The organism is Kitasatospora sp. NPDC001539 (assembly GCF_040298565.1).
Lineage (GTDB): Bacteria > Actinomycetota > Actinomycetes > Streptomycetales > Streptomycetaceae > Kitasatospora.
In genome coordinates this window covers 1-57671 of record NZ_JBEPAK010000008.1, presented here as the reverse complement: position 1 = coordinate 57671, position 57671 = coordinate 1, and the positions used below count along the sequence as shown (strand labels likewise).

Here is a 57671-nt window from a genome sequence, read left to right as displayed (position 1 = left end):
TGTCCTGCCGCCCCCGCCGCCGGGACTGCCGGACTGCTGCCCCCGCCGCCGGGACTGCCGGGCCGTCGGGAAGGGCGGACCCCGGCCGGCCGGGCCGCGACCGCCGGCGCCGGGGTCGGCGTCAGCCGGTGAAGCCCAGCTCGGCGAGGCCGCGCTCGATCCTGGCGCGGTGGGCGGCCTCCCAGTCGTCCAGGGTCTCGGCGGCCTCCTTGGCCAGCTTCGCCCGGGCTGCCGCCAGGACCTTCGCCCGGTCGGCGGCGGGCACCGCCACGACCCCCTCCTCGTCGGCCACCACGATGTCGCCGGGGGCCACCAGCACTCCGCCGCAGCGCACCGGGGCACCGTGGGTGCCCAGCTGCTCCTTCGAGCCGGGGATCGGGATGACGCCCCGGGCGAAGACCGGGAAGCCGAGCTCCCGCACCTCGCCGAGGTCGCGGATCAGGCCGTCGGCCACGAACGCGGCGACGCCCCGGCGCTGCGCCACGGCACAGACGTTGCCGCCGGCCAGCGCGTAGTCGAGGTCACCGGACTCGACGACGATCACCGAGCCGGGCTCGGCCCGGTAGATCGCCGCGTGCAGCATCAGGTTGTCGCCGGGCGGGCACTGCACCGTGAAGGCCGGTCCGGCCACCCGGGGCATGCCCGCCCACAGCGGGCGCAGACCGATGTCCATCACCCGGGCACGGCCCAGGACGTCGGCCAGCGTGGTAGTGGGGATGTCCCGGAAGTCCGTGACGTCCTGTTCCGTCGTGAAGTCCACGGCCATGGCGGCTCGTTGCTCCCTCGGTCGTCGAAGATGATCGGATGACGGGAAGACTAGGGCGGAGCGGGGAGCGCGGGTTCACCGGCTCCAGCCGGTGCCGTTCCCGGGCCGCCCGCCGCCCGCCGCCCGCTGCCCGCCGTCCGCCGTCCGCTGCCCGCTCCCGGGCCTCCCGCCACCCGGCCTCTCCGCGCCTCAGGCGTAGAACTTCAGCAGCTCCGGCACCAGCACCTCGGCCGCCACCTCATGGGTCTGGTCGGCCAGCGTCCGGTACTCGGCGCCCGGCACGGCCGCCGCCACCGCTCGGGCGGGAGCCCGCAGCAGCTCCGGGCTGGCGCCGCCGTCCAGGACCAGGGTCGGCACGGTGATCGTGGCCAGGAGGTCGACCGGGACGGTCGCCCCCGTGCGCGCGCCGAGCGCTGCCGCGTCGTACGCCAGGGTCGGCGCGACCGCCTCGAACACCGGCCACACCGGGGCCGAGCGCATCCCCTCCACCATCTCGCCGGGCATCCCGACGAAGGTCATGAAGGCCGCGACGGCGTCCCCGCGCCGTCCCTCGGCGAGTGCCGCCTCCAACTCGGTGACGTACCCGACGAAGCGCTCGCGCTGCGTCTCCTCCGTGCTGAACGGCGGCTCGTAGACGGCGAGTCGGCTGATGCCGACGCCCGCGGCGGCGGCCCGCAGGGCCAGTGCGGCGCCCGAGGAGATGCCGAACACCCGGGCCGCGCCACCGGCCGCCGCGATCACGGCGGCCAGGTCCTCGATCTCGCGCTCCACCGCGAAGGGTGCCGTGTCCCCGCTGCCGCCGCGGCCGCGCCGGTCGTAGGCCCACACGGTGTGGTGGGCCGAGAGCTGCTCGGACACCGCCACGCCCGGGTCGAAGGCGCGGTGGCCGATCGCCCCGTCCACGAGGACGACGGCCGGGCCGGAGCCGGTGACGGTGCAGGCGATGGTGGTGCCGTCGGCGGAGATCACGGTGGTGGTCATGGCGGTGTTCCTTCGGTCGTCCGAGTCGGTCGCAGGGGTAGACCGGGGTTCGCCGCAGAACTCATCGCTGTTCCGCGGAAGACATATGATTCACGGGTAAATTACCTGTTAATCTTTTTCCATGGCCTCCCCCGCCCAGCTCCGCCAGGTGCTCCGGGTCGGTCCGCCCGGAGACGGCTGGCACCGGCCCGCGCTCAGCGCCGTCCTCACCCTCGGCACCCTCAACCTCGCCCTGTTCGCCCTCGGCCGGCTGGACCTCGCGCTCTACACCTCGGTCGGCGGCCTCGGCGCCCTCTACGGGCACGGCCTGCCCTACCGGGCCCGGGCCCGGACGCTGGCCGGCGTGCTGCTCGGTGCCGTCCTCAGCGCCGGCGCCGCCCTCACCGCCGCAGCGCTCACCCGCGACGCCGCCGTCCTCGTCGCGGTGGCGGCCGTGCTCGCCGCCCTGCACAAACTGCTCTGCGACGCCGCCCGGGTCGGCCCGCCCGGCGCCCTGATCATCACCTTCACCACCGCCGGCTGCGCCTTCGTCCCCCAGCGGCTCGCGGACCTCGCACCGCACCTGGCGCTCGCCGCAGTCGGCGCCGCACTGGCCTGGCTGGTCTGCATGGCTCCCGCGCTGTGGCACCCGTACGGACCGGAGCGCACCGCCACCGCCCGTGCGCTGGAAGTCGCCGCCCGCCTGCTGCGCACCGACCCCGGCGCACCGGACGCCGCTGCCCGTACCGCCCTGGTCGGCGCGGTCGACGCGGCCCGGCGCAGCCTCGCGCTCTCCTCCCCGGCCCGTCAGCGCGCCCTCGGCGAGGAACCGGAACGGCTGCTCGTCCACGCCGAGGCCGCCCTCGCCTCGCCCGTCGATCCGGCGGCCGCCGAGCGCTACGCCGCGTGGGCCCGGGACCTGCGGCGCGGCCGCCGCCCCGTGCCGTCGCCGGAACTCACCGAGGCGGAGGCCGCCGACCTGCGCGCCCTCCCGCCCGTCCGCCGGCTCCCGCTGCGCGCCGTCCTGCGGCCCGGCTCGGCGCTGCTGCCGATCGCCCTGCGGGTCGCGGTCGGCTGCGCCGCCGCCGGCTGGCTCTCGCTGGCACTCGGCGTCGGCCGTCCGTACTGGGCGGTGGTCACCGCGGCCTCGGTCTTCCAGGCCAACAGCACGCTCTCCTGGCAGCGCGCGGTGCAGCGGGTCCTGGGCAACCTCCTCGGCCTGGCGCTCTTCACGGCCGCGGTGCCGGTCGCCCGCTGCGGCCCGGTGGCGCTGATCGCGCTCGGACTGCTGTGCCAGTTCGGCGCGGAGGCCATGATCGCCCGCAGTTACTGGCTGGCCACGGTCTTCGTCACCCCGATGGCCCTGCTGATGACCGAGTTCGCGGGCCCGCAGCCCGCCCGGATGCTGGTGGCCGACCGCTGGCTGGACACCTGCGTCGGCGCGCTCACCGGTCTGGTCGCCTGCCTGCTCGTCACCAACCGCCGGACCGCCGCCCGGCTGTCCAGGGCCGTGGCCGACACCGAGACCGCCACCCGCGCCGCCCGGGCGGCACTGGCCGTACTGGCCGCCGACCGGACGGGGTCGACCGCCGCCGACCGGGCCGCACCGGCCGCCGACCGGACCGGATCCACCGCCGCCCGGGCCGTACTGGCCGCCGCCCTGCTCGAACTGCGCGAGGCCGCCGACACCGCGACCGGCGAGTGGCGCCGCCCGACCCTCCCCCACCAGCACGCCGCCGACACCGAGCGGCACGCCCACCACCTGCTGACCGCCCTTCTGGAGCACCGGGGCGGCGGAGCGCGCGCCGTCTAGGATCGACCGAACGGGTCGGTCGCGGAACGGGAGCAGCGCACGTGGAGGACGTCGTCGCAGGGGTGCTGCGCCAGTGGGAGCGCGCCTACCCGGGCCTGGACACCGGCCCGATCGCTGTCCTCGGCCGGATCAACCGCTGCGCCGCGCTCCTCCAGCAGACCCCCGACCCGCTCACCCGGGCCGGCCTCACCCGCGCCGAGTTCGACATCCTCGGCGCCCTGCGCCGCCTCGACCGCGAGCTGACCCCGACCCAGCTCGCCCGGGAGAGCTTCGCCTCGGGGGCCGCCGTGACCAAGCGGCTGCGACTGCTGGAGGAACGCGGTCTGGTCAGCCGCCGCACCGACGACCGCGACCGCCGGGTCGCCCACCTCTCGCTCACCGACACCGGCCGGGAGCTGGTCGACGGCCTGATCGAGGAACTCGTCGCGTACGACCGCGAGCTCCTCTCCGGCCTCACCCTGGACGAGCGGACCCGCCTCGCCGAGGCGCTGGCCGGGCTGCTCAACACCCTCGAGGGCACCATCGGCCGCACCCTGCGGTAGCGGCGCCGGCCTCCTCGGGACGGCTTCCCCAGCCTCCTCGGCCTCCACGGCCTCCACGGCTGTCCGGTCCTGATTCGCCGCGTGCGCCCGGGCCGGCCGCCTTTCCGGACAACGGCCGTCCCCGCAGGGCCGCTTCCGTTGCTTGATCGGCCCCGGGCGGTGCGCCGCTCGGCGTAGCCTTCGTGCATGGCAGAGAGCAAGGCCCGGAAGACGGCGACCAGGACCGCGACCAAGGCGGCGGCTCAGAAGCCGACCGCGGAGGCGGCTGTACAGGGCACCGCGACGGCGGCCGTGGCACCGGCTGCGAAACCGACGACGAAACCGACTGCGAAGGCGCCCACGAAGGCGCCTGCGAAAGCGCCCACGAAGGCGCCCACGAAGGCGCCCGCGAAGGCCCCGGCGGAACCCGCCGCGAAGCGGGCGGTGAAGCCGCCCGCGAAACCGACCGCGAAGCCCGCCGTGAAACCCGGGAAGCCGGAGTCGCACCTGGCGATGGTGCGGCGGGCCCGGCGGATCAACCGCGAGCTGGCGGAGCTGTACCCGTACGCGCATCCGGAGCTGGACTTCGAGAACCCGTTCCAGCTGCTGGTAGCCACCGTGCTGTCGGCGCAGACCACCGACCTGCGGGTGAACCAGACCACCCCGGCACTGTTCGCCCGGTACCCGACGCCCGAGGACATGGCGGCCGCCAACCCGGAGGAGCTGGAGGAGATCATCCGCCCGACCGGCTTCTTCCGGAACAAGGCGAAGTCGCTGATCGGCCTCTCGGCCGCGCTGCGGGACGAGTTCGGCGGTGAGGTTCCGGGCCGGCTGGCCGACCTGGTGACCCTGCCGGGCGTCGGCCGCAAGACCGCCAACGTCGTCCTGGGCAACGCCTTCGGGGTGCCCGGCATCACCGTGGACACCCACTTCGGGCGGCTGGCCCGGCGGTTCGGCTGGACCACCGAGGAGGACCCGGTGAAGGTCGAGCTGGCCGTCGCCGAGATCTTCCCGAAGTCCGAGTGGGCGATGCTCTCGCACCGGGTCGTCTTCCACGGCCGGCGGATCTGCCACTCGCAGAAGCCCGCCTGCGGAGCCTGCCCGATCGCACCGCTCTGCCCCGCGTACGGGGAGGGCGAGACCGATCCGGAGAAGGCGCGCAAGCTGCTCAAGTACGAGATGGGCGGCCAGCCCGGCCAGCGGCTGAAGCCGCCGTCGGACTTCCCCGGCGAGGCGGCCGCCCGGGCCGACGCCGCCGCCCACCAGGGCCGGGTCGCGGACCTGGCGGTGGAGGCGTGATCCGCGGGGCGATCGAGCGGGACGGCCTGCCGAAGTGGCTGGAGCCGGTCCGGGACGCGGCCGAGCGGGTGCTGCCGGAGCAGCTGAGCCGCTTCCTCCCGCCGACCGACGGCGGGCGGGCGGCGGCGGTGCTGATGCTGTTCGGTGAGGGCCCGGACGGTCCCGACCTGCTGCTGATCGAGCGGGCCCGCTCGCTGCGTTCGCACGCCGGCCAGCCGTCCTTCCCCGGTGGCGCGCTGGACCCGGAAGACGGCGACCCGGACGGCCCCGGCCCGATCGCGGCGGCGCTGCGCGAGGCCTGGGAGGAGACCGGGCTGGACCCGGCCGGGGTGCAGGTCTTCGCCGAGCTGCCCCGGCTGTACATCCCGGTGAGCCGTTTCGTGGTCACCCCGGTGCTCGGCTGGTGGCGCGAGGAGTCGCCGGTGCACCCGGTGGACCAGGCGGAGACCGGCGCGGTGTTCCGGGTGCCGATCGCCGACCTCGCCGACCCCGCGAACCGGGTCCGGCTGCGGCACCCGTCCGGGCACGTCGGGCCGGCCTTCGCTGTCGCCGGGCGACTGGTCTGGGGGTTCACCGCCGGGGTGATCGACCGGGTGCTGCACCACAGCGGCCTGGAGCTGCCGTGGGAGCCGTCCCGGGTCGTCGACCTCTCCGACGACGCCCTCGCGCTGGTCCAGGGCGACCTCGAGCACTCCCGCGCCCTGCCGGGCAGCGACGCCGGGGCCCCGTGACGGTCCGTCGGCGCGGTCGGTCCGCCAACCGTGGGAGGGTGTCCGAGTGAACGTCCTGGATGTGCTGCTGGTCCTCGCCGCCGTCGGATTCGCCGTTTCGGGCTACCGGCAGGGCTTCGTGGTGGGCGTCCTGTCGCTCGTCGGCTTCCTCGGCGGCGGCCTGCTGGCCGTCCAACTGCTGCCCCTGCTGCTCGACCAGCTCAGCCCGGGCACCGCGTCCTCGGTGGTGGCCGTCGTGGTGGTGATCGTCTTCGCCGCGATCGGCCAGGCGGTCACCGCGCACTTCGGCTGGAAGCTGCGCGGGCACATCGACCGCCGCCCGACCCGGGTGCTGGACGCGTCCGGCGGCGCGGTGGTCAACGTGATCTCGATGCTGCTCGTCGCCTGGCTGATCGGCTCCGCGCTGGCCGGGACGTCCCTGCCGACGGTCTCCCGGCAGGTCCGGTCCTCGGCGATCCTCGGCGGCGTCCAGAACGCGCTGCCCGACGACGCGCCGAACTGGTTCTCGGACTTCTCCAAGGTGCTCGCCCGCAACGGCTTCCCGCAGGTCTTCAACCCCTTCGAGCACGAGCCGATCACCCAGGTCGACACCCCCGACCCGGCGCTGGCCGGCGGCGCGGCGGTGGCCAGGGCCCGGCAGAGCCTGGTCAAGGTGGTCGGCACCGCGACCTCGTGCGGCAAGACCCTGGAGGGCAGCGGCTTCGTCTTCGCCCCGCACCGGGTGATGACCAACGCCCACGTGGTCGGCGGCGTCGACGAGCCGACCGTGCAGATCGGCGGGGTCGGCCAGCTGTACGACGCCACGGTGGTCCGCTACGACTGGCAACGCGACATCGCCGTCCTGGACGTGCCCAAGCTGAACGCGCCCCCGCTGACCTTCGCGGGCGAGGCCAGGACCAATGACAGCGCGATCGTCGCGGGCTTCCCCGAGAACGGCGCCTTCAACGTCCAACCGGCCCGCATCCGCGGCCGGATCCAGGCCAACGGCCCGGACATCTACCACCGCGGCCAGGTGGTGCGCGACGTCTACTCGGTGCGCTCGCTGGTCCGCCAGGGCAACAGCGGCGGGCCGCTGCTCACGCCGGACGGCCAGGTGTACGGGGTGGTGTTCGCCAAGTCCCTGGACAGCGCCGACACCGGGTACGTGCTGACCGCCGCGGAGGTGCGCGAGGACGCCCAGGCGGGCAGCACCGCGAACACCCGGGTGGACACCCAGGGCTGCGCGCTGTGACGTCGGCCGAGGCGGTGGGCCGGCAACTTCTGACGTCGGCCGAGGCGGTGGGCCGGGCGGCCTGACGTCGGCCGAAGCGGCGTCGCCGGTCGTGCGGGGGTCTCGGCCCGACGCGCTGCCGGCTGACCCGGCACAAGATCCGTCAGGTCGTCAGCCCGCCCTGGTAGCCTCGGCCGCGCTCACCCGTTCGGCTCAACCGGGCGCCGTCCCGGAGTGAGCTCAAGGGGAGGTCGTGGCAGTCCGATGATGGGTCATTCGCACGCGGTGAGCGGGGCGATGCTGTACGCGGCGTCCGCCCCGTTCCTGCCCCCGCTGCTGCTGCACACCAAGCTGGAGCCGGCGGACATCCTGATGGGCACGGTGCTGTGCGCCGGAGCGGCCCTGCTGCCGGACCTCGACCACCACGACGGCTCGATCGCCAACTTCCTCGGGCCGGTCTCCAAGGTGCTCTGCCGCTTCGTGGCCTGGGCCTCCGGCGGCCACCGGCACGCCACCCACTCGCTGCTGTTCGTCGCGCTGATGGGCGCCGGTACCTGGGCCGGCATCACGTACCTGGGCCGCTACTTCACCCTCGGGCTGACGTTCTTCCTGCTGGCGCTCGCGATCCGGGCCCTGCGGCTCTGCCCGCCGAGCAACGGCCCCGAGGCGTGGATCACCGTGATCGGCCTGTCCGCGCTCGGCACGTTCGGGATGAACACGTGGATGCCCAACTCGCCCGGCTGGCTGCCGTACGCGGTCGCGCTGGGTACGCTGGCGCACCTGCTGGGCGACTGCCTGACCAAGAAGGGCGCGCCGCTGCTGTGGCCGCACAAGGAGCGCTACGAGATCGTGCTGATCAAGCGCAGCGGCAACAGCGTCGAGACCAAGGTGCTGGTGCCGATCATGTCGGTGGCGACCTTCGTCCTGCTCTGGTTCACCGCGCTGTCGCCGACCATCGTGAACTGATCTCCACCGTTCGGCGGGACGAAGCGGCGCGAGGCCTCAGGTCTCGCGCCGCAGTCGTGCGCCCACCCACCGGGCGCGCCGGCCGAGGATGCGCGGGATGCCGAGCTGCCGTTGCACTCCGCGCCGGTGGCCGTCGAGACCGTCGAAGCCGAGGTCCTCGGCCCGGTCCGGGCGGGGCGTGGAGCGCTGGGGGCTGTTGTGGCGTCGGCCGTGCGGGGCGCCACCGCGATCGGGCATCCAGGTCATACCGGAATGGATGCCCGTGGGCCGGTGGGGGTAACCGCCCGGGCTTTGCCGAAGTTGGCCTATGCGCTTGTCATATGAGCGTCACAATAGCGGAGTTGGGCCGCTGAGCCCCCCGCTCCGACCGGCCCGACCCACCCCGGACGATCACTCCTTGTGGCGACCCACCCAGTCCAGCAGCTCGGCGGTGAAGTCCTCCGGCGCCTCCTCGTGCGGGAAGTGCCCGACCCCCGGCATCAGCCGCCAGCGGTACGGAGCCGCCACGTACTCGCCGCCGCCGAGCGCGGTGTGCGACAGCAGGACCGGGTCCGCGGCGCCCTGGACCTGCAGCGTCGGCGCGGTGATCGGCTTCTTCATCCGGCGCGCGAACTGGATGCCGTCGGGACGGGCCATCGAGCGCAGCAGCCAGCGGTACGGCTCGATCGAGCAGTGCGCGGTGCTGGGGATCCGGATCGCCTGCCGGTACGCGTGCACGGCCGCCTCGTCCAGCTTGGTCGGCCCCGTCCACTCCTCCAGGTACCGGCCGACCAGCGCGGCGTCGTCGGCCACCAGTCGGCGTTCCGGTATCCAGGGGCGCTGAAAGCCCAGCACGTGCTCGAAGGCGGCCATCTGCTTGCGGTCGGTCAGCAGCGCCCGGCGCAGGTCCCGGGGGTGGGCGGCGGAGACCACGGTGAGGCTCTGGATCACCGACGGGCGCATCACCGCCGCCACCCACGCCAGGGTGCCGCCGGAGGCGTGCCCGACCAGGTGCGCCCGGCGTTCGCCGAGCGAGCGGATCACGCCGGTGATGTCCAGGGCGAGGTTGCCCGGGTCGTAGCCGCGCGGGGTGCGGTCGCTGCCGCCGATGCCGCGCAGGTCGAGGGCCACCGCGCGGTAACCGGCCTCGGCGAGCGCGGTCAGCTGGTGGCGCCAGGCCCACCAGTACTCGGGCCAGCCGTGCACCAGCAGCACCAGCGGACCGGCGCCCAGCTCGGCGATGTGGAAGCGGGCGCCGTTGGCCGCGAGGTCGCGGTGCGTCCACGGACCGGACTGCCGGATGCTCCACGGCTCCTCGGTGACGCCGCCGCCGTGGCGTCCGAATCCCGGAGCACCGGCGGTGGCGGTGGCGGTGGCGGTGTGCCGGCCGGTCTGGTGCACGGCTTGCTGTCCGGGCTGCTCTTCGGTCCCAGGCCCCGTCGCAGGGCCGTTCCGAGGCCCGTTCCCAGGGCCGTTCCCAGGTCCGGCGGTGTCCCGCTCCGGGGCCTGCTCGGGGCTGGAATCGGCGGACGGCTGCGCGGCAGCGGGCTTCTGGTCAAGCGGCATACCGAGAGCGTGTCACATCCGTGTGCCGGACACGTGCCCGGCACTCGCTGTCGGCGGGTCGGCGTACGTGTCCGGCGGGGTTGTGGGGGATGCTGATCGGTTACGGCGAACGCTGTCGGTTACGGCGAACGCTGTCGGTTGCGGAGAACGCCGTCGGTTACGGGGGACGCCGTCGGTTACGGGGCCGCTCACCGGTTACGGGAGCGATGGCCGGTCACGTGGACGCCGATCGGTTACGGGACGTCGACCGGTTTACGGGATGCGGCCGAGGCCCCGGTCGATCTCCTCCTGGGTGGCCGGGCGCGGCCGGGCGTTCTTCAGCACCTCGGCGGTCTTCTGGACGCCCTCGATGGTGCGCTCGGGCTTCTGGATCTTCTTGATGAAACGCCAGGCCACGAACCCGACCAGCGCCGCGAGGATGAGGTGGACGGTGGCCGAGAGCACGAAGGACCAGCCCAGCGGCACACCCAGCCAGTGGAAGAAGAAGGCGATCGCGATGCTCACCATCGGGATCGCGGCCATGGCGAGCACCCCGGCGACGGCGAAGAAGACGCCGCCGGAGACACCGCGCTTGACGTCCGCCTTGATCTCGGCCTTGGCGAGCGCGATCTCGTCGTGGACCAGTGCGGTGAGGTCGGCGGTGGCCGCCGCGAACAGCTGTCCCACCGAACGCTCGCCCTCGTAGGGCGCCCGGCCGTTGCTGGACGGGTCTGCGGCTCCTGTGGGCATCAGCGGTTCTCCTCTGCGGCTGTTGCGGCGTGACGCCGTCGCGGGTGCGGTTCCGGTGCCGGTGGGGGTCCGGGGGCGTCAGTGGGTTGTCGACAGCTCAGAATCATGCCCTTACCGGTCAGTCGGACACCACTCCGGGGCCCCGCCGGAGGGACGTGTCACGGCTGCGGCAGGTGGTTCGAGGCCTTCGCAGGGCCTCGGAGCGAGCTTCGGAGCGGGCCTCGGAGCCGAGCCTCGGAGCCGAGCCGCCGGGAGGTTCAGTTTCCCGTCCCGGGCCGCTCGCCGGGCCGGGGCCGGGGCCGGGCGGGGCCGGCGGCCCGCTCCCGTCCGGCCGGGCCGTCGCCCTGGCGGACGTCCCCGTGGTGGCCGTCGCCCTGGCGGAGATTCCCGTGGTGGAGGCTCTCCTGGTACACGTCCGGCACGCCGTCGCCGTCCGTGTCCCGGTCCTCCTCCTCGCACAGTTCGCGGTAGTGCCGGTTGCGCAGCTTGAGCAGCACGGTGGCGAGCAGCGCGCAGAGCAGCGAGCCGACCAGCACGGCGGTCTTGCAGCGGTCGGCGAGCGCGAGGTCGTCCTGGAAGGCCAGTTCGCTGATCAGCAGCGAGACGGTGAATCCGATGCCGGCGAGCACCGAGACGGCGAACATGTCGGCCCACTTGAGCTGCGGATTCAGTTCGGCGCGGGTGAACCTGGCGGCCAGCCAGGTGCCGCCGAAGATGCCCACCGTCTTGCCGACCAGCAGTCCGATCACGATGCCGAGCGGGGCGGCCTGGGTGAATACCTCGCGCAGCGTAGAACCGGAGATCGTCACCCCGGCCGCGAACAGCGCGAACACGGGGACGGCCAGCCCGGCGGAAAGCGGACGGACCAGGTGCTCGATGTGCTCGCCGGGGGACTCCTGCTCGTCACCCTCCCGGTGGCAGCGCAGCATCAGGCCCATCGCGACGCCCGCCACCGTGGCGTGGACACCGCTCTCGTGCATCAGCGCCCAGATCACCAGAGCCAGCGGCACGAACAGGTACCAGCCCTTCACCCCGTGCCGGTGCAGGAACCAGAACAGCACCAGGCCGACGAAGGCCAGACCGAGCGCCCAGAACTTGATGCCGGAGCTGTAGAAGATCGCGATGATCAGGATCGCGATCAGGTCGTCGACCACGGCCAGGGTGAGCAGGAAGGCCCGCAGTGCCGAAGGCAGGTGACTGCCCACCACGGCCAGTACGCCCAGCGCGAAGGCGATGTCCGTGGCGGTCGGAATGGCCCAGCCACCCGGGTGACCGCCGCTGCCGGAGTTGACCAGGGAGTACAGGATCGCGGGCAGGGCGACGCCGCAGACGGCGGCGACCACCGGTAGCAGCGCGGCGCTCGGGGTGCGCAGCTCGCCCGCGACGAACTCGCGCTTGAGCTCGATGCCGGCCACGAAGAAGAAGATCGTCAGCAGGCCGTCCTTGGCCCAGTCGCCCAGGGTGAGGTCGAGGTGGAGCGGGGCCGACGGGCCGACGGTGTGGTCGAGCACGCTCTCGTAGCTGTGCGGCCAGGCGTTGGCCCAGATCAGCGCGACCACGGCGGCGGCCAGCAGCAGCACGCCGCCGACCGTCTCGGTGCGCAGGGCATCGGTGATGAAGGTGCGCTCGGGCAGGGGCAGCCGACCGAGGAGCTGCCGGCGGAGGGGCGTCGGCTCGTGGACGGGCGGCTGGTCGGTCACGCGGGACCTCCTGAGGGGCTGGGAGCGGCAACGGATGCACGGGTGGTGCAGTGCCGACCAGACTTCCCGGCGCGCCCTGTGACGCCCGGACTCCTGCTCAAGGATCTAGATGCGTCCTTAACAGCTTAACGGGGCGTCCGGGATGACTTCCGGATCGTCCTGATTAAGGACTTAAGCCCTGCCGGCCGGTTTCCGCACCCTTGGGAGGGGCCGACGGGCGCCCGGACGGCCCCAGCCGCGCGCAGTCGGGTGAACGGCCGGGGGGCGTAACGCCGAGGTGAGGAGAGAGCGACGGGGGGAGAGCGACGGGAGTGCGATGGAGCCGACGGTGGCCGACGGAACGGGCGACGGAAGCGGGCGGCGGGAGGGTGGTGGGGACCGACGAGGCCGGCGCGTGAGACGGCGGGGCCCCGGGCGGTGGTGTCCGCCCGGGGCCCCGGTCGCTGCTACGGCTTGTTCCGCAGGAGCTCAACGCCTCAGCTGTTGCCACCCGACGGCGGCAGCTGGGCCTGGATCTGGCTCATCACCGAACTGTCGGCGAGGGTGGTGGTGTCCCCGACCTCGCGTCCCTCGGCGATGTCGCGCAGCAGGCGGCGCATGATCTTGCCGGAGCGGGTCTTCGGCAGCTCGCCGACCACCTTGATCTGCTTCGGCTTGGCGATCGGGCCGAGCGTGCGGCCGACGTGTGCCCGCAGCTCCTCGACCAGTTCGGGGGTCTCGGTGACGCCGCCGCGCAGGATCACGAAGGCGACGATGGCCTGGCCGGTGGTGGCGTCGGCCGCGCCGACCACGGCGGACTCGGCCACCGAGGGGTGTCCCACCAGGGCGGACTCGACCTCGGTGGTGGAGATGTTGTGGCCCGAGACCAGCATGACGTCGTCCACCCGGCCGAGCAGCCAGATGTCGCCGTCCTCGTCCTTCTTGGCGCCGTCACCGGCGAAGTAGCGGCCCTCGAAGCGCGACCAGTAGGTGTCGATGTAGCGCTGGTCGTCGCCCCAGATGGTGCGGAGCATGGACGGCCACGGCTCGGTGAGCACCAGGTAGCCGCCGGAGCCGTTGGGGACCTCGTTGGCGTTGTCGTCGACGACGGTGGCCGCGATGCCCGGCAGGGCGCGCTGGGCGGATCCCGGCTTGGTCTCGGTGACGCCCGGCAGCGGGCTGATCATGATGGCGCCGGTCTCGGTCTGCCACCAGGTGTCGACGATCGGGCACTTCCCGCCGCCGATGTGCTCGCGGTACCAGATCCAGGCCTCGGGGTTGATCGGCTCGCCGACGCTGCCCAGAACGCGCAGCGAGGACAGGTCGAACTTCGCGGGGATGTCGTCGCCCCACTTCATGAAGGTCCGGATCGCGGTGGGCGCGGTGTAGAGGATCGTCACGCCGTACTTCTGGACGATCTCCCAGAAGCGGCCCTGGTGCGGGGTGTCCGGGGTGCCCTCGTAGATGACCTGGGTGGCGCCGTTGGAGAGCGGACCGTAGACGATGTACGAGTGGCCGGTGACCCAGCCGATGTCGGCGGTGCACCAGTAGACGTCGGTCTCCGGCTTGAGGTCGAAGACCGCGTGGTGGGTGTAGCTGGCCTGGGTGAGGTAGCCACCGGAGGTGTGCAGGATGCCCTTGGGCTTACCGGTGGTGCCCGAGGTGTAGAGGATGAACAGCGGGTGCTCGGCGTCGTGCGCCTCGGGGGTGTGCTCGGTCGACTGGCGCGCCGTGATCTCGTGCCACCAGACGTCACGGCCCTCGGTCCAGGCGATCTCCTGCTCGGTGCGGCGGATCACCAGGACGTGCTCGACGCCGTCGACCTTGGTGAGCGCCTCGTCAATGGCCGGCTTGAGGGCGGAGGCCTTGCCGCGGCGGTAGCCGCCGTCGGCGGTGATGACGAGCTTGGCCTGGGCGTCCTGGATCCGGGAGGCGACGGCGTCGGCGGAGAAGCCGCCGAAGACCACCGAGTGGGTGGCGCCGATCCGGGCGCAGGCGAGGATCGCGACGACCGCCTCGGCGATCATCGGCAGGTAGACCGCCACCCGGTCGCCCTTGCGGACACCGAGCTCCAGCAGCGCGTTGGCAGCCTGCGAAACCTCGTCCTTGAGCTGGGCGTAGGTGATCGAGCGGCTGTCGCCGGGCTCGCCCTCGAAGTGGATGGCGACCCGGTCGCCCAGGCCGTTCTCGACGTGGCGGTCGACGCAGTTGTAGGCCACGTTGAGCTTGCCGTCGGCGAACCACTTGGCGAAGGGCGGGTTGGACCAGTCGAGCGTCTCGGTCGGTTCGACGGCCCAGGTCAGGCGGCGGGCCTGCTCGGCCCAGAAGCCCAGACGGTCCTCGGAGGCCTGCGCGTACGCGGCCGCGGTGACGTTGGCGGCTTCGGCGAGCTCTGCCGGCGGGGCGAAACGCCGCTCCTCCTTGAGCAGGTTGGCCAGGCTCTCGTTGCTCAACGCGCACTCCTCATCGAGTCATGATCTGGGGCGATCCCGTGCGTGGGGATTGTCCCGTGTGTCCCAGCGCACAGCTCACCAGGCGAGAGGGGCAGTTGACAAGAGGCTCTTGGGAATTGGTGTAGACCTTTGACCGATCACCGAACAGCAGACTCTGTGCCCCGCCGCGCCGGGGCGGCAGGACGCACAGTGGCAGGTGGGCCCGTGCCCCGGCCCGCCCGGCGGGGACACGGGCCCGGCTCTCAAGCGGCCAGCTGAGGGCCCTCCTCGCTGCCCTCGGCCGCGACCCGGTCGTCCTTTCTCACCCGTTCGGCCGAAACGCCGTCAGGGTCGGCCCCGGTGCCGGGGGGATCGCCGACCGGGGCGTCGCCCAGGGCGTCGCGCCGGGGCTCGCTCGGGGTGTCGGCGGGGGCCGTCGTACGGGCCTCGGCGCCGTTCTCGGTCCTGGCCTCGGCGCGGGCTCCGACCCCGGCCTCGGCGCGGGCTCCGACCCCGGCCTCGGCACGGGCGCCGACCCCGGCCTCGCTGCGCGCCTCGACCGGGCTGAACGTCCTGGTGGCGCGGTCCAGGACGTAGGCCTGGGCGGTGGCGAAGTCGAAGTACATCCCGACCAGCCGCAGCGTGCCCTCCTCGACCCTGCGCTCCACCGCGGGGTTGGCCATCAGCTGGTCCAGCTGCTGCACGACATTGGTGATGCAGAGCTGCTCCGCGAGGTCCACCACCGGCCGGTCGGCGAACTCGGCCGGGGCCCGGCGGAGCCGGTCCAGCGAGCCGCGGCCGTTGCGCAGCCAGCGGGCCAGCGGGGTGGGCGGACCGGGGCGCTCGTGCACTCCGTCCAGCAGGGCCTTCATCGCGCCGCAGCCGGAGTGGCCGCAGACCGTGATCGAGCGCACCTCCAGCGCCTCGACCGCGTACTGCACCGCGGCAGCCACCGAGTCGTCGGCCGCGCCCGGCTCGAAGGGGGCCGGCACCAGGTTGCCCACGTTGCGGACCGTGAACAGGTCGCCCGGGCCGCTGTTGGTGATCATGCTGGTGACCATCCGGGAGTCCGCGCAGGTCAGGAAGAGCTGGGAGGGTGTCTGCCCCTCCCGGGCCAGCCGGGCGAGTTCGGGCCGGATCAGCGGGGCGGTGTGCTGCTGGAACACCCGGACGCCGTCCAGCAGCCGGCCGTGCGGGTCCTCCTGCTGCTCGATGCAGTGGTGGCCGACCCAGGGCGTCCAGGCGCGGCAGCGGTGCGGACCGGGTGAACTGCCCGCGCGGACCGTGCCGTCGGGGTCGAGCACCTCGTCCTCCCGGCGCCGCGTCACCATCGAGACCTGCCCGCCGGTGGCCTGGTGCCCCGCCCGCCAGCTGTGCAGCGTCTCGTACGCGGCGTGGTCCAGGAAGGAGCCGTCGTGCACCACGGCGACCTCGGCGTCCGCGGGGATCGAGGCCAGCGCCCGGCTCAACCGGGGTACGGCGGTGAAGGTGAGCGGTCCGTGGGTCCGTACGGTGACCGAGCCGTCCGGGTGGGTCTCGACGTCCACGTGGGCGCGGGTCAGCCGGTAGAGCGCGAGCAGCACGGCGGTGCCCGCGCCGAGCCCGACGCCCCACAGGACCCCGAAGGCGACCACGGCGAGCAGCGTGATCAGGTAGACCGGGAACTCCCGGTGCCGGTGCACCTTGCGGATGTGGGCGAAGCTCACCATCTGCAGCCCGACCACGAGCACCAGTGCGGCCAGTGCCGCCAGCGGGATCCGGCGCAGTCCGCCGGTCAGCGCGAGGGCCGCGGCCAGGACCCAGACGCCGTGCAGCACGGAGGACCACTTGGTCCGCCCGCCGGCCCGGACGTTGGCGGTGCTGCGCACGGCGCCGCCCGCGATCGGCAGTCCGCCGACCAGGCCACTGACCATGTTGGCGAGGCCCTGCCCGCGCAGCTCGCGGTCGAGGTCTCCGGTGCGCTGGGACATCCGGTCGACGGCGACGGCGGACAGCAGTGACTCCACGCTCGCGACGGCGGTGACGGTCAGGACGGCGGCGAGCACGGCGGAGGGCGAACCGTGCGGCAGCGCGGGCACGAGCGACTGCGGCTGCCAGGCGGGCAGTTCGATGTGGGCGAGCCGCAGCCCCAGGGCGAGGGCGAGCGCGGTGGCGACGGCGACGGCGGCCAGCGGACCCGGCACCTTGCTCAGCCGACGACCCAGCTCACCCGCACGACCGGGGAGTCGGCCGAGCCTGGGCCAGCCCAGCAGCACGACCATGGTCACCATGCCGACGAGCAGCGCCGGCGGATGCGGTCCGGCCAACTGACCCGGCAGCGCCAGGATGTTGGCGATAGCGGAGCTCTGCGGGGAACCTCCGAGGACGACGTGCAGCTGGGCGATGGCGATGGTGAGTCCGACCCCGGCCAGCATGCCGTGCACGATGGCGGGCGAGACGGCGAGCGCCGTCCTGGCCACCCGGCGTACGCCGAGCAGGAATTGGAGCAGTCCGGCGGCGACGGTGACGGCGCAGGTGGCCTGCCAGCCGTACTGACCGATCAGCCCGGCGGTGATCACGGTCAGCGCGGCCGAGGGGCCGCTGACCTGGAGCGGGGTGCCGCCGAACAGCCCGACCACGATGCCGCCGACGGCCGCCGCGGCGAGCCCGGCGGTGAGCGGCGCGCCGGTGGCCAGCGCGATGCCGAGTGAGAACGGCACGGCGATCAGGAAGACCACCAGCGAGGCGGAGAGGTCCTGGATCCAGTGCGATCTGGGTTCTGGGCCCGGTGGCGCGTGGTCGGTGGTGTCGGAGGCGATGGGGGCGCTGGAGATGTCGAGGGTCATTGTCTTCCCGTCTGTCCGGGGGAACGAACGCAGTCAGGTCCGGCGGTGAGTCCGGGGTGGGGCTCCGGAGCGGATCGGCTGTCGTGGGTCGCGACGGTGTGGCGGGATGGCGTGGGCGCGGCGGGGAATGTGGGTGTCACCGGCCGGCGTCGACCATCAGGTCCGCCAGGCGCCTGGGCGAGCTGCGGGATGTCTCACCGAGGGCCGTGGGGACGGACCGTCAAGGCTCGGTAAACCGAGAGTAATGAAAGCTTTGCACGACGTCCTTCCCGGTGGGAAGCCGAAATCCCCTGATTCACCCCATTGGGTGGTGTCCGAACGGGCGGGAATCTGCTGGTGGCGCCGCGGGGCCGACATGGGGAACGGGCCGCCGTCCTCCCGGGAGGGGAGGGCGGCGGCCCGTTCGGTTCGTGGCGGCGTCAGGCGGTGACCCCCGCCGGTGTGGCCCGCCCGCCGCCCGCCGCGAACCCGTCCGTCAAGCCGTCCGCGAAGCCGTCCGTGCACTCGCCCAGCACGAAGTCCTCGTCCACCTGGGTCGCGAGGTCGACGCCGACCTTGGCGTTGGCCCAACTCTCCGCGTTGCGCCGGTGGAAGAGCGCCGCCTGCTCGGAGTACCGCCGCGGGTCGCGTCGCCCGTACGCCGCCTCGGCCTCGGTCTGCAACTGCGCCAGCACGGCCCGGTTGGCCGGCTCCAGCGACTTCAGCGGGGGCTCGGCCCCCTGCTCCAGGCGGCGCACCCAGTCGGACTGCCCGAAGGTGGTGAGCAGGTCGTCGCCGACCTCGCGGCGCAGGAAGGCCAGGTCGTCGGGGCCCTGCACCTTGTTGCCGATCACCCGCAGCTGCACGCCGAAGTCCCGGGCGTAGTCCCGGTACTGGCGGTAGACGGAGACGCCCTTGCGGGTCGGCTCGGCCACCAGGAAGGTGAGGTCGAAGCGGGTGAAGAGGCCGGAGGCGAAGGAGTCGGAGCCCGCGGTCATGTCGGTGACCAGGTACTCGTCCGGGCCGTCCACCAGGTGGTTGAGCAGCAGCTCCACCGCGCCGACCTTGGAGTGGTAGCAGGCCACCCCGAGGTCCTCCTCGGTGAAGGCGCCGGTCGCCAGCAGCCGGACCGAGCCCTCGTCCAGCGCGATCGGGCGGGCGCAGGAGGCGTAGACCGGGTTCTCCTCGACGATCCGCAGCAGGCGCGAACCGCGGCCGGGCGGCGTGGTCTTGATCATCTCGTCGGCCGAGCGGATCCGCGGGTTGCTGCCGCGCAGGTACTCCTTGATCTCCGGCAGGTGCGCCCCGAGCGAGGGCAGCGCGGCCGCCTGGGCATCTGTCAGGCCGAGTGCGGGGCCGAGGTGCTGGTTGATGTCGGCGTCGACGGCGATGACCGGCCGGCCGACGGCGGCCAGGTGGCGGATGAACAGTGCGGACAGCGTGGTCTTCCCGCTGCCGCCCTTGCCGACGAAGGCGATCTTCATCTGGGGCTCCGGCTTTCGCTCTGGGCCCTGCGGCGGGCCGGGTGCTCGAGGGCGAGGCTGTTGCGACTGCGCCTCTATTGGAAATCGTTATCGTCTCCGATAGTGGCCATGCTAGCCAAGGTTTGGGCTCCGGCGGAGGAGGGAAGTGAGGATTGCCTCTAACGGGTGATGCGGGGTTGCTGTTCCGGGAGGGGCGACCCGTTCATTACTCTCGGGTAGGTGAGCACTGGAACAGATCCCCTCGCCCCGCTGGCCCAGCTTCCCGGGGTCCCCGACGCGGTCGCCGAGGTGCGCAAGGCCGTCGACCGGCTCTACGGCCACCGGGTGATGCGGCGCCGCGCGGCCGAGGTCACCTCCGAGTCCGCGCTGCGCGGCGCCCGCGCGTCCGCGGCCGTCGCGGGGGCCGACTGGCCGCTGGAGGAGGTCCGGCGGCGCACCGACTTCGGCGCGGACGACGAAGCCCGCACGGTCGGTGCGGCCCTGCGGATCACCGCCGAGGCCGGCCAGCTGCTGAGCGTCTGGCGGCACTCGCCGCTCCAGGTGCTGGCCCGGTTGCACCTGCTCGCGGTCGGCGACGCCGACCCGGCGGCCGGTCGGCCGCGGCGGGCGGGGGAGCGGGCCGAGGAGCTGTTCCCGCTGGAGCTCAAGCCGGTGGACAGCGTCGAGGTGGACGCCGCGGACGGACCGCTGCCCGCGCTGCCCCCCGCGCCGGGCGCGGAGGAGGTCGCGGCCCGGCTGGACCAGCTCTCCCGGCTCCTGGTGGCCCGCGCCGAGGGCCAGGGCGTGGGGACGCCCGCCCTGGTGGTCGCCGCCGTGGTGCACGGCGAACTCCTCGCCCTGCGGCCGTTCGGCGCGTACAACGGGGTGATCGCGCGGGCCGCCCAGCGGATCGTGCTGATCGCCGAGGGCCTCGACCCGAAGTCGATCTGCCCGGCCGAGGTCGGCCTGGCGGAACTGGGCACCGACACCTACCGGAGGGCCCTCGCCGGCTACCTGGGGGGCACGCCGGAGGGCATGGCGGCCTGGATCCACCACTGCGGCCGGGCCCTGCGGCTCGGGGTGCGGGAGAGCACGGCGGTCTGCGAGGCGATGCAGCGCGGGATGGCCTGAGCGGGGCGCGCGCGGACACACAGAGGGCGCCTGCGGACACGTGGATGCGGCGGCACCTGATCCTGCATGGTGCCGCCGCTGGTGCAGACACCGGGTGACCAAGCATGCACCGGAAGTGCCGACCAGACGGGGATCCTGCCCGTTCGTCTGGTCCGGCGGCCCGACAGCGGGTCGGCTGCATGTGGGTGCCCGGATATCTGTACGCGCGGTCCGTGGGGCCTGAACTGCGTTGTCGGTTTGACCTCTTCGGTCCTGACCGGGTCTCGCGGGCCGTGCTTCATTTGTATCGCGTTTCGGCCGAAAGGGGAACCCGAATCGAGAAGTCTGTGCTGATTGCCCGTTTCGGCCCGATCGGTGTTCCCGGGCCGGTCCGAGGCCTCAGGCGACGGGGCGCCGCCGCCGCGCCAGGTACCAGATGACCGCGCCGGTCACCAACGCCGTCCCGACCGCCACCGCGGTCAGCACCGAACCGCTCGGCGCGGAGAACTCGGGCAGCCGGCGCCGCAGTTTTACCGGCCGGTCGAAGACCAGCACGGGCCACTCCCGTGCCTGCGCCTCCTTGCGCAGCGCGCGGTCGGGGTTGACGGCCGAGGGGTGCCCGACGGCCTCCAGCAGCGGCAGGTCGGTCGACGAGTCGCTGTAGGCGTACGACTCGGCCAGGTCGTAGCCCTCCGTCCGGGCCAGCTCCCGGATGGCGGCGGCCTTGTTCTCGGCGTAGGCGTAGTACTCGATCTCGCCGGTGTAGCAGCCGTCCTCGACCTTGAGCCTGGTGGCGATCACGTGGTCCGCGCCGAGCAACTCGCCGATCGGCTCGACCACCTCGGAGCCGGAGCTGCTGACGATCACCACGTCCCGGCCGGCCGCGTGGTGCTGCTCGATGAGCGAGGCGGCCTCGTCGTAGATGATCGGGTCGATCAGGTTGTGCAGGGTCTCGGCGACGATCTCGCGGACCTGCTGGACGTTCCAGCCCCGGGTCAGGGCGGAGAGGTACTCGCGCATCTTCTCCATCTGGTCGTGGTCCGCGCCGCCGACCAGGAAGACGAACTGCGCGTACGCGCTGCGCAGGACGGCCCGACGGTTGATCAGGCCGCCTTGGTAGAACGGCCGGCTGAAGGCCAACGCGCTCGACTTCGCGATGATGGTCTTGTCGAGGTCGAAGAAGGCGGCCGTGCGCGGTCCGCTCGGCCGGGGACGGGCGGGCACGCCGCGCTCCTCGGGCCCGGTGGTCTCGTCCTGGGACTCGTCGGCGTGGTCGTCGGCGTTCTCGGTGGTGTCCACGGGAACCGAGGATAGAGGGAGCCGCAAAACACCCCGCCATTCGGCGTACTCGCGGGCGTGCGGGTTTGTGTTTCTGGCCGCTCGGGTACACCATGGAAGTCACGGATCGTTCGCGACCGTGCTAACCCGGTCCGGCTCCTCCCCCCCGAGTCGGGCTGTGGATAGACGACCCCCGCTCTCCCCCCCCGGCGGGGGTCGTCGCACGTCCGGGGCCATTTTCGGGGCTTGAAGGCCTCTCGCGGCGGCTGACGCGACCGCCCCGCCGACGGTGTACGGGGGGTGTCGACAGCCTGGTCCATCCCCCACCTTTCGTCACTCTGCGTTGCTGGTTGCTCATGCCGAGCCGCCCGTGCGGCCCGCGCCCGACCGGTGCCCGCCGAACCGGTCCGGTGGGGTGCGGAAGGCGGAGACCGGCTGCCTGGAGGAGTGCTCGGCCGGGGGGTGAGTGATCGGCCGGTTCATCTCGGTGACCCCCTTTCGTCAATTCCTCGCCGAATAGCCCCCCGCCCGGGTGAACGTTTTCATCCACAGCCCCCGAGTTATCCACAGGCAATCGGAACGCGGATGACGTAATCCGGATCTCCCCCCCACCGTGATGGTCGGCGGCGGTCGCCGGGCAGAGCCTCATCCCCTTCCTCTCCGGAGGTCTGCCGAGCGGCCGTCCGCCGGCACCGTCCGACGCGCGCCCCGGCCCCTGTGGTCGGCGGCGCAGAGGGGAGAGAGCACCATGTCGACGCCGATCGCCGACCACGTCACCGCCGAGGACCCGGCGGCCGCCGGGCCGCTCGTCGTCACCGAGGACGAGGGCCTGGCCGAGCACCTGCTGCGGCTCTGCGCGGCAGCGGGCACCGAGCCGCGGCTGATCCGCGGTGCACCACCGCCGCGCGAACTGTGGGAGGGCGCCCCGCTGGTCCTGGTCGGGGACGACCAGTCCGAACGCTGCGCGGGCCTGAGCCGGCGCGGCGGGGTCCTCCTGCTCGGCCTGGACCTCGATGATCCCGGGGTATGGGTCCGAGCCGTCCAACTCGGCGCCGAACACGTGCTGTTCCTTCCCGACGCCGAAGCCTGGCTGCTCGACCGGATCGCCGACGCGGCCGAGGGCGCCGGCTGCCCCGCGGCCACCGTCGCCGTCATCGGCGGACGAGGCGGCGCCGGGGCGTCGACCCTGGCCTGTGCCCTCGCGGTCGCCGCCGCGCGCACGGGCCGGCGGACCATGCTCATCGACGGCGATCCGCTCGGCGGGGGCCTGGACATCCTGCTCGGCGGCGAGACGGCCCGCGGACTGCGCTGGCCCGACCTCGCCGGTTCGCGTGGACGGGTCAGCGGGGCCGAGTTGGCCCGGGCCCTACCGGCCCTCAAACGGCTCTCCGCGCTGTCCTGCCTCTCCTGGGACCGGGGAGACACCCTGACGGTGCCGGCGGAGGCCATGCGCAGCGTGCTGGCCGCCTCCCGGCGACGCGGCGGCCTGGTGGTGGTCGACGTTCCGCGCCACCTCGACGCGGCCGCAGGACAGGCGCTGGAGCAGTCCGACCTGGCGCTGCTGGTCGTCCCCGCCGAACTGCGCGCGGTGGCGGCCGCCGACCGGGTGGCCGCGGCGGCCCGGATGCGGATCGGGGACGTCCGGGCGGTGGTCCGGCCGGTCCGGGCCGGCGGGCTCCCGGCACACCGGATCGCCCGCGGGCTGCGACTGGAGCTGGCCGGAGAGCTGGAGCCGGAGCCGGGCCTGGCCGAGGACGTCGAGAACGGCGTTCCGCCCGGCCTCCGGGAGAACGGCCCGCTCGCGCGCTTCTGCGCGGCCTTCCTGAACCGGGTACTGCCGCCGGTGCCGGCGGTCGGAGGAGGTGTGTACTGATGGTCCGTCTGCGCAGGACAGGTCCCCGGGGTGGCGCCCCGGGCGCGGGCGACGGTGCGCTGGAGCACCGTCCGCTCAGGAGCGTGCCGCCCCCTGGGGGGCCGCCCCGGGCCGGACACGGGCCCTGCCCGTACGGCCGGACGGCCCGCGAGGAGCGGACGGCGGAGCTGGTGGACGCGGTCCGGCTGCGGCTGGCCGAATCCGGGGCCGCCCCCACGGCGGGCTCGGTCGCGGCGGTGCTGCGGGCCTCCCGGCCACCGCTCGGTGGTGACGAGGTGCTGGACACCGTGCGCTCGCTGCGCGCCGAACTGGTGGGTGCGGGCCCGCTGGACCGGCTGTTGGCGACGCCGGACGTCACCGACGTGCTGGTGAACGGTCCGGACGAGGTGTGGGTCGACCGTGGCGGCGGCCTGCACCGGGCCACCGGGGTCCGCTTCGCCGACGCCGAGGCGGTGCGGCGGCTGGCCCACCGGATGGCCACCGCCGCCGGGCGGCGCCTGGACGACGCGCGGCCGTGGGTGGACGCCCGCCTGCCGGACGGCACCAGACTGCACGCGGTGCTGCCGCCGATCGCGGCCGGCTGCACGCACATCTCGCTGCGGGTGTGCCGGCCCCGGCCGTTCACGCTCGACGAGCTGGTGGCGGGCGGGGCACTGCCGCCGGAGGGCGCCGACCTCCTGGCGGGCATCGTGCGGGCGCGGCTGTCCGTCCTGGTCTCCGGCGGGACGGGATCGGGCAAGACCACGCTGCTCGCGGCGCTGCTCGGACTGGTCGGGTCGGACGAGCGGATCGTGGTCGCCGAGGACTCCGCCGAACTTCGACCGGCCCACCCCCACGTCGTGCGGTTGCAGAGCAGACCGCCGAACCAGGAGGGGCTGGGCGAGTTCACCCTGCGGGACCTCGTCCGGCAGGCGCTGAGGATGCGGCCGGACCGCCTGGTCATCGGCGAGGTGCGCGGGGCCGAGGTGTCGGACCTGCTGGCGGCGCTCAACACCGGTCACGAGGGCGGCTGCGGAACGGTCCACGCCAACACGGCGGCGGACGTGCCGGTCCGGCTGGAGGCGCTGGGCTCGCTCGCCGGGCTCGACCGGCCGGCGCTGCACAGCCAACTGCGGGCGGCACTCGACGTGGTGGTCCACCTGGTCCGGGACCCGGGCTCGGGGCGGCGCCGGGTGGCGGAGGTCCACACGCTGGCCGGGGACCGTGACGGGTTGGCCGTCACCATCCCGGCGGTGGCCTTCCCGGCAACCGGCGGGCTGGTGACCGGCGCGGGCTGGGAACGGCTCGTGGGACTGCTGGCGGCGCGCGGGGTGGCGCTGGGAGGCGCGCCGGGCGTGGCGCCGGGAGGCGCGTCGGGCGTGGCGTCAGGAACGGCGCCAGGACCGACGTCGGGCGCGGCAGCGCCGCCCGGATCGGGGCCGTCGTGAGTGCGGTGGCGATCGTGGCGGCGGCGGTGTCGGCCGGTGAGGCGGCGCGGGAGCTGCGGTGGGTGGAACTCGGCTTCGTCGGACTGCTCAGCGGCTGCGCCCTGACCGCGCTGGCGCTGCTCGGGACGTGGCGAGGAGGAGGGCGATGACATGGGAGGTGGTGAGGTGATGCGGGACCAACTGGCGCTCTGGTGGACGGCGGTGCTGTGCCTGGTGGCCGTCGCCGCGTGGCGGGCCGTGCAGGAGCAGCTGCCGGGCGGCCGGCGGTCCCGGCTGGTGCTGGCAGGCAGCGGTCCTCCGGTGCGCGGGCCGGCCCCGGAGCCGACCGGGCGACTGCGCGGACGGCTCCCGGAGCTTCTGGCGCCCGAACTGCTGCTCCTGCCGGTCGGCGTGGCCGCCGGGCAGGCCGCCTCGTCGCCGGTGCCGGTGCTCGCGGCCGGGCTGGCCGTGCTGCCGCTGCGAAGATGGCGGCTCCGGCGGCGCCTGACGGCGGAGGCGGGGCAGCGGGCGGCGGCCGTGGTGGAGCTCTGCGCCGCGCTGGCCGGTGAGTTGCGCGGCGGCTCGACGCCTGAGCAGGCACTCCACCTCGTCACCGCCAGGCTCGCGGTGGACCCGGACGGGCTGCGTCGGCTCGGCGAGGAGCCGGTCGCCCGGCTGGCGGCCGGCCGCTACGGCGGCGACGTCCCCGCTGCGCTCCTGCTGCTGGCCGCGTTGCCGGGCGGCAGTGGGGCGGCGGCCATGGCGGCCTGCTGGCGGGTCGCCTCCGACGGCGGCTCGGGGCTGGCCGCCGCTCTGGACCGGGTCGCGGAGGCGCTGCGCGCCGAACGGGCGCTGGCGGAGGAGATCGCGGGGGAGCTGGCCGGGCCCAGGACGACGATCGCCGTCCTGGCCGCCCTGCCGGGTGCGGGGCTGTTGCTGGGCGCCGCGATCGGCGCCCGTCCGGTGGACGTGCTGCTGCACACCTCGGCGGGGCTGGGCTGCCTCGCGGTGGGAGTGGCCCTGGAGGGGCTCGGTGTGCTCTGGACGGATCGCATTGTCCGGGCGGCGGGCCGGGGCGCACTGGAGCCGCTACGGACCCCTGGCAGTGGTCCTCCGGCCGCGGAGGTGTGGGAGCGCGGCGGTGCACGCCGAGGGCTCATGCGGATGCGGGGCCCCCGGGAGCCCTCGGCGAGCGCCTCGAGGCGGCGGGCGCTCGGTGGGGGAGCGGAGGCCCGGTGATGAGGGGACATGCATGGGCGGCTGCCGCCCTCGCGAGGGCGATGCCGAGGCCGGTGCCGGGACCGCTTGCGGTGCCGGTGGAGCCAGTGGCTGTGGCAGGGGCGGTGGTGGCGGTGGCAGTGCTGGCGGTGCTCGTGACGGGGTTGTCACGGGGCCGGGTCAGTCGGCGGGCGTTCGTCCGGGCGTCGGGGCGGGAGGACGCGCGGAAGCGAACATCGCTGTGGCGGTGGCGCGTTGGGCCGGGTCGGCGCGTGGTGCCGGCGGTCGGCGCCGGGCTGACCGTGGCGTTGCTGTTCGGCGGCCTCGTCGGGGCGGTGATCGGCGTGCTGGCAGCAGTGGCCGTCCACCGGTGGTCGGCCCGCGCGAAGTCTTCGACGGAGCTCCGGGCGGCTCGCGAGGAGGAGCTGCTGGCCAGGCAACTCCCTCTGACGACCGAGCTGTTGGCGGCCTGCCTCAGCTCGGCGGCGCTGCCCTCGGCGGCGGTGTCGGCGGTGGGTCGGAGCGTGGGCGCGCCGCTGGGGCCGCGGTTGGTGGCGATCGGGGCCGAACTCGCTCTGGGGGCTCCGCCGGAATTGAGTTGGAACCGGTTGGGCGAGCAGCACCCCGCGCTGGCCCCGCTCGGGCGCTGCCTGGTCAGGGCGAGCCTCAGCGGGGCGCCCGCAGCCGAACCGCTGATCGGGCTGGCCCAGGCGCAGCGGACGGCCACCGCCCGGGCGGCCCACGCGAGGGTCCGCAGGGCCGCCGTGCTCGCCACTGCACCGCTCGGGCTCTGCTTCCTCCCGGCCTTCGTCCTGATCGGGGTGGTGCCGGTGGTGATCGGCCTCACCGGCCGCTTCACGCAAGCAATGTGAGGGAACGCCGGCTCCGGATCCGCCGGGGTCGAGGAACGGAACGGACAGGAGAGATTGATGACCGCAGTGATCGCGATCAGGCCCGGTGCCGGGCGACCGATCCGGCAGTTGCTGGGCAGCTGGCGGCGGAAGAGCCGCTGGGCGGCCGGGTGGGCGCGCTTGGCGCCCCGGCGACGGCGCCGGTCGGACGCCGGGATGACCACGGCCGAGTACGCCGTCGGAACGTTGGGCGCCTGCGCCTTCGCCGCCGGGCTGTACAAGGTGGTGACCAGCGCGACCATCACCGGAGCGCTGACCGACATGCTGGAACGCGCGTTCCATGCCACGTAGGACGGCGGACAGCGGTGCACCGCCGTGGTCGCTGCGACCGAGCCGACGCTCCGACGGAGGCTTCGTCACGGCGGAGACGGCGGTGGCCCTGCCCGCGCTCGTCCTGCTCGCGGCGATGCTGATCTGGGGCGTGCTCGTGGCGGCCGCGCAGATCCGCTGCGTGGACGCGGCTCGGATCGGTGCCCGAGCGGCCGCTCGTGGTGAGGCGGACGCCGCGGAACTCGCCCGAGTGGCCGCCCCGCCGGGGGCGGAGATCCGGCTCGTGGTCGCGGCGGACACGGTGCGGGTGGACGTGGACGCTCCCTGCGCGGGACCCGGCAGGCTCAGCGGTCTGCTCAACGTGCGGCTCGCCGCGCGGGCGGTGGCGGCTCGGGAGGACGTGCTGGGAAGCGGGGCGGGAGGTGGCGCTGCGCGTACCTCCTGAGCCGGCGAGGCGAGATGCAGTGAGACGAGAGGGCACCGGGCGGCGGCCCGGCCGTAGCGGGGGCGGTGGGCGCGCGCGGCTGCGCGGGAGGTGGGCTGCCGGGCCACCGGGCCTGCCGGGCCTGCGGGATGAGGGCGGTGAGGAGGAGGTGGTGGTGCATGGCGCGGCTGAGGAGCGCTGGTCGGGCGGTGGAGCGGCTGGTGCGGGCCCGGGCGGCTCGGACCGTCTCCGGAGCCGGCCGGGGGCCGGATGCGGGCTCGGCGACGGTGTGGTCGCTCGCGCTGGCGATGCTGGGTGTGGCGGTCTTCGCCGCGACGATCGCGCTGGGTGCGGTGGTCGCTGCCCGGCACCGGGCCGAGTCCGCCGCCGATCTGGCGGCCCTCGCGGCGGCGGACCGGTTGCTGCTGGACGCGGACGGCGGCTGCGGTCGGGCTGCGGGGATCGCTGCCGCGCAGGGTGCCGGCCTGGTCTCCTGCGCGGTTGACCGGACGGCGGACGCCGTCGAGGTGGTCACCGAGGTGCCGGTCGGCGGGCTCCCGGCGCGGCTGCCGGTGGGACCGGCGCGGGCGAGGGCCCGGGCCGGACCGGCCCGGGCGCCGGTCACGGTCGCCGAGGACGGCCTGGGTGACTCTCCGGGCGGTGCGACGGCGGCCCCTCACGAGCCGGTCGGCGCACCGCCGTCCGGACCGGATCCGCCCTCGGGGGCGGGTGCACCGTTTGGGCCGGGCGCACCGCCGTCCGGACCGGGCTCGGCCTCCGCCTCGGGTGCTCCGGCCAGCAGCACGTCCAGCAGCAGGACGGCCGCCGCCTTGTCCAGCGGGTCGTTCCCGTTGCCGCACTTGGGCGACTGGACGCAGGACGGGCAGCCGCGCTCGCACTCGCAGGAGGCGATCGCTGCCCGGGTGGCGGTCAGCCATTCGAAGGCCCGCTGGAAACCGCGCTCGGCGAAGCCGGCCCCGCCCGGATGGCCGTCGTAGACGAACACGGTGGGCAACCCGGTGTCGGGGTGCAGCGGGACGGAGACACCGCCGATGTCCCACCGGTCGCAGGTGGCGAACAGCGGCAGCAGGCCGATCGAGGCGTGCTCGGCGGCGTGGGCCGCGCCGGGCAGCTGGTCGAGCGGGAGGTCCGCGTCGAGCAGCTGGTCCTCGGTGACGGTCCACCAGACCGCCCGGGTGCGCAGCGTGCGGGGCGGCAGGTCGAGCTTGCTCTCGCCCATGATCTCCCCGGTGGAGATCCGCTTCCGGAGGTAGCCGACCACCTGGTTGACCACCTCCACCGAACCGAAGCTGAGCCGGCCCTCGCCCCAGGGGACGGTGGTGTCGGTGTCGAGGACGGAGATGGAGGTGATGTCGCGGGCGGCCGTGGTGTACGGCGGGTCGGCCGGTTCGACCAGGGCGACCGAGTTCTCCAGGTCGAGTTCCCGGACCAGGTAGGTGCGGCCCTGGTGGAGGTGCACGGCCCCGGTGTGAACGGTGGTGTGGGCGGCTGCGGCGTCCACCGTGCCGAGCAGTCGGCCGGTGTCCGCCTCGACGATCTGCACCGGGCTGCCGCCGCTGCCGCGCAGGTCGACGGCGTCGGCGGCGCGTTCCCGGCGGGTCCAGTACCAGGATCCGTCGGCGCGGCGGCGCAGCAGGCCGCGCCGTTCCAGGACCGGTAGCAGCGGCGCGGTGGAGGGGCCGAACAGCTCCAGGTCGGCGGCGGTGAGCGGAAGCTCGGCGGCGGCCGCGCACAGGTGCGGGGCGAGCACGTGCGGGTTGTCGGGATCGAGCACGGTGGCCTCGACGGGCGCCGCGAACAGGGCCTCCGGGTGGTGCACCAGGTAGGTGTCCAGCGGGTCGTCCCGGGCGATCAGCACGGCCAGCGCTCCCTGGGCCTCGCGGCCCGCCCGGCCCGCCTGCTGCCAGAGCGAGGCCCGGGTGCCGGGGTAGCCGGCCATCAGGACGGCGTCGAGACCGGAGATGTCGACTCCGAGCTCGAGAGCGGAGGTGGACGCGAGGCCCAGCAGCCGACCGGAGTGCAGCGCGCGCTCCAGGGCCCGGCGTTCGTCGGCGAGGTAGCCGCCGCGGTAGGCGGCGACCCGGTCGGCGAGCGGACGGCCGAGCTGGTCCTGGGTCTGGAGGGCGACCAGCTCGGCGGCGCGCCGGGAGCGGACGAACACCACCGTCCGGGTCTGCTGCTCGACCAGGTCGGTCAGCAGGTGGGCGGCCTCGGCGGTGGCGGTGCGGCGCACCGGCGCGCCGTGTTCGCCGACGTTCTCGGTCAGTGGCGGTTCCCAGAGGCCGAAGACCATCGGCCCGCGCGGCGAGGCGTCCTCGGTGACGGCCACGGCGGGCAGGCCGGTGAGGCGCCGGGCGGTGGCGGCCGGATCGGCGGTGGTGGCGGAGGCGAGCAGGAAGGTGGGTGCCGAACCGTAGCGGGCGCAGATCCGGCGCAGCCGGCGGAGCACCTGGGCGACGTGCGAACCGAACACGCCCCGGTAGCTGTGGCACTCGTCGACGACCACGTAGCGCAGCGACTTCAGGAAGGAGGACCAGCGGGCGTGCGCCGGCAGGATGCCCCGGTGCAGCATGTCCGGGTTGGTGAGCACGTAGGACGCGTACTGGCGGACCCACTCGCGCTCCTCCGGCGGGGTGTCGCCGTCGTGCAGGGCGGCCCTGACCCTCGGCGGTGCGAGTTCGGCGGCGCGGCGGCGCTGGTCGGCGGCGAGCGCCTTGGTCGGGGCCAGGTAGAGCGCGGTGGCGCCACGGCCGTTGCGGGCTTCCGTGCCCTCCAGCAGATCGCTGAGGACCGGAGCCAGGTAGCCCAGCGACTTGCCCGACGCGGTGCCTGTGGCGATCACCACAGTCTGACCGGTTTTGGCCAGGTTCATCGCTTCTGCCTGGTGTGCCCAGGGCTGTTCGACGCCGACGGCGCGCGCGGCGGACACGATCTCCGGTCGGATCGACTCGGGCCAGGGCGCATAACGTGCAGGTCGGGCGGGAAGGTGCTCCGTATGGGTGAGCCGGTCGGACCGCCCCCGGCTGGTGGCCAGGGTCGTGAGCAGTGCCTCGGGCAGGCTGTGTCGGGGCGGCATGAGGACCCAGTGTGTCACCGGCGTGACGGAGAATCGTCGTAAGCCATCGTGCGGCCATGGTCGCAGGTGGTTGAATGTGGCCGTGACGGCCGTACGGCCGTGGGTCGCAGCGCTGAGGCTTGCCACGCGTTTGGCTTGGCGCGCCAGGCTCGCGACCATGCGGTGGCGGCCTTCCGGCCGAGGATCGCACATGACGTAGCAAGGCAAGGTGCTGGAGGTTCCGTGGACCTGTCCCTGTCGACCCGCGCAGTCGGCGATCGTACGGTCGTCGAGGTAGGCGGCGAGATCGATGTGTACACCGCCCCGAAGCTGCGGGAGCAGCTGGTCGAGCTCGTCAACGACGGCAAGTACCACCTCGTCGTCGACATGGAGGGCGTTGACTTCCTCGACTCGACGGGCCTGGGTGTGCTGGTCGGCGGTCTGAAGCGGGTGCGTGCCCACGAGGGTTCGCTCCGCCTCGTCTGCAACCAGGAGCGCATCCTCAAGATTTTCCGGATCACCGGCCTCACCAAGGTCTTCCCGATCCACACCTCGGTGGACGACGCGGTCGCCGCGACCGACTGACGCGTCCGGGCCGGTCCCCGTGGCCGGCCCGCCGTTCCACACGTCCGGAGCGCCGGGGCCTGTGCGGCCCCGGCGCGGCCCGGCCGTTCCCGGGCCGGTCCGGCCGGCCCACCAGGGGTCGTGTGCCGGGCCCCAGTCGGAGCACCCCGAAGGGGAGAGATGGCAACCGTCGAACTTCGATTCAGCGCGCTACCCGAGCACGTGCGGACGGCCCGGCTGGTCGCCGCGGCCGTCGCCAGACGGGCCGGTGTCGACGAGTCGGTGCTCGACGAGGTCCGGCTCGCGGTCGGCGAGGCGTGTTCGCGCGCCGTGGGCCTGCACCAGCGCGGTGGCGGCGGCGGCACGATCCGGGTGGCGCTGACCGACCAGGAGAAGCGTTTCCTCATCGAGGTCGAGGACGAGGCCGGCCCTGCCGCCGTCCCGACGTCGGGCGCCGCCGAGGGCGGCGACCCGGACGACGACACCCTGGGCCTGGCCGTGATCACCGGCCTGGTCGAGGACCTCGAGGTCACCAACGGCAGCGACGGTGGCGTGATCCGGATGAGCTGGCCGGTTCCGGTCGCCTCCGTGACGGTCTGAAGCCGCCGCGCCGCCGGTACCTGCCGCCCCGACCGACGCCGCCCGACCGCCGAGGACGCGACTGCGGGGATCCCGACTCCTGAGATCCCGTTGACAAGTTGTTGAGGCTGGCGGTTCCCTGCTTCCGGCACGACCGGGTCCGATCGTCGTCGATCGGACTCGTCGCGGAAGAGGAAGCACATGCGGATTCGCATCCTGTGGCCGGCCGGGCAGACCACCGCCACGCTGCGGGCGACACCGACCACCGAAGCGCTCTGGAACGCGCTGCCGATCGCCTCGACGGCGAACACCTGGGGTGACGAGGTCTACTTCGGCACGCCCGTCAGTATGCCGCGCGAGGACGGTGCCCAGCAGGTCGTCGAACCGGGCACGGTCGCGTTCTGGACCGACGGGGACAGCCTCGCGCTCCCGTACGGGCCGACCCCGATCTCGCGTGACGGCGAGTGCCGACTGGCCAGCCCCTGCAACGTCCTCGGCGCGCTGGACGGGGACTCCCAGGTGTTGCGCACCGTCCGGCCGGGCGATCCGATCCGGGTGGAACGCGCCTGACTTTTGGCCCGGGATGGCCCGGGGCCTCGAGTTCGGGGCGGGGGGGTACGGGGTCGAGGAGCCGGGAACCGGCGGCCGGACGGCGGACGTGTAGGTTCGACGACCGAAGACGACCGAACCGAAAGGCCTCTCCCGGTGAACAAGCGACTGCTGGCCGTACCCGCCCTCGGCGTGCTGCTCGCGTTCGGCGCCGTCGGCTGTGGCAGCGACAACAGCAAGCAGCTGGAGTCCTGGGCGTCGAACGTCTGCGGCGCGGCCAAGGACCCGATCGCCCAGGCGCAGACCGCCCTCGCCGACACCGGCCAGGTGAAGACCGGCGAGGCCCCGGCCGACCTGCAGAAGCGGCTCTCGACGGACATCGGGAAGCTGGCCAAGACCAACCAGGACATCGCGGCCGCCGTCGATGCGGCCGGCGCGCCCAAGGTGGACGACGGCGCGACCCTGCAGAAGGACACCGTCGACGAGCTGAAGAAGGCGGCCGACGGCTACCAGGACGTGCAGAAGAAGCTGGACGCGCTGCCCAACAACGACCAAGCGAAGTTCGCCGACGGGTTGCGCAGCGTGGCCGATCAGGTGCAGCGGCTGGCGTCGCTGTCCACCCAGGCGCAGAGCAAGCTGCAGAGCGGCGAACTCGGCGCCGCGATGGCCAAGCAGGAGGGCTGCAAGCCCAGCCAGGCGACTCCGGGGGCCGGTGCGAGCGGCAGCGCCGGCGGCTCCCCGGCCGCCGGGAGCGCGACCGGGACGCCGAGCGCCGGTGCGTCCGCCCCGACCGGCGCCCCCAGCGCCGCGCCCACGCCCGGCGCCACGGGCAGTGCGAGCCCGGCGGCCGCCCCCTCGGCGAGCGCCGCCGGCACCCCGGCCGCCAACCCGTCCACTCCGGCCCCCAGCACGAGCTGACCGAGGGCCGGACACGGGAGGACGCGAGAGTTCCCCCGCTCCAGCCGCCTCCGCTCCGGCCGCCGCCCGCTTCGCACTCCGCCCGCCCATGGACGGGCTGCGGGGCGGGGGTCGGCCGGGGCGGGGGACAATGGCGGGGTGATCAGTAGCCCCGTTCTCGACCCGACCCGTCTGGCCAAGCTGCGCGAGGCGCTGCTCGCCGCTTCGTTCACCGCTGACGGGTGCCTGGACCTGTTGGGCCCCACCGGATACGCGGCGCTGGCCCGCAGCGAGGCCGTCCCGGCCCTGCGTGCGACGCAGGGCGGCAGCCCGCTGGAGACCCTGGTGCGGCTGTTCCTGCTCCAGCAACCGGTGCCGTACCGGGCGGCGGCGGCCGCACTGCCGGTGGAGGACTGCCTGGCGGACGGCTGGCTGCGCCCCGACGGAGACCTGGTGCGAGCCACCGTGGACGTCCGGCCGTACGCCAACGAGGTCGCCGGTCTGCCGAGTTCGGATGCCTGGGTGGTCTCCGACCTGGGCTGCGCGGTGGGCGGCGCGGGCGGCATCGGCTCCGGGGAGACGGCTCACGGAGTGGCTCGCAAGGACCTGGTGCTGGGGGTCGGCGGGGCGTCCACCACACTGGCGAACATCACCGTCCGCCGCCCCGTACGGGCCGCGCTGGACCTCGGTTCGGGCTCGGGTGTGCAGGCGCTGCACGCGGCCCGGCACGCCCAGCAGGTCGTCGCCACCGACCTCAACCCCCGGGCGCTGCGGTTCACCGAGCTGACCCTGGCGCTGTCCGGTTTCGACCGCACCGAGGTGGCCGCCGGCAGCCTCTTCGAGCCGGTCGGGGAGCGGAAGTTCGACCTGATCGTCTCCAACCCGCCGTTCGTCATCTCGCCGGCCGGCCGGTTCACCTACCGGGACGGCGGCATGGCCGGGGACGACCTGTGCCGCAACCTCGTGCGCTCGGCCGCCGAGCACCTGGAGCCGGGCGGCTACTGCCAGTTGCTCGCCAACTGGCAGCACGTCAAGGGCGAGGACTGGCACGAGCGGCTGGCCGGCTGGGTCGCGGGCACCGGGCTGGACGCGTGGGTCGTCCAACGCGAGGTCCAGGACGTGGCCCAGTACGCCGAGTTGTGGCTGCGGGACGGGGGCGATCACCGCGGCGCCGGCGGCGACTACCAGGCCCGGTACGGCGAGTGGCTGGACGCCTTCGAGGCCGGCCGGGTCGAGGGCATCGGCATGGGCTGGATCACCCTGCGGGCCGGCGGCGCCGAGCGCCCGACCGTACGGGTGGAGGAGTGGCCGCACCCGGTGGAGCAGCCGCTCGGCCCGCACATCGAGGAGTGGTTCGACCGGCAGGACTTCCTGCGCTCGCACGACGACGCCGGCCTGCTCGCGGCCCGCTACGTGCTGGCCGACGAGGTGGTCCAGGAGCAGGTCGGCGCGCCGGGGGCGGAGGATCCGGAGCACGTGATCCTGCGTCACAACCGCGGCATGCGGCGCGCCACCAAGGTGGACACCGTGGCGGCGGGGTTCGTCGGGGTGTGCGACGGGACGCTGTCCGCGGGCGAGATCGTCGACGCCATCGCGCAGCTGCTCGGCGAGGACCGGGTGGTGCTGCGCGACCGGGTGCCGGAGTCGCTGCGGCTGCTGACCGAGCAGGGGTTCATCGATCCCGTCCGGTGATCCGCTGGGCGTGACCCCGCCGGGTGGGGCCTGCCCGCGCCGGCCCGCAATCGGGCCGGCGCTCGCGCCCGCCGGCCCGCCGTCGGCCCGCGTCTGCCGGGTGCCTGCCCGCGCCTGCCCGGCGTCGGTCCGTTCGGCGGAACGCTTCGCGGACGATGCCTGGTTCACCCGCCCGTACCCCCCGGTTCGGCCGGCCGTCCCCGGGCGGCCCCGCTCCGTTGGCCCGGCGCTGTGAGGCTCTCCGTCCACAGGCTGTGGACGGAGCTGGGGAGTCGGGGGCAGGGGTGGACGCGACGACGGCGACGCTGGCCGGGGTGGTGCTCGCCCTGTTCGGCGGCGTGCTGCTGCTCTGGTGCGCCGCCGAAGTGCGCCTTCGCCACCGGGTGCGTCGGCGGGGCGTACCGGCGGTCGCCACCGTCGTCGCCGAGACCGATGTGCACGGGCATCTCGACAGCGCGCCGCTGCTCTCCTTCTCCGTGCTGCCCTCGGTGGGAGGGCCGGGTGGCGGCCGGATCGGTGAGCTGGTGCTCACCCGTCCGCGGGGACACACCCCGTTGCGCCGTCCGGTGCGCTTCGCGCCGGGAGCCTCGGTACGCGTCTGCTACGACCCCGACCGTCCCTGCCGGGCGGTGCTGGCGGCGGGGGAGGTCGGCCGGGCCGTGGTCACCGACCTGCTGTGGAGCGCCCTGGGCGCGGGCTGCCTGGCGGCGGGTGCCGCACTGCTGGTCGCGGTCGGCCGCTGAGGTCGGAGCTGCACCGACGGCGGGGACGAATCAGCACGGTCCAGGGCCAACGGCGCGAAACGGACCGTAACGGTAAGAAGCGAACGGAGTCGGAGCACCCGGAGCCCCACCCGATCGGAGTGCCCCGGAATCCCGCGGTTCCAGCGCCCCGGAGCCCCACGGGTCGGAGTGCCCCGCAACCGCATGGATGCGGAGCGGGCTCGGAGCATCTCGGAACGGGCGAGAACGGCCAGGTCCGCACCGGTCGGCCCGGACGGCCCGAGCGCTTCCGACGCGATCCGGCGGGCGCGGTACCGCAGGCGCGGCGATTTTTCCGTTGACAGATCTTGAAATCCGTCATTCCATCCTCCGGAACCTGCCGAAGCCGCCCTCCACGGGGCGCGAACCTCCGTCATCGGGTTACCGTTCGAGTGGCGTCGGTGAGCCCGGCAAGTGAAAACGCGGGATCCGTCCGTTTGACAAGGGTGGCCGGGGTACGGTCACACTCCGCTGGTGGGGTGTCGTTCGGCGGCAGCCCCGGGACGGTGGAGGGGTCGGGCGGAGCGCAGCCCGTGCTGCCAGCGCCGACCAGCCACATAAGGACCGGGAGAGAAGAGCGAAGGTGTCCCCGAGCAGCGAGACCGCGCACGGACAGCGACTCGTCATTGTCGAGTCGCCGGCCAAGGCGAAGACGATCAAGGGCTACCTTGGCCCCGGCTACATCGTCGAGGCGAGCGTCGGGCACATCCGCGACCTGCCCAGCACGGCGGCCGAGGTGCCGGACAAGTACACCGGTGAGGTGCGCCGCCTCGGAGTGGACGTCGACCACGACTTCGCGCCCATCTACGTGGTCAATGCGGACAAGAAGTCCCAGGTCAGCAAGTTGAAGTCGCTGCTCGCGGAGTCCGACGAGCTCTTCCTCGCCACCGATGAGGACCGCGAGGGCGAGGCCATCGCGTGGCACCTCCAGCAGGTGCTCAAGCCCAAGGTGCCGGTGCACCGGATGGTGTTCCACGAGATCACCAAGTCGGCGATCCAGGAGGCCGTGGCCAACCCGCGCGAACTCAACCAGCGCCTGGTCGACGCCCAGGAGACCCGCCGCATCCTCGACCGGCTGTACGGCTTCGAGGTCTCGCCGGTGCTGTGGAAGAAGGTCATGCCGAAGCTGTCGGCGGGCCGGGTGCAGTCCGTCGCGACCCGTCTGGTGGTCGAGCGGGAGCGCGAGCGGATCGCCTTCCGCACCGCCTCGTACTGGGACCTGGTCGGCACCTTCGGCACCGGCCGCACCCCGGCGGACGCGGCCAACCCGGAGACCTTCGGCGCCCGGCTGGCCTCGGTGGACGGCAAGCGGATCGCCAGCGGCCGGGACTTCGGTTCGGACGGCCGGCTGAAGGCCGGCAGCACCAACACCCTGCACCTGGACGAGCAGGCCGCCCGCCAGCTGGCCGCCGCCCTGGCGCAGACCGCCTTCAGCGTCCGCAGCGTCGAGTCCAAGCCGTACCGCCGCTCCCCGTACGCGCCGTTCCGCACCACCACGCTCCAGCAGGAGGCCAGCCGCAAGCTGGGCTTCGGCGCGAAGCGGACCATGCAGGTGGCCCAGAAGCTGTACGAGAACGGCTTCATCACCTATATGCGTACCGACTCCACCACGCTGTCGGACACCGCGATCGCCGCTGCCCGGGCGCAGGTCACCCAGCTCTACGGTGCGGACTACCTGCCGGACGCCCCGCGCACCTACGCCAGCAAGGTCAAGAACGCCCAGGAGGCGCACGAGGCCGTCCGCCCGTCCGGCGACCGCTTCCGCACGCCCGCCGAGACCGGCCTGACCGGCGACGACTTCAAGCTCTACGAGCTGATCTGGATGCGCACCGTCGCCTCCCAGATGAAGGACGCGGTCGGCCAGTCCGTCACCGTCCGGGTGGGCGGCGCCTCCGCCGACGGCCGGGACGTCGAGTTCTCCGCCTCCGGCAAGATCATCACCTTCCACGGCTTCCTCAAGGCCTACGTCGAGGGCGCCGACGACCCGAACGCCGAGCTCGACGACCGCGAGCGCCGGCTGCCGCAGGTCGCCCAGGGCGACCCGCTGGCCGCCGAGCGGATCACCCCGGAGGGCCACGCGACCAAGCCGCCGGCCCGCTACACGGAGGCTTCGCTGGTCAAGGAGCTGGAGGACCGGGAGATCGGCCGCCCGTCCACCTACGCGTCGATCATCGACACGATCATCCAGCGCCGGTACGTCTTCAAGAAGGGCACCGCGCTCGTCCCGTCCTTCCTCTCCTTCGCCGTGGTCAACCTGCTGGAGAAGCACTTCGGCCGGCTCGTCGACTACGACTTCACGGCCAAGATGGAGGACGACCTCGACCGGATCGCCGCCGGTGAGGCGCAGTCCGTGCCGTGGCTGAAGCGCTTCTACTTCGGCGAGGGCGAGGGCCACGCCGCGGGCGTCGCCGCCGAGGCCGGCAACGGCGACGGCGACCACCTGGGCGGCCTGAAGGAGCTGGTCACCGACCTCGGTGCGATCGACGCCCGGGAGATCAGCTCGTTCCGGATCAGCGACGACATCACCCTGCGGGTCGGCCGCTACGGCCCGTACGTCGAGCGCGCCTCCGCCGTGGAGGGCGAGCCCGGCCAGCGCGCCGACATCCCGGACGACCTGCCGCCGGACGAGCTGACCGTCGAGCTGGCCGAGGAACTGCTCGCCAAGCCCAGCGGCGACTTCGAGCTCGGTCCGGACCCGGTCACCGGCAACATGCTGGTCGCCAAGGACGGCCGGTACGGCCCCTACGTGACCGAGATCCTGCCCGAGGGCACGCCCAAGACCGGCAAGAACGCCGTCAAGCCGCGCACCGCCTCGCTGCTCAAGTCGATGTCGCTGGACACCGTCACCCTGGAGGACGCGCTGCGGCTGCTCTCGCTGCCGCGCGTCGTCGGCACCGACCCCGAGGGCGCGGAGATCACCGCGCAGAACGGCCGCTACGGCCCGTACCTCAAGCGCGGCACCGACTCGCGTTCGCTCACCAGCGAGGAGCAGATCTTCACGATCACCCTCGAGGAGGCGCTGGCGATCTACGCCCAGCCCAAGCAGCGCGGCCGGGCCGCCGCCGCCCCGCCGCTCAAGGAGCTGGGCACCGACCCGGTCAGCGAGCGCCCGGTGGTGGTCAAGGACGGCCGCTTCGGCCCGTACGTGACCGACGGCGAGACCAATGCCACGCTGCGCAAGGACGACGACGTCGAGACCATCACGCCGGAGCGCGGCTACGAACTGCTCGCCGAGAAGCGGGCGCGCGGTCCGGTGAAGAAGGCGGCGAAGAAGGCCCCGGCGAAGAAGGCGGCGGCCAAGAAGACCACCACCGCCAAGGCGACCGCGACCAAGACCGCCGCCAAGAAGACGGCCGCGAAGAAGACCGCCACCAAGACGGCGGCGGCGAAGAAGACGGCCGCGAAGAAGACCACGGCCAGCAAGACCGCGGTCGGCAAGACCGCGACGGGCAACGCCGCCGGCGACGAGGGCTGATTCCTCGGGCCGCCGCCGGCGACGAGGCTGACTTCTCGGCGCCGCCTCCCGCGACGAGGCTGACTTCTCGGCGCCGCCTCCGGCGACGAGGCTGACTTCTCGGCGCCGCCTCCGGCGACGAGGGCAGATCCCCCGGCAGTCCCCGGACAGCCGGGGCAAGACCGGCGACAGCCGACGGGACGGTCCTCCCGGAGCCCGACCGGGCCCGCGCTCCCACCTCGGGGCGCGGGCCCGAGCTCTGTGCAGGGATCGTCACAAGGCGGTGATGACCGGGGACCGGAACCCCGTTCATCTCAATCGGGCAAAGCCCAGCCCGCTACGCTGACCGTATGACGAGCGAGGAGCAGCCCACCCCCAGTGCCGCCCCGGCCGCCGGCGCCACCGTGGCCGACCTGCCCGAGGTCGTGCCCGCCGGGACCTCTGTGGACCGGGCCAGGGCACTGCTGCGCATCCGGCCCTACCGGCGCCTGTGGACCACCCAGCTGATCGGCGGCACCGCCGACCGGCTCGGGCTGCTGGTGCTGCTCGCGCTCACCGTGATCGCCGCCGCCCAGGGCGGGCAGTTCGGCGCGCTGCCGCGCAGTCTCGCCTTCGCCACCGCCGCCGTCCTCGCCGTGCGGGTGGCGGCCACCGGCCTGGTCGGCGTGGTGCTGCTGGAGCCGGTGCACCAGCTGGTCGCCGGGAAGCTCGACCGGCGCTGGACGCTGCTCGGCGCCGACGCGCTGTGCGCCCTGCTGATCGGCCTCGCGCCCTGGTGGACGGTCTGGCTGGGTTCCGGGCCGAAGCCCTCCGGCGCCGCGACCTACGTGCTGCTCGCCACCGTGTTCCTGATCGGCGCGGCGGAGCGGGTCCGGGGGATTGCCAGGGCCGCCGCCGTTCCCGGCCTGCTGCCGCCGGCCAACCCCTACGCGCCCGCCGCGGAGCAGCGGCCGGCCGCCGCCAACCTGGACACCGTCCGGAGCGTCGACCGCTTCACCGGCTGGGTCACGGTGCCGCTCGCGGCCGCCGGCCTGATCGCCCTCACCCTGGTCAACAACGTCGGCGCGGCGCTCGGCTCGGACTGGCTGCGCGCCCACCAGCTGACCTTCGCGGCGCTCGGCGCGGCCGGGCTGTTCGCCGCCGCCGCCGTCCGCGACCACCTCCAGCAGCTGCCCGGCGGGCCGGTGGCCGTGGCCCCGCGCTCGCCGCTGACCGGTCTGCGCGCCCCGACCGACGCGACCCCCGGCCCCGCCCTGAGCAAGGGCCGCACCGGCAGTGCCCCGTACTTCACCTTCGCCGTCGCGGCGGCCTTCGCCTCCACGGCGGGCGTCGCCGCGCTGGCGCTGCTCACCGCCGCCGAGCACCGCGCCGGGCCGATCGGCTACGGCCTGGTCGTGCTCGCCGCGGTCGGCACCCCCGCGCTGGGCGCCCGGCTCACCCGGGCCGTCCTGCCCTCGCTCTCCCGCCGCCGGCTGCTCGCGCTGGCCCTGCTCACCGAGGGCGTCGCGCTGATCCTGGCCGGGCTGGTGCTGGACTTCGTGCTGGTCCTGCTGCTCACCGTGCTGGCCGGCCTGGCCGCCGGGATCGTGGTCTCCGCCGGGCGCACCCTGCTCGCCCAGGAGGTCGAGGAGGCCCGGCTGCCGAAGGTCACCGAGCACCTGTACGCGGTGCTGCGGGTCGTGGTCGCCGCCGCGCTGGTCGCCGTCCCGCTGATCGCGGCGGCGTACGGGGACGTCGAGTACGGCACCGTCGAGCCCGGCTCCTTCACCTTCATCCACGGCGGTGCGGCCCTCGCCGTCGCCACCGCGGGCCTGCTCACCCTCGTGCTCGCCGCCGTCGTGCTGCTGCGCACCGACGACCGGCGCGGCACCGCGCCGTTCGCCCGGGACCTGGTGGACGCGGTGCGCGGCGGCAGCGGCCCGGTGCCGCACCGGGGCACCGGCACCGGATTCTTCATCGCCCTGGAGGGCGGCGACGGCGCCGGCAAGTCCACCCAGGCCCAGGCGCTCGCGGAGTGGATCCGCGGCAAGGGGCACGAGGTCGTGCTCACCCGCGAGCCCGGCGGCAGCCCCGTCGGGCAGCGGCTGCGCGGCCTGGTCCTGGACGTCGGCAACACCGGGCTGTCGCACCGCGCCGAGGCGCTGATCTACGCGGCCGACCGGGCCGAGCACGTCGAGAACGTCATCCGGCCGGCCCTCGCCCGCGGCGCCGTCGTGATCACCGACCGGTACATGGACTCCTCGATCGCCTACCAGGGCGCCGGGCGCGACCTTGCTGCGACCGAGGTCGCCCGGATCTCCCGCTGGGCGACCGGTGGGCTGCTGCCCGACCTGACCGTGGTGCTGGACGTCGACCCGACCAAGGCCCGGGAGCGCTTCACCGAGGCGCTGGACCGGCTGGAGTCCGAGCCCACCGAGTTCCACCAGCGGGTCCGGGCCGGCTTCCTCGCCCTCGCGGCCGCCGACCCGGCGCGCTACCTGGTCGTGGACGGCAGCCAGGCCCCCGGCTTCGTCACCACCGCCATCCGGCACCGGCTGGACCGCGAGCTGCCGCTCTCCGAGCAGGAGAAGGCCGCCCGCGCCGAGCAGGAGCGACTGGCGAAGGAGGAGGCCGAGCGGCGCGCCGCCGAGGAGGCCCGCAGGAAGGCCGAGGAGGAGGCCGCCGAGCGCAAGCGCCAGGAGGTGCTGGCGCAGCTGCGGGCCGAGCAGGCCGAGCAGGAGCGGCTCGCCAAGGAGGCGGCCGAGCGGGCCGCCGCCGAGGCCCGGCGCAAGGCCGAGGAGGAGGCCCGCCGCCGGGCGGAGGAGGAAGCGAAGCGCCGCGCCGAGGAGGAGGCGCGCCGGCGGGCGGCCGAGGAGGCCCGGCTGGCCGCGGAGGCCGCCGAGCGCCGGCGGATCGCCGACGAGGAGGCCGCCCGGGCGGAGCTCCAGCGGCAGCGGGAACTGGCCCGCGAGGAGCAGCGGCGCCGGGCGGAGGAGGCGCTGCAGCGGGCCGAGGAGGCCCGGCTGGCGCAGGCTGCCGCGCTCGCGGCGGCGGCCGCTGCGGCTGAGACGGCGGCGGACCGGGCCGCGGATCGGGCTGCCGGCCGCGCCACGGGGCGGCCGGAGGGGTCACCGGAGGCCGGGGCCGGGGACGCGGCGACGACGGAGCTGCGGGCGGTGCGGGAGACGCCGCAGGGCGGTTCGGGCGCTGAGCGCGCTGCGGGAGCTGCGGGTGCCTCGGGGGCTTCGGCAGTGTCGGGCGCGTCGGGGGTTCCCGGCGGTCCCGGAACGTCGGAGGGATCGGGCGGGCTCGGTGACGAGGCGACGCGGGAGCTGTCGCTGCGGGACCGGCAGGCGGCCGATGCGACCGCCAAGCTGCCGAAGGTGCCGACCGGGCCGGCCGCGGACGACACGGCGGTGCTGCCGACCGTTCCGGCCGCCGACGAGACGGCCGTGCTGCCCAAGGTCCCGGCCGCGGACGAGACCGCCGTGCTGCCGCGGATCGAGCCGGACCGGAAGCCCGGTGAGCCGGTGGACAGCACGCGGGAGCTGCCGGTGGTCGACGGGGGGCAGGCGGGCGCCGGGTGGCCCGGCGCGGGTCGGCCCGCTGCCGGTGCCCCGGTCTCCGGCGCTCCCGGCGGTCCTGGCGCTCCCGGCACCGGGCGGCCCGGTCCGGGTCAGCCCGCCGAGCAGCCCACCGTGGAACGGCCGCGGCCGGAGTGGGCCGAGGAGACCCCGATGGACGACCTGCCGAGCCTGACCGACACCCTGCTCGGGTCGCGGGACGAGTGGGCGCGTTGGGAGCAGGCTGCAGGCCAGGAGCAGCACGGCCCGCGCGACGGCGACAGCCGGCGTGACGGTGGCCGGGGCGAGGACGGCGGCAAGGGCAGGGGCAGGCGCTGGGGCCGGCGGAGCTGAGCAGGCTCCACGGCGGCTGAGCGGGCGGCGTCACCGGGGCAGTACCCCCGGCGGCGCCGCCCGTCGCCGTCGGGGCCCGCTTCCGGCCGCTCCCGTCGCGTGCCCTTCGCGCCCAGTCCGCTTCCCGTCCCGTCCCGTCTTCGTTCCGCTTCCGGTTCGCTTCCGGTTCGCGGCTCCGCCCGGCTCCGTACCCGGGGTGACCCGGACGGAGCAGTGGCTGTCGGGGCGGAGACGTATGCTCGACGGCGGGGAATCGGCGCCGGGGGCGCTGTCGTACGGAGCTTGGGAGCAGCAGTGGCCGTCTGGGACGACCTGGTGGGCCAGGAGCGGGTGGTCGAGCAGCTGACCGCCGCGGCCCGGGCGGCCGGGGCGACGGTCGGGGCGGGCCGCGGCGCCGCGCCCGCGGACGGCGGGAACGCCTCCCTGATGACGCACGCCTGGCTGTTCACCGGGCCGCCCGGGGCCGGGCAGGTCACCGCCGCGCGGGCCTTCGCCGCCGCCCTGCAGTGCACCAGCCCCGACCTCGCGCTCGGCGGCACGCCCGGCTGCGGGTTCTGCGACGGCTGCCACACCGTGCTGGCCGGCAGCCACGCCGACGTCAAGTACGTGCGGACCGACGGCCTGTCCATCGGCGTCGGCGACATGCGCGAGCTGGTGCTGCGCGCCTCCAGTTACCCGACCGGCGGCCGCTGGTCGGTGATCCTGGTGGACGCCGCCCACCGGCTCACCGAGGCCGCCGCGAACGCGCTGCTCAAGGGCGTGGAGGAACCCTCCCCGCGCACCGTCTGGCTGCTCTGCGCCCCCTCCGTCCAGGACGTGCTGCCGACCATCCGCTCGCGCTGCCGCCTGCTCGTGCTGCGCACTCCCTCCGCCGAGGCGGTCGCCGACATGCTGGTCCGGCGCGACGGTGTCGAACCGGAGGCCGCCCGGATCGCGGCGCTCGCCGGGCAGGGCGACATCGAGCGCTCGCGCCGCCTCGCCGTGGACGAGCAGGCCCGCACCCGCCGCGCCGAGGTGCTGCGGATACCGCTGGAGGTCTCCGACATCGGCGGCTGCCTGGCCGCCGCGCAGCGCCTGGTCGACACCGCGAAGGCCGACGCCGAGGCGCTCGCCGAGACGCAGGACGCCAAGGAGACCGACGACCTGAAGGCGGCCTACGGCGCGGCCGAGGGAAGCAAGGCGCCGCGCGGCATGGCGGGGGCGGTCAAGGAGCTGGAGAAGCGGCAGAAGAGCCGCGCCACCCGCACCCGCCGGGAGACCCTCGGGGTCGCACTGCTCGACCTGCTCGGGTTCTACCGGGACGTGCTGGCCATCCAGCTCGGCTCCACCGGCGCGCTCGCCAACGAGGACCAGCGGCAGGCGCTGAACCGGGTCGCCCAGGCCGGCCCGGCGGAGGGCACGCTGCGCCGGATCGAGGCGGTGCTGGCCTGCCGTACCGCGCTGGACCGCAACGTGGACCCGCTGCTGGCGGTCGAGGCGATGACGGTGGCGCTGCGGGCGGGCTGAGAGCCTGGCGGGCCGGCTGATGTCCTGCGGGCGGGCCGATGCCCTGGGCGGGCCGATGTCCTGCCGGTGGCGGTAGGCCTCCCGGAGTCGGTCCGCCGTCCCACCTTCGAGTGAACGGGCGATACTCGCCGGGCACACCCGCGTGTGACGGTGCGCCCGTTGTGCACGCTGGGGGCCGACTGCGCCCCGGCCCCACTCCGGGTCCCCCGTGTCGGGGGTCCCGCCGCCGGAGCGGTCGCCTCCCGTACGGCACCGGGTCCGGTCCGGCGCCGACCCTCTTCCGAGGTGGTGCGTTCCGTGGTTCGTCCGCTCCTCGTCATCCCCCTGCTGGCCGCCGCGTTCGGCGGGATCTGGCTGGCGCGCGGCTCGCTCCAGCGCTGGCGCGACCTGCGGGCCGCCGAGACCTACGAGCTCGCGGGCGACCGGTGGCCGATGCTGCTGCGGGCGGCGGGGGCGATGGTCTGCGGCGTCTGCGTCACCGCACTCACGCTGCTCACCGCGCTCGGGGCCTTCGGCGGCCTCGGCCGGGGCGGCCAGGGTGCCGACCGGGCCCAGTCGGCCGCGGACGCCGCCGGCGCGGGGGCCTGGAAGGACCCCGACAGCGCTTCGACCGCCCGGCAGCAGGCGGCGCCGCCCACGGCCGCCGAGTCGGCCGCCGCTCCCGCACCGGCCGCACCGGCCGCGGCCACGGCCGCCGCGTCCGCCGTGGCCAGCCGGTTCGACAGCGTCGGGCACCCCGCCGGCGGCGAACTGCTGCAGTCCGCGGTGCTCGGCCCCGACGGGAAGCCGCGCAACATCCGGGTCTGGCTGCCCCCGCAGTACGCCAAGGAGCCGAACGCGCGCTTCCCGGTCGTGGTGATGCACTCCGCCACCCCGAGCAAGACCGCCGACGCCGAGGTCCCGGACGTCTTCGAGGGCATCGGCGCGGCGCTGCAGGCCGGTCGCGCCCGCCCGTTCATCCTGGTCGCCCCCGAGGCGCCCAACGGCACCGCCCACCCCTGCGAGCTGGTCGCCGCCGCTCCGGCCGCCGTCTCCGACGACGCGACGCTGCGCACCACCATCGCGAGCTCCTTCCGCACCCTGCCGCCCGGCCCCGCCTCCTGGGGGGCCCTCGGCGTGGAGGGCGGCGCACCGTGCGCGGCCGCGGCCGGGCTGGCCCGCCCGGACCTGTACGGCGCGGCCGCGGCGGTCTCCGGCCGGTACGACGCCGCCGCGCTCACCCAGACCGGCGCCGAGGCCCCGGCGGGCAGCGCGGCCAAACTGCTGCTCGCCGCGGCCAAGGCGGACGCCCCGGGACTGGACGCGGCCCGCAAGCTCCAGGCGGCGCTCAAGGCGGGCCAGGGCCCGGCGGCCAAGGCGGAGGTGCGGATCTCGGACAACGTGCAGGACTACACCCCCGACCGGGAGCGGCTGCGGCTGGTCCGGCAGGCGGCGCAGTTCCTGGCCGAGGCGCTGGCGAAGGCCTCCTGAGCAGCGGGGGAGCGGGGGTCTACGCTGCCTGCCGGCGGGTGATCGGACGGAGGAACGGAGGAGGGGAGCGGATGACGGCCTTCGGTCGGCGGGCGCGGTCGGCGGCCGCGGTGCTGGTGCTCGGGCTGCTGGCGGGGTCGGCGGGCGGGTGCAGCGCGGGGCCGGCCGGTTCCGCCGGCGCGTCGGCCGGCGCGTCCGGCCCGTCAGCGGCTGGCTCCGGCCCGTCAGCGGGCGCCGCAGCCGTCGTAGCCGCCGCCACCCCGCTGGAACCGTTGCCGGCCGCCGTCCCGGACGCGCTCGCGCCGTACTACGCGCAGCGGCCGGTCTGGCAGCCCTGCGACGGCGGGTTCGAGTGCACCACCTTCCGGGTGCCGACGGACTACGACCGCCCGGCGGACGGCGACCTCACCCTCTCGGCGGCCCGGGCGGTGGCCGTGCCCGGTGGCTCCGGAGCGGGATCCGACCCGGGCAGCGGACTGGGCTTCGACCCCGCCACCGGCTCAGTCACCAACTCAGTCACCGGCTCGGCCGCCGGATCGGGATCCTCTCCGGGCACCGGCCCGCGGCTGGGCTCCCTGCTGCTCAACCCGGGCGGCCCCGGCGGCTCGGCGATCGAGTACCTGGAGGCCGTCGCCCGGACGTACGACGGCTCGGTGCGGGCCCGCTACGACCTGGTCGGCCTCGACCCGCGCGGGGTGGGCCGCAGCAACCCCGTCAGCTGCCTGAGCGGCGAGCGGATGGACGCCTTCACGGCCGTCGACCTGGAGCCCGGCGACCAGCGGGCGGTCGACGCACTGGTCGCCGCCGACAAGGAGTTTGCCGAGGGCTGCCGGCGGCAGGCGGGGCCCGCGCTCGGCCACCTCAGCACCGTCGAGGCCGCCCGTGACATGGACGTGCTGCGCGCGCTCCTCGGCGACGAGCGGCTGAACTTCGTCGGCAAGTCCTACGGCACCTTCCTCGGCGCCACCTACGCCGGGCTCTTCCCGAGTCGGGTCGGACGGCTGGTGCTGGACGGCGCGATGGATCCGGCACTCGACTCGGTGGCCGGCAACCGCACCCAGGCCGGTGGCTTCGAGACCGCCTGGGCCGCCTTCGCCGAGGACTGCGCCGGCCGCGCGGGCTGCCCGCTCGGCCGCACCGTGCCGCAGATCGGCGAGCAGCTCAGCGCGCTGCTCGAGGCCGTCCACGCCGCCCCGCTGCCGAGCACCGACCACGGGCGCCCCCTCACCGGCTCCCAGGCCACCACCGGCGTCATCCAGGCCCTGTACGCCGACTTCCTCTGGCCCCAGCTGCGCAGTGCGCTCGCGGACGCCCGGGCTGGCGACGGCAGCGGGCTGCTGAAGCTGTCCGACGCCTACTACGGGCGCGGAGCGGACGGCTCGTACCCCAACCTGATGTTCGCCAACACGGCGGTGAACTGCCTGGACCTGCCCGCCCCGTTCCGCACGCCGGAGGACGTGCGGCGGGCGCTGCCGGACTTCGAGCGGGCCTCGCCGCACTTCGGGCGCGACATGGCCTGGATGGCGCTGACCTGCGCCTACTGGCCCGTCCGGGCCACCGGCGCGGCGCACACCATCCGGGCCGCCGGCGCCGCCCCGATCGTCGTCATCGGCACCACCCGTGACCCGGCCACCCCCTACGACTGGGCCCGCTCCCTCGCCGGACAGCTGGAGTCCGGCCGGCTGCTCACCTACGACGGGGACGGCCACACCGCGTACGGGCGGCACAACGCCTGCGTGGACGGCGCGGTCGACCACTTCCTGCTGACCGGGGAGCCGCCGGAGCAGGGCAAGCGGTGCGGCCGCTAGGGGCCCGTCACCGAGCCTCGGGCCGGCGTCAGGCGGAGGAGACGGCCAGCTTCGCGGCGAAACCCGCGAACAGGACGGCGACGCCGCTGGTGAGGGTCGCGGACAGGCGCTTGCGGCGACGGAAGGCGGTGGCCAGCGTGGTGCCGGCGAAGATCAGCAGGGAGAGGTAGAGCAGGCTGAAGGTCTGCAGGATGCCGCCGAGCAGCCCGAAGGACAGCGCGGGCTCCCCGTAGGACGGGTCGACGAACTGGGTGAAGAACGACAGCAGGAACAGGATCGCCTTCGGGTTCAGCAGGCTGATCACCAGCGCCCGGCGGAACGGCCGCTCGACCGCCTCCGGCGCCGCCTCGGCCCCCTCCGGCCCGGCCTCGGCCCGGCGCTCCCGCCACAGCTGGCGGGCGGCCCGGAGCATCCCGAAGCCGATCCACAGCAGGTACGCGGCACCGCCGAACTTCACCACCGCGAACACCGCCGGATTGGCCTTCAGCAGCGACGCGGCGCCCAGCGAGGTCAGGCTGATCAGCGTGAAGTCGCCGACGAACACGCCCGCGGCGGCCCGGTACCCGGTCCGGATGCCCTTCCGGGCGGCGACCGACAGCACGTACAGCGAGTTGGGGCCGGGCAGCAGGATGATGACGAGGGCGCCGAGGATGTAGGTCGCCAGGTCATTGACGCCGAGCACGATGCGCTCCGGAGGTGCGGGAAGGGCGGGAGGGGGCGCTCATCGTAACGTCGTACCGGTGATCGACTGAAGCGACGACCATCCACCCTCCAGAGGCCCGACCCCCTCGGCTACGGATCACCTGCGAACCTGTGTAGACTGACCCGCGTTGCCACCGCACGTGGCAACGGTGCCGCCTTAGCTCAGTTGGCCAGAGCAACGCACTCGTAATGCGTAGGTCGCGGGTTCGAATCCCGCAGGCGGCTCAGCAGCCAAGAGGCCCGGTCAGTACTCTGACCGGGCCTTTTGTCGTCTACATCATGCGGCGGCGGCGCCGGGCGCGTGCCGCTCGCGTGTTCGTGGTCTCAGTTGTGGTCTCACTTCCGGCCGGTTGGGGCCAGAGCGCGTTGCCCATTCGCCGGGCCGCTTCCCGGGTCGTCGGGGTGGTCGTCTTCACGTAGCGGCGGGTCATGCTGATCTGTGAGTGGCCCAAGATCTCCATGATGGTGAACGGGTCCACCCCCAGCTCGTTCAGGATTGTCCCGGCGGAGTGGCGGCTGCCGTCGTGCTGGCGCCGGTCCTCGATTCCCGCCTCGGCCAGCAGCTCCTTGAACTCCTCCCAGTCGGCGTGGGGGTCGATCGGCTGGCCGTCGGGACGGCAGGTGACGAGGTCGTAGTCCTGCCACCCGTCGCCGGCCGCGGCTTTCCACTCCTCCTGCTGCTGGCGCTGCTCGCGCAACAGCGGGATCAGAGGCGGGAGCAAGGGAGTCGTGCGACGGCTGCCCTTGGTCTTCGGGCGGGTGAAGGCGAGTCCGCCGCCGTGCCGCTTCGGGCAGGTGCTGGCGTGCCGGTCGCACTTCGGCGGACAGGGCTTGGGGCATCCGCGCTTGTAGCGGCGGTGCTTGGTGCACCCCGGCTCGCAGGCGTCCCGGTGGAGCCGCTCTCCGCACGCGTGCGGGTCGTCGCACCCGTGGCGCCACTTCAGCCGCTGGAGCTGCCAGGACGTGTCCATCTGGCCGGCATCCTCATCGACGTACTTCCAGCGCAGCCCCAGTGCCTCACCCTGGCGCAGGCCCTGGCCTACGCCGATCACCCATCGGACCCTGGTCGGGCGCTTCATCGCGGCGAGCAGGAAGCGTCGGGCCTCCTCCTGGGTGAACGGGTTCGCGTCCGTCTCCTCCACGGTGGGGGAGTCCACCAGTGTGGCGACATTGCGGGCCACCTTTCCTCGGCGGTGGGCGATCTTCAACGCGCGGGAGATGATCCGGTGCACCTTGAGGATGTGCGACCCGGCCCGGCCCTCGGCCCGCATCTGCGCGTACAGCTCGTCCAGGTGCTCCGGGAGCAACCGGTCCAGCCGGTGCCGGCCGATGCCGGGGATGATGTGGTTCCGGGTCTTGGACCAGTAGTCGTCCAGGCTGCGCGGCTTCAGCCGCTGGTTCGCGATGGTGGTCAGGTAGGTGGTCATCCACTGCTCGACCGTTGGCGCCCGGCCGGCCGCCGCCACCTGTCCGGCGTCGCGCTCGGTCTCCAACTTCTTGACCTTGCGCCGCACTTCCGTTTCGGTCTTGGCGCTGCGGTGGCGCCTGTCGGGGCTGCCGTCCGCCTTCACGCCCATGGTCACCCGGCCGTGCCAACGGCCGTCCGCGCCCTCGTAGATGGTCGATTCCATGTTAGGTAGGCGGGTCTTGCGATCGCTCACGCGGTACTCCTGAAGTGGCGAGGGCGCCGGGCATGATGCATCCCGGCGCCCTCGAAGGACTGGTTGGTCGGTGGTGGTGGTCAGGCGGCGCTGGCGGCCTGGCGCTCGATGTAGGCCTCGATGTCGGCGGGCCGGATGCGACGGGATCGCCCGATCTTGATGGACGTCAACTCCTTCTCGGCCAGGAGCTGGTAGAGCGTCGACCGTCCGATGCGCAGCATCTTCGCGGCTTCCTCGGCGGTCAGCAGAACCGGGCGAATCGCGGCGGCGGGCATGGTCATGGTGCCTCCTGTTGATCCTCTTGGCTTGCTTCTCTGGGGGGCCGCTACCGCCGCTACTCCGCTACCGCGCTGGTCAGGTGGGGTGCGGCGGTAGCGGGTGGGGTAGCGGTAGCGGATTGGTGCGGTCAGCCGACGGTGGTGAGTTCGGCGGGGGTCTCGGTGGTGGTGGGCGGTTCGGTATCCGCTACCGCTACCGGTTCCGCTACCGGGAAAAGGGCCCTGACCTGGGCGGTAGCGGGAGTAGCGCTGGTAGCGGTGGTTTCGGGGATGGGCGGGCAGTAGCGCAGCCAGGCGTCGGCGAGGTCGGTGGCGTAGTAGCCCTTGGCGACGGCGGTGCCGATCTTGATGTTGCGGGGGCGGATGGGCTGGTTGGCGGCGGTGACGTAGTCGCCGAGCAGCTTGGCGAGGGAACGGGTGTTGAGGGGGCGGCCGTCGAGGTCGGCCCAGGGGGCGTCGTCCATGGCGGTGAGGCGTTCGATGATGGTGGCGCTGGTGAGGCGCTCGGCTCCGGCGAAGACGTCGCGCAGGTCGGCGAGCAGGCGCACGCCGACGCTGCCCTTGTCGTTGGCCTGGGCGGCGTTGACGAGTTCGAGGCAGGCGGTGCGGGCGCGGTCGGGCCAGTGGCCGCCGGCGGCGTCGGCGACGGCGAGGAGGGGTTCCCACACGTCGGCGGGGCGGTCGGTGACGCCCTCGGGCATCTCGGGCCAGGCGCCGGTGAGCTGTTCGCGGACGGTGTCGGCCCAGTCGGCGAGGCGGTCGCGCAGGGCATGGCCCTCGGCTTCGTGGATGCGCTGGCGGAACGCCTCGACGCGCTCGTTGGGGGCCCGACGGCGCATCCGGATGACGATGGAGCGGCTCATGATGGTGTCGGGCAGGTCGCCGAGGCCGGCGAGGACGAGGGCGGCGTAGACGGGGAACTTCTGGACGACGTGGTTCTCGCCGTCGCGGACGCTGCGGACGACGCCGCCGGTGCGGCGGTATCCGGCGTTGATCAGGCCACGCAGGTCCTCGTTACCGCCCGCGGCCGCGCCGAAGACGGTGTCGACCTCGTCGAAAAGGACGGTGGGGCGGGCCTGCTCGTCGCAGACGGAGCGGAACAGCGCGGAGGCGCTGATATCGACGGTGGTGAGCGGCCGGGGGACCAGGGTCTCCACGATCTCCAGCGCGCGCGTCTTGCCGCTGCCGGGCTCGGGGCTGAGGAAGGCGAGGCGGGGGGTGGCCTCGAAGGCGTCCATCAGGTGGGCGTGGGCGTCCCACAGGGTCACGGCGACGTAGGCGGACTCCGAGGGGAAGACGTTGAAGCGGCGATGGTGCCGCTCGACCTCGTCCAGCAGGGCGGCGCCGTCCTCGGCCGTGGTGGTGACGGGCGGGGTGGGATCGGTCATGCTTGGGGCTCCAGTCTGTTGGGCTGGTTGAAGCGGCCGCAGGCTCTGGCGAGAGGGCGGCCGCTTCGGCGCGTTGGGGTGGTCAGTCCAGGTGGGTGCCAGCGGCGGCGAAGCCGCGGTCGACGGCGCGGGTGGCGTAGTCGTGGGGGACGCCGACGTTGACGGCGGCGTCGATGAGCTGCTGGGCGAGGGTGTCGAGTCCGCAGGGGCCGGGGCAGCGGGTGTGCTGGGCGGCGAGGAAGCGGGCGACGCCGTAGGCCTGCGATCCGGCGCCGGTCTCGGGGCAGTCGGCGATTTTGGCGAGGCCGCGTTGCAGCCCGGTGTGGATGTAGCGGTCGGTGTGGCGGCAGCCGTGGCCTTTGGTGCGGGTCCAGGTTGGCGGGGGCGAAGAGGCCACCCGCGCGCCATGCGCCGGCGGCGGGGTGGTCTCTTCCTTGTCGACCAGGGCGCGGACGGCGTCGGGCAGCGGCGCCATGGTGCCGGCGCCGTAGCCGAGCCAACGGGCGTACTGCATGGTCGACTTGACGTCCACGTCGGGGCGGACCTTGTTGGCGGAGGTCATGGCGCCCCGGTAGACCCAGTGTTCGCCCCGGGTGCTGGGCACGGTGAGCGTCGGGGGCAGGGCGGTGCGGGCCCAGGTGACGGCGCCGGCGCTGTCGAGGTCGACCACGGTCAGGCCGGCGCCGCCGGGGTGGTAGGCCACCGCTTCGGCCTCCCGCCACGCGCGATGCCACGGCGGGCTGTTCAGGACGGCGGGGTCGGTGGTGGCGGCGGCCCACGCGTGGCAGGGCGCCGGGCAGGCGCACGGGCCCGGGACTTTCATGTTCGGTCGGCCGCCGCAGGCGTTGTCCTTACAGGCCTGGCAGTTGCCGACCGGGCGTTTCCCGGCCCGCAGCGGTAGGACGGGAAGGCCGAGCCGGGCCAGTTCGAGGGCGAGTTGCAGGATGGGGTTCACGCCGGTCTCCAGACGTCGGCGGGGGCTGTTCGGCGGCGTGCTGTTCGGCGCAGACCTTGTGGGTGGGCCTGCGCTGCTCGTCGCGCAGCGGGGTGGAACGGCCGCACCAGCGGCAGGGGCGGGGGCCGGTGCGGTCGTAGTGGGAGGCGTCGTGCCAGTCCAGGTAGGCGGACACGGTTGCTGGCCGGACCGGTCAGCGGTGCCCGGCGGCCCAGCAGACCGGGCAGATGTCCCGGCCGCCGGGGCGCTGGTGCCATCCGTCGGGGCGGCGGAGGCGGCGGACGTCGTCGGCGGTGCGGGCGGCGGGGTGGTGGATCTCGGGCGCCTCGCAGTCGGGGCCGTCGCAGTGGACGATCGGGATGCTGTAGGTGCTCATGCCGCGCTCCTGCCGGGGGCCACGCCCAGCTGGGCAGCTGCCTGTCGGCCGATCAGTTCGGTGTAGGCCGGGGGGATGGCTTCGCGCAGGCCGTCGCGGGTGGCCCAGGGCATGCCCATCACGGCCGCGCTGCGGGCGAGCGGGACGTTGGAGAAGTTGCCGACGACGTGCATGAACTCGCCCTCGGCGACGGGGCGGCCCATCTTGGCGTTCGGTGCGGTGTGGACCGGGTGGTCCGGCGGGGCGAGGGCGAGTCCGCCGCCGGGCTCGAAGAGGCGGTGGCGGTAGGTGCGCAGGCCGAACATGGTGCCGCAGAGCAGCACCGGGTCGTGCAGCTCGGCGCGGGCCTCTTCGACGTTCTCGATGACCCACGGGCGGCCGGTGGACTGCAGGGCGGCGCGGGTGGGGGCGATGAGGTCGGGGTGCTCCCGGCGGCGGATCTTCTGGCAGCGGGTGTAGCGCTGGCACGGCGGGGAGGCGTGCACGAAGTCGAAGAGGTGCCCGTGCTCCCTGATGAACTGCACGGCGTCAGCCTGGAGGAAGGCCAGCGGGTTCCTCGGCTGCGGGGCGTTGTCGAGGCTGAGGACGCGGTATCCGGCGAGGTGGTAGCCCATGCCGGCACCGCCCTGGCACCCGTAGGCGTCCAGGACGGTCAGGCCGTTCCACGGACGATCGGGCAGCCAGGCCGCGGGCGGGCGGGCCGCGAGGAACAGGCCGGACAGGGCAGCGGCGGCGCTCACCAGGCACCGCCGAGCAGGTCGGCGACGAGCGGGGCAAGGTGCCGGTTGGCGTACTCGGCGAGGGCGTGGACCACGGCCTTGGCCTCGTGGGTCAGCGCGTTGCCGGGCCGGGTCGTGGTGGGGGCGGTGAGGATGTCGTCGGGGACCGGAAGGAGCACGGCGGCAGTCACCAGGACGGCGGGGCGGTCGGTGCGGTCCGGGCTGACGAGGACGGGCCACTGCTCGCTCGGGTGGAACCACGGGTCCTTCTCCCAGTCCAGCGGGTGCCCGGCGGGGCGGTGGGCGAGCTGGCTGTGCCGCAGGCCGACCTTGGCGCAGAACTGGGCGCCGCCGTGGTGGTCCCGGTAGACGTCGAGCGGCTGGACGTCGCGGCGCACGGCCGCGTAGCCGGGGGCCATGACGGGGGCGGTGGCGGTGCGCCACGCGGCGATGGCGAACTCCACCGGACGGAGCGGCCGGCCGTCCTCGTGGAAGTCGTCGGCGTGCCGGGCGATGTAGGCGCCGTAACGGGAGCGGCCGTCGGAGGCCTGCTCCCGGTCGGCGGTGTCGTCCACGATCACGAGCGCGGAGTGGTGGAAGTCGGGCATGCTGGTCCCATCTCTGTGAAGGGGATGCACGGCCCCGCACCAGCCGCCGAACTTGGCAGAGAGACGGCTGGTGTGGGGCTTTGTGCTGTGTGGGAGCGGGTCTGTCCGTCCCCCGCACCGCCCGGGCCCCTGCCGCTGGATGCGGCGTGGTCCGGGCGGCGCGGCCGGTCGGGCAGGCCGTCAGCGGTTGCGGTTGGTGACGTTGACGCTCACGTTCACGGCGCCCTGTCCGCCTCCTCCGCCGGAGCTGCGGGTTTTGGCGAGGCAGTAGGCGCCGGCGCCGATGGCGGCGAGTCCGCCGAGGCTGCTGCCGGCGGCGGCGACGGCCTGGAGGGCGTAGCCGATGCCGAGTCCGGCGGCGCCGAGTCCGATTCCGCCGGCGGCGAGCCGGGCGGGCCAGGGGTCGCGGGCGGGCGGCGCGGCCGCGGCCGGGGCCGGGAGGACGACGGTGGGCTGGTGCGGGACCGGCGGGTGGGCGTAGACGGGGGCGGGCTGCGGGGCGGTGGGCTGGTGGATGGCGGGCGCGTTCGTGAGGGGGGCGGTGGCGTACAGGGGTTGGCCGTCGGCGGTGTAGAGCACCGGGGCGGCCGGGGGGTAAGGGTTGTGGTCCACGGTGCTCTCCTGTCGGGGTTGGTGCGGGGTGGGTGGTCAGTGGCCGGAGACGATGCGGGTGACGGCGGCGAGGAAGTTGTTCACGGGGTCGGCCATGCCGGTGGAGGCGAGCGTGAAGCCCGAGAGCCAGAGCACGGCGGCGGTGGGCAGGGAGACGCGGCGGCCGCGGATGAGGACGGCGGACAGGATCGCGAAGACGACGGTGACGCTGAGCGAGACGATCACGGCGAGGGCCTTCCGGTGGGTGCTGTGGGGGTGCGGAGCGGCCCGCCCGGAGCGGGTCCGGGCGGGCCGTGGTGCCTGTTGTGCGCCTGTAGTGCGCGCCTGTCTGTCGCCTGTTGCCTGTCGCCTGTCTGTAGCCTGTAGTCCCGCAGGTCAGAGGGGGGATGACAGGGCATCGGCCGGTGCCGCACCCCCCTTTCGGGGCGGGCGCGACAGGCGACAGACAGGCCGGTTCGTCAGGCGTCGGCGGGCGGCTCGGGCAGGTACTGGCGGTGGACGTAGCGGGCCTTGCTGCCCTCGCCGACGCGGGCCACTTCGCCGCTCTCGGCCCAGGACTTGAGCCATCCGGCGATGGTCGGCCGGGTGGTCCCGAACTCGGGCTTGAGGATCTTCTCCATGGCACTGGCGCCGGTGCCCTCGGGCCCGGCCTTGATCAGGAGCATGAGCGCGGCCTCGCGGGCACCGGGCTCCGGGGCCTTGTCCTCGCGGCCGGTGGACCAGGTGGACGGGTCGGCCCAGTCGGTGCCGGCCGGGGCGGGGCCGGGCTCGGGCGCGGAGGGCAGCAGCCAGATCGATTCCAGGTCGTCCGGGTCGGCGGGCTTGTCCCATCCGGCGGTGGCCTTCCATCCGCCGGCCGGAGCGGCGCCCGTGGCCGGCGCGGCGCCGGTCGCGGTGGCCGTCGTGGCGGGGGCGCCGGCGGTGACGGGCTCGGTGGTGGCCCAGAGGTGGCCGCAGCGGTCCAGGGTCCAGCGGTCGGTGTAGTCGGTGCCCGCGGCTTCGAGGGAGGGGGTGTCGAGGGCGGGGCGGCGGTGGGAGGTGAGCGCGCTGATCTCCTCGATCATGCCGGGCTTGATGCGGGGTTGGCGGGCCTTGGCGGGCTGCTTGCCCTCGGTGCCGACCAGCACCGACCCGGGTCCGGAGAACGAGTCCTCGGCCCGCAGTGCGCGCCACCCGAAGAGGTGCCCGAGTTCGGAGTCCTCCAGGGCGCCGGTGGCCAGGCGGTTGGAGGCCATCTTGCGGACGAGCGGGTCGGGCATGACGTCCTGGGTGACGCGCAGGACGGAGAGGACGGCGCGGATCGCCATGGCGCGGGCGATGCGGACGACTTCGGAGATCCCGGCGAGCACGGCGCGGGCCTCGCGGGTGGCGGCGGCTTCGGCGCCCTCGTCGGTGATGATGACGATCTCGGGGATGGCCGGGCTGACGGGGAGCTTGTCGTCGTCGGCGTCGCGCATCGCGTCCTGGTAGGCGACCTTGCGGGCCTTGGCGATGCGGACGGCCACCGCGAGCATGCGCTTGGCCTCCTCGACGGTGGAGGCGACCCAGTCCACGCCCGGGACGGGGATGTCCGCGTCGGCCCAGCGGGAGCCCTCGCGGCCGATCTGGGCGTCGCGCCAGGCGTTGAGCCAGGGCAGGCCGATGGAGCCGCCGTTGAGGTCGATCACCCACACGAGCACGTCGTTCGTCTGGTTCAGCCGGGCGATCAGGGTGTGGAGCCAGTTGGTCTTGCCGGTGCCGGTGGGGCCGGTGACGATCGTGGAGGCCTGCCGCAGGTCCATCTCCGCCCGCGTCCCGTCGGACAGCAGCGCGACCGGGATCGGGTTGTTGACCGTGGTCGTCTCCTCGATCTCCTCAACAGGGAAGTCGAGTTGGTCGGTGAGGACCTTGGTGGTGACCTGGACGAGGACGCGGCGTCGGGAGATGCCGGGCATGACCTGCAGGCCGCAGCCGTCGGGCAGGTCGAGGTCGGAGCCGAGGGCCTCGGCGCGGTCGGCGATGGCGCGGCGGGTGGTGCCGCCCTCGGGGAGTTCGAGTTCGAGGGTGTAGCCGGCGCCGGAGGGCCAGTGCTCGATGCCAAGCACGGTCACCTCGACCGAGCAGACGCGGCGGATGCGGTCGGTCCAGTCGGCGGCGAGCTGGCGGCGGGCGCCGATCAGCAGCAGGTGCGCGCGCTTGGCCTGCTCGACCTCCTCGTGCGCGGCGAACGCGGCGCCGAGGGTGCCGGCGGCGATCCCGGCGACGGCGAGCGAGCCCAGCTCGGGCCACTGCCACGGGCCGCCGTGGGCCAGCGCCCAGGACGACCAGCCGCCGGCGGCCATCCAGCACGTGCCCCGAAACGCCAGCGTCGCCCCGGTCAGACGCTTGCGCAGGCCGGCGCCGATGGTGCCGAGGGCCCCGGCGGCGCCTGCGGCCAGCGCCCATCCGGCGGGCAGGCCGGTGGCGTGGCCGATCGCGGTCGTGGACAGGGCGCCGGCGGTGGCGTTGAGGGTGCCGGTCAGCAGGCCGTGCCCGGCGCTCCAGTCCAGGCGCGGCCCGGTGTTCTTGGTGTTCTTGGTCATGGTGGCGGTCTCCAGCCGGGAAAGGGGGCCGGGGCGGCCACCGGGGGGGGGGGGCCCGGCCCGGGGGGGGGGTGGGGGGGGTTGGGGGGGGGAGACGGTCCCCTGGCGCGCGGCCGCCCGGCCCGTGCGCGGGGTATCGGGGCGCGCCCGG

Annotated in this window: 47 protein-coding genes, 1 tRNA gene and 1 pseudogene; 27 read left to right on the top strand and 22 right to left on the bottom strand. The window is 74.2% G+C overall.

The window, feature by feature from the left end:
- Nucleotides 1-121: 121 nt before the first annotated feature.
- Both ABT247_RS03480 and ABT247_RS03475 read right to left on the bottom strand, forming a co-directional pair.
- Nucleotides 122-766: an RraA family protein gene (locus tag ABT247_RS03480; RefSeq protein ID WP_350737217.1), complete on the bottom strand. Its 645-nt coding sequence runs from the start codon at nt 764-766 to the stop codon at nt 122-124.
- A 189-nt stretch (nt 767-955) separates the two neighbouring features.
- Nucleotides 956-1747 (bottom strand): alpha/beta fold hydrolase, encoded by a 792-nt coding sequence (locus tag ABT247_RS03475; RefSeq protein WP_350737214.1) that lies wholly within the window; start codon nt 1745-1747, stop codon nt 956-958.
- 121 nt (nt 1748-1868) lie between these two features.
- On the opposite strand from ABT247_RS03475, the gene ABT247_RS03470 reads away from it, so the two are divergent.
- The 6 genes from ABT247_RS03470 (at nt 1869) to ABT247_RS03445 (ending at nt 8266) form a co-directional block, all read left to right on the top strand.
- On the top strand, nt 1869-3539 hold the full coding sequence (locus ABT247_RS03470; protein ID WP_350737211.1) for an FUSC family protein: 1671 nt from the start codon (nt 1869-1871) through the stop codon (nt 3537-3539).
- A 41-nt stretch (nt 3540-3580) separates the two neighbouring features.
- On the top strand, nt 3581-4081 hold the full coding sequence (locus tag ABT247_RS03465; RefSeq protein ID WP_350737208.1) for a MarR family winged helix-turn-helix transcriptional regulator: 501 nt from the start codon (nt 3581-3583) through the stop codon (nt 4079-4081).
- 186 nt (nt 4082-4267) lie between these two features.
- Entirely contained in the window at nt 4268-5359 is a 1092-nt protein-coding gene (gene nth, locus ABT247_RS03460) for an endonuclease III (protein WP_350737205.1), read from the top strand.
- Nucleotides 5359-6090, top strand: a complete 732-nt coding sequence (locus ABT247_RS03455) for an NUDIX hydrolase (RefSeq protein WP_502892374.1) — start codon at nt 5359-5361, stop codon at nt 6088-6090. Before nth ends, ABT247_RS03455 begins: the two co-directional genes overlap by 1 nt.
- 46 nt (nt 6091-6136) lie before the next feature.
- Complete coding sequence (locus tag ABT247_RS03450; RefSeq protein WP_350737199.1) at nt 6137-7321, top strand: MarP family serine protease; 1185 nt, start codon at nt 6137-6139, stop codon at nt 7319-7321.
- 243 nt (nt 7322-7564) lie between these two features.
- Nucleotides 7565-8266, top strand: a complete 702-nt coding sequence (locus ABT247_RS03445; protein ID WP_350737196.1) for a metal-dependent hydrolase — start codon at nt 7565-7567, stop codon at nt 8264-8266.
- 36 nt (nt 8267-8302) lie between these two features.
- Here the strand turns inward: ABT247_RS03445 and ABT247_RS03440 are convergent, their stop codons facing one another.
- The 7 genes from ABT247_RS03440 to ABT247_RS03410 form a co-directional block, all read right to left on the bottom strand.
- Nucleotides 8303-8512, bottom strand: a complete 210-nt coding sequence (locus tag ABT247_RS03440) for a hypothetical protein (RefSeq protein ID WP_350737193.1) — start codon at nt 8510-8512, stop codon at nt 8303-8305.
- A 144-nt stretch (nt 8513-8656) separates the two neighbouring features.
- Nucleotides 8657-9646, bottom strand: coding sequence for an alpha/beta fold hydrolase (locus ABT247_RS03435; protein WP_502892373.1), 990 nt, complete (start codon nt 9644-9646; stop codon nt 8657-8659).
- A 417-nt stretch (nt 9647-10063) separates the two neighbouring features.
- Complete coding sequence (locus ABT247_RS03430) at nt 10064-10540, bottom strand: phage holin family protein (RefSeq protein ID WP_350737190.1); 477 nt, start codon at nt 10538-10540, stop codon at nt 10064-10066.
- 257 nt (nt 10541-10797) lie between these two features.
- Complete coding sequence (gene nhaA, locus ABT247_RS03425) at nt 10798-12240, bottom strand: Na+/H+ antiporter NhaA (RefSeq protein ID WP_350737188.1); 1443 nt, start codon at nt 12238-12240, stop codon at nt 10798-10800.
- Nucleotides 12241-12716: 476 nt separating this feature from the next.
- On the bottom strand, nt 12717-14672 hold the full coding sequence (gene acs, locus ABT247_RS03420; RefSeq protein ID WP_350737185.1) for an acetate--CoA ligase: 1956 nt from the start codon (nt 14670-14672) through the stop codon (nt 12717-12719).
- A gap of 242 nt (nt 14673-14914) precedes the next feature.
- Complete coding sequence (locus ABT247_RS03415) at nt 14915-17476, bottom strand: SulP family inorganic anion transporter (protein ID WP_350737182.1); 2562 nt, start codon at nt 17474-17476, stop codon at nt 14915-14917.
- Nucleotides 17477-17895: 419 nt separating this feature from the next.
- Complete coding sequence (locus ABT247_RS03410) at nt 17896-18939, bottom strand: ATP-binding protein (RefSeq protein WP_350737180.1); 1044 nt, start codon at nt 18937-18939, stop codon at nt 17896-17898.
- A gap of 219 nt (nt 18940-19158) precedes the next feature.
- Between ABT247_RS03410 and ABT247_RS03405 the strand changes: the two genes are divergently transcribed.
- Nucleotides 19159-20049 carry a Fic family protein gene (locus ABT247_RS03405; RefSeq protein ID WP_350737177.1) on the top strand — a complete coding sequence of 297 codons (891 nt, stop codon included), beginning with the start codon at nt 19159-19161 and terminating at the stop codon, nt 20047-20049.
- 378 nt (nt 20050-20427) lie between these two features.
- Here ABT247_RS03405 and ABT247_RS03400 read toward each other — a convergent pair whose 3' ends face one another.
- A complete protein-coding gene (locus ABT247_RS03400; RefSeq protein WP_350737253.1) occupies nt 20428-21252 on the bottom strand; it encodes an HAD family hydrolase in 825 nt (274 codons plus the stop codon).
- Between the two features lie 802 nt (nt 21253-22054).
- On the opposite strand from ABT247_RS03400, the gene ssd reads away from it, so the two are divergent.
- The 8 genes and pseudogenes from ssd to ABT247_RS03360 all read left to right on the top strand — a co-directional run.
- On the top strand, nt 22055-23179 hold the full coding sequence (ssd, locus tag ABT247_RS03395) for a septum site-determining protein Ssd (RefSeq protein WP_350737174.1): 1125 nt from the start codon (nt 22055-22057) through the stop codon (nt 23177-23179).
- 83 nt (nt 23180-23262) lie between these two features.
- Entirely contained in the window at nt 23263-24606 is a 1344-nt protein-coding gene (locus ABT247_RS03390; protein WP_350737171.1) for a TadA family conjugal transfer-associated ATPase, read from the top strand.
- Nucleotides 24603-24755 carry a hypothetical protein gene (locus ABT247_RS03385; RefSeq protein WP_350737168.1) on the top strand — a complete coding sequence of 51 codons (153 nt, stop codon included), beginning with the start codon at nt 24603-24605 and terminating at the stop codon, nt 24753-24755. The genes ABT247_RS03390 and ABT247_RS03385 overlap by 4 nt, the downstream gene beginning before the upstream one ends.
- A 1-nt stretch (nt 24756) precedes the next feature.
- On the top strand, nt 24757-25824 hold the full coding sequence (locus ABT247_RS03380; protein ID WP_350737165.1) for a type II secretion system F family protein: 1068 nt from the start codon (nt 24757-24759) through the stop codon (nt 25822-25824).
- Between the two features lie 251 nt (nt 25825-26075).
- The gene (locus ABT247_RS03375; RefSeq protein WP_350737162.1) at nt 26076-26675 is read left to right on the top strand and encodes a type II secretion system F family protein; all 600 of its coding nucleotides are present in this window, start codon (nt 26076-26078) and stop codon (nt 26673-26675) included.
- A gap of 57 nt (nt 26676-26732) precedes the next feature.
- Nucleotides 26733-27005 (top strand): DUF4244 domain-containing protein, encoded by a 273-nt coding sequence (locus ABT247_RS03370; RefSeq protein ID WP_350737159.1) that lies wholly within the window; start codon nt 26733-26735, stop codon nt 27003-27005.
- The gene (locus ABT247_RS03365) at nt 26995-27429 is read left to right on the top strand and encodes a TadE family type IV pilus minor pilin (protein ID WP_350737157.1); all 435 of its coding nucleotides are present in this window, start codon (nt 26995-26997) and stop codon (nt 27427-27429) included. Before ABT247_RS03370 ends, ABT247_RS03365 begins: the two co-directional genes overlap by 11 nt.
- Before the next feature lie 128 nt (nt 27430-27557).
- A pseudogene (locus ABT247_RS03360) lies at nt 27558-27956 on the top strand (Rv3654c family TadE-like protein); the annotation flags it as partial.
- A gap of 128 nt (nt 27957-28084) precedes the next feature.
- Here the strand turns inward: ABT247_RS03360 and ABT247_RS03355 are convergent.
- Nucleotides 28085-30505 carry a DEAD/DEAH box helicase gene (locus ABT247_RS03355; RefSeq protein ID WP_350737251.1) on the bottom strand — a complete coding sequence of 807 codons (2421 nt, stop codon included), beginning with the start codon at nt 30503-30505 and terminating at the stop codon, nt 28085-28087.
- Between the two features lie 222 nt (nt 30506-30727).
- Here ABT247_RS03355 and bldG point away from each other — a divergent pair, with 222 nt between their 5' ends.
- The 11 genes from bldG to ABT247_RS03300 all read left to right on the top strand — a co-directional run bounded on the left by bldG (nt 30728) and on the right by ABT247_RS03300 (nt 47660).
- Nucleotides 30728-31069, top strand: a complete 342-nt coding sequence (gene bldG, locus ABT247_RS03350; protein ID WP_188305076.1) for an anti-sigma factor antagonist BldG — start codon at nt 30728-30730, stop codon at nt 31067-31069.
- Between the two features lie 159 nt (nt 31070-31228).
- Nucleotides 31229-31648, top strand: coding sequence for an ATP-binding protein (locus ABT247_RS03345; RefSeq protein ID WP_350737153.1), 420 nt, complete (start codon nt 31229-31231; stop codon nt 31646-31648).
- Between the two features lie 180 nt (nt 31649-31828).
- The gene (locus tag ABT247_RS03340) at nt 31829-32197 is read left to right on the top strand and encodes a cyclophilin-like fold protein (protein ID WP_350737150.1); all 369 of its coding nucleotides are present in this window, start codon (nt 31829-31831) and stop codon (nt 32195-32197) included.
- 135 nt (nt 32198-32332) lie between these two features.
- Nucleotides 32333-33094 carry a small secreted protein gene (locus ABT247_RS03335; RefSeq protein ID WP_350737147.1) on the top strand — a complete coding sequence of 254 codons (762 nt, stop codon included), beginning with the start codon at nt 32333-32335 and terminating at the stop codon, nt 33092-33094.
- Between the two features lie 138 nt (nt 33095-33232).
- On the top strand, nt 33233-34765 hold the full coding sequence (locus tag ABT247_RS03330; RefSeq protein ID WP_350737144.1) for a DUF7059 domain-containing protein: 1533 nt from the start codon (nt 33233-33235) through the stop codon (nt 34763-34765).
- 284 nt (nt 34766-35049) lie between these two features.
- Nucleotides 35050-35508 (top strand): DUF3592 domain-containing protein, encoded by a 459-nt coding sequence (locus ABT247_RS03325; protein WP_350737142.1) that lies wholly within the window; start codon nt 35050-35052, stop codon nt 35506-35508.
- 601 nt (nt 35509-36109) lie between these two features.
- Nucleotides 36110-39001, top strand: a complete 2892-nt coding sequence (topA, locus tag ABT247_RS03320) for a type I DNA topoisomerase (protein WP_350737139.1) — start codon at nt 36110-36112, stop codon at nt 38999-39001.
- Between the two features lie 329 nt (nt 39002-39330).
- Complete coding sequence (gene tmk / locus ABT247_RS03315) at nt 39331-42876, top strand: dTMP kinase (protein WP_350737136.1); 3546 nt, start codon at nt 39331-39333, stop codon at nt 42874-42876.
- A 294-nt stretch (nt 42877-43170) separates the two neighbouring features.
- The gene (locus ABT247_RS03310; RefSeq protein ID WP_350737248.1) at nt 43171-44382 is read left to right on the top strand and encodes a DNA polymerase III subunit delta'; all 1212 of its coding nucleotides are present in this window, start codon (nt 43171-43173) and stop codon (nt 44380-44382) included.
- Nucleotides 44383-44679: 297 nt separating this feature from the next.
- Nucleotides 44680-45852, top strand: coding sequence for a hypothetical protein (locus ABT247_RS03305; protein ID WP_350737133.1), 1173 nt, complete (start codon nt 44680-44682; stop codon nt 45850-45852).
- Between the two features lie 71 nt (nt 45853-45923).
- Nucleotides 45924-47660, top strand: a complete 1737-nt coding sequence (locus ABT247_RS03300; protein ID WP_350737130.1) for an alpha/beta fold hydrolase — start codon at nt 45924-45926, stop codon at nt 47658-47660.
- Nucleotides 47661-47688: 28 nt separating this feature from the next.
- Here the strand turns inward: ABT247_RS03300 and leuE are convergent, their stop codons facing one another.
- The gene (gene leuE, locus ABT247_RS03295; protein ID WP_350737128.1) at nt 47689-48342 is read right to left on the bottom strand and encodes a leucine efflux protein LeuE; all 654 of its coding nucleotides are present in this window, start codon (nt 48340-48342) and stop codon (nt 47689-47691) included.
- Between the two features lie 171 nt (nt 48343-48513).
- On the opposite strand from leuE, the gene ABT247_RS03290 reads away from it, so the two are divergent.
- Nucleotides 48514-48587: transfer RNA gene (locus tag ABT247_RS03290), tRNA-Thr, on the top strand.
- A gap of 47 nt (nt 48588-48634) precedes the next feature.
- On the opposite strand, the gene ABT247_RS03285 is transcribed toward ABT247_RS03290, so the two are convergent.
- From ABT247_RS03285 to ABT247_RS03240, 10 genes are all read right to left on the bottom strand, one after another.
- A complete protein-coding gene (locus ABT247_RS03285) occupies nt 48635-49993 on the bottom strand; it encodes a tyrosine-type recombinase/integrase (RefSeq protein WP_350737126.1) in 1359 nt (452 codons plus the stop codon).
- 110 nt (nt 49994-50103) lie between these two features.
- The gene (locus ABT247_RS03280) at nt 50104-50304 is read right to left on the bottom strand and encodes a helix-turn-helix domain-containing protein (protein ID WP_350737124.1); all 201 of its coding nucleotides are present in this window, start codon (nt 50302-50304) and stop codon (nt 50104-50106) included.
- Nucleotides 50305-50429: 125 nt separating this feature from the next.
- The gene (locus ABT247_RS03275) at nt 50430-51689 is read right to left on the bottom strand and encodes a DUF3631 domain-containing protein (RefSeq protein ID WP_350737122.1); all 1260 of its coding nucleotides are present in this window, start codon (nt 51687-51689) and stop codon (nt 50430-50432) included.
- A gap of 82 nt (nt 51690-51771) precedes the next feature.
- Nucleotides 51772-52644 (bottom strand): bifunctional DNA primase/polymerase, encoded by an 873-nt coding sequence (locus ABT247_RS03270; RefSeq protein WP_350737120.1) that lies wholly within the window; start codon nt 52642-52644, stop codon nt 51772-51774.
- A gap of 193 nt (nt 52645-52837) precedes the next feature.
- Nucleotides 52838-53020: a hypothetical protein gene (locus ABT247_RS03265; protein ID WP_350737117.1), complete on the bottom strand. Its 183-nt coding sequence runs from the start codon at nt 53018-53020 to the stop codon at nt 52838-52840.
- Entirely contained in the window at nt 53017-53634 is a 618-nt protein-coding gene (locus ABT247_RS03260; protein ID WP_350737246.1) for an SAM-dependent methyltransferase, read from the bottom strand. The genes ABT247_RS03265 and ABT247_RS03260 overlap by 4 nt, the downstream gene beginning before the upstream one ends.
- A gap of 122 nt (nt 53635-53756) precedes the next feature.
- Entirely contained in the window at nt 53757-54347 is a 591-nt protein-coding gene (locus ABT247_RS03255; RefSeq protein WP_350737114.1) for a hypothetical protein, read from the bottom strand.
- Between the two features lie 180 nt (nt 54348-54527).
- Complete coding sequence (locus tag ABT247_RS03250; RefSeq protein ID WP_350737111.1) at nt 54528-54959, bottom strand: hypothetical protein; 432 nt, start codon at nt 54957-54959, stop codon at nt 54528-54530.
- Between the two features lie 36 nt (nt 54960-54995).
- Nucleotides 54996-55184 (bottom strand): hypothetical protein, encoded by a 189-nt coding sequence (locus tag ABT247_RS03245; protein ID WP_350737109.1) that lies wholly within the window; start codon nt 55182-55184, stop codon nt 54996-54998.
- A gap of 233 nt (nt 55185-55417) precedes the next feature.
- A complete protein-coding gene (locus tag ABT247_RS03240; RefSeq protein WP_350737106.1) occupies nt 55418-57520 on the bottom strand; it encodes a hypothetical protein in 2103 nt (700 codons plus the stop codon).
- Between the last annotated feature and the right edge of the window lie 151 nt (nt 57521-57671).

What these genes read in the sequence shown, in the direction of transcription:
- ABT247_RS03480 (WP_350737217.1), bottom strand. Translation starts at nt 766, where the DNA reads ATGGCCGTGGACTTCACGACGGAACAGGACGTCACGGACTTCCGGGAC.
- ABT247_RS03475 (WP_350737214.1), bottom strand. Translation starts at nt 1,747, where the DNA reads ATGACCACCACCGTGATCTCCGCCGACGGCACCACCATCGCCTGCACC.
- ABT247_RS03470 (WP_350737211.1), top strand. Translation starts at nt 1,869, where the DNA reads ATGGCCTCCCCCGCCCAGCTCCGCCAGGTGCTCCGGGTCGGTCCGCCC.
- nth (WP_350737205.1), top strand. Translation starts at nt 4,268, where the DNA reads ATGGCAGAGAGCAAGGCCCGGAAGACGGCGACCAGGACCGCGACCAAG.
- ABT247_RS03445 (WP_350737196.1), top strand. Translation starts at nt 7,565, where the DNA reads ATGATGGGTCATTCGCACGCGGTGAGCGGGGCGATGCTGTACGCGGCG.
- ABT247_RS03440 (WP_350737193.1), bottom strand. Translation starts at nt 8,512, where the DNA reads ATGACCTGGATGCCCGATCGCGGTGGCGCCCCGCACGGCCGACGCCAC.
- ABT247_RS03430 (WP_350737190.1), bottom strand. Translation starts at nt 10,540, where the DNA reads ATGCCCACAGGAGCCGCAGACCCGTCCAGCAACGGCCGGGCGCCCTAC.
- ABT247_RS03415 (WP_350737182.1), bottom strand. Translation starts at nt 17,476, where the DNA reads ATGACCCTCGACATCTCCAGCGCCCCCATCGCCTCCGACACCACCGAC.
- ABT247_RS03410 (WP_350737180.1), bottom strand. Translation starts at nt 18,939, where the DNA reads ATGAAGATCGCCTTCGTCGGCAAGGGCGGCAGCGGGAAGACCACGCTG.
- ssd (WP_350737174.1), top strand. Translation starts at nt 22,055, where the DNA reads ATGTCGACGCCGATCGCCGACCACGTCACCGCCGAGGACCCGGCGGCC.
- ABT247_RS03380 (WP_350737165.1), top strand. Translation starts at nt 24,757, where the DNA reads ATGGGAGGTGGTGAGGTGATGCGGGACCAACTGGCGCTCTGGTGGACG.
- ABT247_RS03370 (WP_350737159.1), top strand. Translation starts at nt 26,733, where the DNA reads ATGACCGCAGTGATCGCGATCAGGCCCGGTGCCGGGCGACCGATCCGG.
- ABT247_RS03365 (WP_350737157.1), top strand. Translation starts at nt 26,995, where the DNA reads ATGCCACGTAGGACGGCGGACAGCGGTGCACCGCCGTGGTCGCTGCGA.
- ABT247_RS03355 (WP_350737251.1), bottom strand. Translation starts at nt 30,505, where the DNA reads ATGCCGCCCCGACACAGCCTGCCCGAGGCACTGCTCACGACCCTGGCC.
- ABT247_RS03345 (WP_350737153.1), top strand. Translation starts at nt 31,229, where the DNA reads ATGGCAACCGTCGAACTTCGATTCAGCGCGCTACCCGAGCACGTGCGG.
- ABT247_RS03340 (WP_350737150.1), top strand. Translation starts at nt 31,829, where the DNA reads ATGCGGATTCGCATCCTGTGGCCGGCCGGGCAGACCACCGCCACGCTG.
- tmk (WP_350737136.1), top strand. Translation starts at nt 39,331, where the DNA reads ATGACGAGCGAGGAGCAGCCCACCCCCAGTGCCGCCCCGGCCGCCGGC.
- ABT247_RS03300 (WP_350737130.1), top strand. Translation starts at nt 45,924, where the DNA reads ATGACGGCCTTCGGTCGGCGGGCGCGGTCGGCGGCCGCGGTGCTGGTG.
- ABT247_RS03285 (WP_350737126.1), bottom strand. Translation starts at nt 49,993, where the DNA reads ATGGAATCGACCATCTACGAGGGCGCGGACGGCCGTTGGCACGGCCGG.
- ABT247_RS03280 (WP_350737124.1), bottom strand. Translation starts at nt 50,304, where the DNA reads ATGACCATGCCCGCCGCCGCGATTCGCCCGGTTCTGCTGACCGCCGAG.
- ABT247_RS03275 (WP_350737122.1), bottom strand. Translation starts at nt 51,689, where the DNA reads ATGACCGATCCCACCCCGCCCGTCACCACCACGGCCGAGGACGGCGCC.
- ABT247_RS03265 (WP_350737117.1), bottom strand. Translation starts at nt 53,020, where the DNA reads ATGAGCACCTACAGCATCCCGATCGTCCACTGCGACGGCCCCGACTGC.
- ABT247_RS03260 (WP_350737246.1), bottom strand. Translation starts at nt 53,634, where the DNA reads ATGGGCTACCACCTCGCCGGATACCGCGTCCTCAGCCTCGACAACGCC.
- ABT247_RS03255 (WP_350737114.1), bottom strand. Translation starts at nt 54,347, where the DNA reads ATGCCCGACTTCCACCACTCCGCGCTCGTGATCGTGGACGACACCGCC.
- ABT247_RS03240 (WP_350737106.1), bottom strand. Translation starts at nt 57,520, where the DNA reads ATGACCAAGAACACCAAGAACACCGGGCCGCGCCTGGACTGGAGCGCC.